Annotated in this window: 28 protein-coding genes (1 of these 28 running past the window's edge); 13 read left to right on the forward strand and 15 right to left on the reverse strand. The window is 38.8% G+C overall.

Going from position 1 to position 42,100, the window contains the following annotated elements; all coding sequences use genetic code 11:
* The 13 genes from C900_RS07505 to C900_RS07565 form a co-directional block, all read right to left on the reverse strand.
* Window positions 1-2,003 carry the 5' portion of a type I polyketide synthase gene (locus C900_RS07505; protein ID WP_009579121.1) on the reverse strand. 940 nt of this gene lie to the left of the window's left edge, so only the first 2,003 of its 2,943 coding nucleotides appear in the window; it begins with the start codon at window positions 2,001-2,003; its stop codon lies beyond the left edge, outside the window.
* An 11-nt stretch (window positions 2,004-2,014) separates the two neighbouring features.
* The gene (locus C900_RS07510) at window positions 2,015-6,553 is read right to left on the reverse strand and encodes a type I polyketide synthase (RefSeq protein WP_009579122.1); all 4,539 of its coding nucleotides are present in this window, start codon (window positions 6,551-6,553) and stop codon (window positions 2,015-2,017) included.
* Window positions 6,550-9,738 carry a non-ribosomal peptide synthetase gene (locus C900_RS07515; protein WP_009579123.1) on the reverse strand — a complete coding sequence of 1,063 codons (3,189 nt, stop codon included), beginning with the start codon at window positions 9,736-9,738 and terminating at the stop codon, window positions 6,550-6,552. Before C900_RS07515 ends, C900_RS07510 begins: the two co-directional genes overlap by 4 nt.
* An 84-nt stretch (window positions 9,739-9,822) precedes the next feature.
* The gene (locus tag C900_RS07520) at window positions 9,823-10,512 is read right to left on the reverse strand and encodes a hypothetical protein (RefSeq protein ID WP_157493936.1); all 690 of its coding nucleotides are present in this window, start codon (window positions 10,510-10,512) and stop codon (window positions 9,823-9,825) included.
* Window positions 10,513-10,748: 236 nt separating this feature from the next.
* Window positions 10,749-11,171: a hypothetical protein gene (locus C900_RS07525; RefSeq protein WP_040496078.1), complete on the reverse strand. Its 423-nt coding sequence runs from the start codon at window positions 11,169-11,171 to the stop codon at window positions 10,749-10,751.
* A gap of 35 nt (window positions 11,172-11,206) precedes the next feature.
* Window positions 11,207-13,570 (reverse strand): ABC transporter permease, encoded by a 2,364-nt coding sequence (locus C900_RS07530; protein ID WP_009579126.1) that lies wholly within the window; start codon window positions 13,568-13,570, stop codon window positions 11,207-11,209.
* 122 nt (window positions 13,571-13,692) lie between these two features.
* Entirely contained in the window at window positions 13,693-15,189 is a 1,497-nt protein-coding gene (locus C900_RS07535) for a serine hydrolase domain-containing protein (protein ID WP_040496080.1), read from the reverse strand.
* 52 nt (window positions 15,190-15,241) lie between these two features.
* The gene (locus tag C900_RS07540; RefSeq protein ID WP_009579128.1) at window positions 15,242-16,192 is read right to left on the reverse strand and encodes a TauD/TfdA family dioxygenase; all 951 of its coding nucleotides are present in this window, start codon (window positions 16,190-16,192) and stop codon (window positions 15,242-15,244) included.
* Between the two features lie 11 nt (window positions 16,193-16,203).
* The gene (locus C900_RS07545) at window positions 16,204-17,223 is read right to left on the reverse strand and encodes an ornithine carbamoyltransferase (protein ID WP_009579130.1); all 1,020 of its coding nucleotides are present in this window, start codon (window positions 17,221-17,223) and stop codon (window positions 16,204-16,206) included.
* Window positions 17,224-17,235: 12 nt separating this feature from the next.
* A complete protein-coding gene (locus tag C900_RS07550; RefSeq protein ID WP_009579132.1) occupies window positions 17,236-18,204 on the reverse strand; it encodes an ornithine cyclodeaminase in 969 nt (322 codons plus the stop codon).
* A gap of 38 nt (window positions 18,205-18,242) precedes the next feature.
* Window positions 18,243-19,226: a 2,3-diaminopropionate biosynthesis protein SbnA gene (gene sbnA / locus C900_RS07555; RefSeq protein WP_009579133.1), complete on the reverse strand. Its 984-nt coding sequence runs from the start codon at window positions 19,224-19,226 to the stop codon at window positions 18,243-18,245.
* A 152-nt stretch (window positions 19,227-19,378) separates the two neighbouring features.
* The gene (locus tag C900_RS07560; RefSeq protein WP_185113959.1) at window positions 19,379-25,750 is read right to left on the reverse strand and encodes a non-ribosomal peptide synthetase; all 6,372 of its coding nucleotides are present in this window, start codon (window positions 25,748-25,750) and stop codon (window positions 19,379-19,381) included.
* 59 nt (window positions 25,751-25,809) lie between these two features.
* Window positions 25,810-26,328 (reverse strand): UpxY family transcription antiterminator, encoded by a 519-nt coding sequence (locus C900_RS07565; protein ID WP_157493937.1) that lies wholly within the window; start codon window positions 26,326-26,328, stop codon window positions 25,810-25,812.
* A gap of 362 nt (window positions 26,329-26,690) precedes the next feature.
* Here C900_RS07565 and C900_RS07570 point away from each other — a divergent pair, with 362 nt between their 5' ends.
* The 5 genes from C900_RS07570 to C900_RS07590 all read left to right on the forward strand — a co-directional run bounded on the left by C900_RS07570 (window position 26,691) and on the right by C900_RS07590 (window position 33,084).
* Entirely contained in the window at window positions 26,691-27,755 is a 1,065-nt protein-coding gene (locus tag C900_RS07570; RefSeq protein WP_157493938.1) for a glycosyltransferase family 4 protein, read from the forward strand.
* A gap of 139 nt (window positions 27,756-27,894) precedes the next feature.
* Complete coding sequence (locus C900_RS07575) at window positions 27,895-29,010, forward strand: glycosyltransferase family 4 protein (RefSeq protein WP_009579140.1); 1,116 nt, start codon at window positions 27,895-27,897, stop codon at window positions 29,008-29,010.
* Window positions 29,011-29,021: 11 nt separating this feature from the next.
* Window positions 29,022-30,563 (forward strand): murein biosynthesis integral membrane protein MurJ, encoded by a 1,542-nt coding sequence (gene murJ / locus C900_RS07580; RefSeq protein ID WP_009579141.1) that lies wholly within the window; start codon window positions 29,022-29,024, stop codon window positions 30,561-30,563.
* Window positions 30,560-31,777, forward strand: coding sequence for a glycosyltransferase family 4 protein (locus C900_RS07585; protein ID WP_009579142.1), 1,218 nt, complete (start codon window positions 30,560-30,562; stop codon window positions 31,775-31,777). The genes murJ and C900_RS07585 overlap by 4 nt, the downstream gene beginning before the upstream one ends.
* Before the next feature lie 158 nt (window positions 31,778-31,935).
* The gene (locus C900_RS07590; protein ID WP_009579143.1) at window positions 31,936-33,084 is read left to right on the forward strand and encodes a glycosyltransferase; all 1,149 of its coding nucleotides are present in this window, start codon (window positions 31,936-31,938) and stop codon (window positions 33,082-33,084) included.
* On the opposite strand, the gene C900_RS07595 is transcribed toward C900_RS07590, so the two are convergent.
* Window positions 33,074-33,916 (reverse strand): ParB N-terminal domain-containing protein, encoded by an 843-nt coding sequence (locus tag C900_RS07595; RefSeq protein ID WP_157493939.1) that lies wholly within the window; start codon window positions 33,914-33,916, stop codon window positions 33,074-33,076. The genes C900_RS07590 and C900_RS07595 overlap by 11 nt on opposite strands.
* Before the next feature lie 396 nt (window positions 33,917-34,312).
* Here C900_RS07595 and C900_RS07600 point away from each other — a divergent pair, with 396 nt between their 5' ends.
* Complete coding sequence (locus C900_RS07600; RefSeq protein WP_009579146.1) at window positions 34,313-34,639, forward strand: hypothetical protein; 327 nt, start codon at window positions 34,313-34,315, stop codon at window positions 34,637-34,639.
* 317 nt (window positions 34,640-34,956) lie between these two features.
* Here C900_RS07600 and C900_RS07610 read toward each other — a convergent pair whose 3' ends face one another.
* Window positions 34,957-36,090, reverse strand: coding sequence for an ISAs1 family transposase (locus tag C900_RS07610; protein ID WP_009579148.1), 1,134 nt, complete (start codon window positions 36,088-36,090; stop codon window positions 34,957-34,959).
* Window positions 36,091-36,246: 156 nt separating this feature from the next.
* Between C900_RS07610 and C900_RS07615 the strand changes: the two genes are divergently transcribed.
* The 7 genes from C900_RS07615 (at window position 36,247) to C900_RS07645 (ending at window position 41,819) form a co-directional block, all read left to right on the forward strand.
* Window positions 36,247-36,696 carry a MarR family winged helix-turn-helix transcriptional regulator gene (locus tag C900_RS07615; RefSeq protein WP_009579149.1) on the forward strand — a complete coding sequence of 150 codons (450 nt, stop codon included), beginning with the start codon at window positions 36,247-36,249 and terminating at the stop codon, window positions 36,694-36,696.
* A 10-nt stretch (window positions 36,697-36,706) separates the two neighbouring features.
* Window positions 36,707-37,150, forward strand: coding sequence for an NAD(+)--rifampin ADP-ribosyltransferase (arr, locus tag C900_RS07620; RefSeq protein WP_009579150.1), 444 nt, complete (start codon window positions 36,707-36,709; stop codon window positions 37,148-37,150).
* Between the two features lie 261 nt (window positions 37,151-37,411).
* On the forward strand, window positions 37,412-38,926 hold the full coding sequence (locus tag C900_RS07625; RefSeq protein ID WP_009579151.1) for an NAD(P)H-dependent oxidoreductase: 1,515 nt from the start codon (window positions 37,412-37,414) through the stop codon (window positions 38,924-38,926).
* 91 nt (window positions 38,927-39,017) lie between these two features.
* The gene (locus C900_RS07630) at window positions 39,018-39,449 is read left to right on the forward strand and encodes a MarR family winged helix-turn-helix transcriptional regulator (protein ID WP_009579152.1); all 432 of its coding nucleotides are present in this window, start codon (window positions 39,018-39,020) and stop codon (window positions 39,447-39,449) included.
* 59 nt (window positions 39,450-39,508) lie between these two features.
* Entirely contained in the window at window positions 39,509-40,015 is a 507-nt protein-coding gene (locus tag C900_RS07635; RefSeq protein WP_009579153.1) for a GNAT family N-acetyltransferase, read from the forward strand.
* Window positions 40,016-40,025: 10 nt separating this feature from the next.
* Window positions 40,026-40,280 carry a CBU_0592 family membrane protein gene (locus C900_RS07640; RefSeq protein WP_009579154.1) on the forward strand — a complete coding sequence of 85 codons (255 nt, stop codon included), beginning with the start codon at window positions 40,026-40,028 and terminating at the stop codon, window positions 40,278-40,280.
* A 435-nt stretch (window positions 40,281-40,715) separates the two neighbouring features.
* Window positions 40,716-41,819, forward strand: a complete 1,104-nt coding sequence (locus C900_RS07645; RefSeq protein ID WP_009579155.1) for a Fic family protein — start codon at window positions 40,716-40,718, stop codon at window positions 41,817-41,819.
* The last annotated feature ends 281 nt before the right edge of the window (window positions 41,820-42,100 follow it).

Below are 42,100 nucleotides of genomic sequence, written 5' to 3' on the forward strand. Positions count from 1 at the left end.
CCATTGCCATTAAGATATGGAGTAATCCCGGCTAAATTACTTTGAATACTCAATAGTGCTGGAGCAAAGTGGGCACTATTAACCTTTTTACGTTCTAGAAGAATCTTGTATGCATCTTTCAGTGATATCACACCACTTAAGGTAGCAGCAACATATTCTCCTACACCATGTCCGATCATAAAAAAAGGTTGTTGCCCCAATCGCATAAATAACTTTGCCAAAGCATACTCAAAACAAAAAAGAATGATCTCCTTGTTTTCCTCAAAATATTGCTGATTTTCCAGTTGTGGCGATTTATACATCTGCTGGATTATATCTAGCTCTAAAATTGATTGCAACTCTTGGAAAATTTCTCTGAAAGATTTCACCCCAAGATATAGATCCAATCCCATATTTGGATATTCAGCACCTATACCTCCGAAAGCGAATATTACCTTTTGCCTGGCCTTTACCTGTGAAAAATTTTTCTTTTCTATTAATTGCGTAAGCTTCTTCTCCAAATCTTCTTTGCCAGAAAAACAGATAGCTACTCTTTTATCAAACCACGCTCTTCCAAAGTTTTGTGTGTAAGCCAGATCAGCCAGGCTACAGCTACTTTCAGTGAGAAAAGTCTTAACTTTTGCCAGGTACTTTTCTAATGATTTATCTGTTTTAGCAGAAAAAAGCATAAGTTGCTTATCTTCTTCATCGGTAGTTGACACCTCAGGTAAAGGTGCCTCCTCCAGAATAACGTGGGCATTAGTACCTCCAATACCAAACGAATTGACCCCAGCTCTTAGCACACTTTCAACCTTCCATGTTCTCAGACCATTGTTTATTGAAAAGCAAGTATTTGTAATATCTATTTTATCATTCAGTTCGCTAAAATGCAGGGTTTCCGGTATCTGTTTATGCTTCAGCGCCATTATTACCTTTAGCAGGCTTGCCACTCCGGCAGCGACATCCAAATGGCCGATGTTGCTTTTGACTGACCCAAGGTGAATAGATTGATTTTTGTTAAAGACAGTTTTTAGCGCCTCAATCTCAATAGGATCTCCTATTGGAGTACCTGTTCCGTGAGTTTCTATATAACTTATGCTTTCAGGCGAAATTTTAGAGACTTTATATGCTTGTTTTATCACATCAGCTTGGCCAGTTGCACTTGGAGCGGTAAAGCCCACTTTTGAGTTTCCATCATTATTGATGGCAGATCCTAATATAACCGCATGAATATTATCTCCATCCTCAATTGCATGTGACAATCGTTTGAGCAAAACCACACCTCCACCATCGCTAAACACTGTTCCATTGGCCTTATTATCAAAAGGTCGACAATGACCATCCGGGGAATTGATCATACCGTTTTCGTACATATACCCTGATTTGGTAGGCAGGGTTACCGTCACACCCCCGGCTAACGCCATATCGCATTCTCGTGTGAGGAGCGCCCTACAAGCCATATGGATTGCGACCAAAGAAGTAGAACAGGCTGTATTAATCGTCACACTCGGTCCATTTAAATTTAGCTGGTAAGATGCCCTTGTACACAAGTAGTCTTTATCGTTAAGTAGGGCAGCACTAAAATGATCCAAATCAGAGGATGTCCCCATACTGGTGAGTAACTGCCACATCAAGCTGGAGGAGGCCCCGGCATAGATACCGATACTCCCCTGACATTTTTGGATATTATAACCAGCATCTTCAAAAGCCTCCCAAATACACTCCTGAAATACTCTGCTCTGAGGAGACAATTGTGATGCTTCCTTTTTATTGTAACCAAAGAATTGGGGATCAAAATACTGGATATTCTTAAGATACCCTTTCGCCCTCACATAATTTCTTTTTGAGTATAGTTTTTCTGGCACATTGAGAGCCAACTCTTCTTCTGTAAAACGAGCTATGGTTTCCTTACCCTGAAGAAGGTTCTGCCAGTATTCTGTAATATCTTCAGCTCCGGGAAATCTTCCCGCCATGCCTATAATGGCTATTTCCAGACCTGTTCTTGAAGAATTTGAATTTTTCATTTTTTTGAATTCTATTTGAAAAGGCTCAATGAATTTTGAAAGTCTTCATTATCGGGTATAACTTCACTTTCTTTCCTTTCCTCATTTTCCTCATGCCCTAGATTACGAGACAAAGTATCCACTGTTGGATACGTGAATAAGGTAGTGACACTAACACTTTTGTTAAGCTTTACACCTAACCGGTAACTTAGCTGTACCAAGTCTAATGAGGACAACCCCAATTCAAAAAAATTGTCATAAATACCAATATCATCATATTTTAAATACTTACGCAGTTCTTCAATAATGGTCTCCTCCACAATAGTTCTTGGAGGCTGATACTCAGTATTGATCTCTGGTTTCTTGTAGTATCGATTGTCTGACGATGAATGTTCCAAAAGCCTCTCCAGCAATAGATCTTTATTGTTTTCGAGTATATAGTTCATAAAGTCCACTTCCTTCCTCACATCTTTCCTGCTAATGATTACGCGATGAATATCCAGGTTAAGTACCTTTTCGATCACCCGTAATCCCTCTTGTGGTGATAACCCATCATCAATTCTGTCCTGCAATTCTTTCCCTAATCCAATACCATGCTTCACCTCTAATGAGTCTATTGTCATACCTATTTCGTACCAGTCATTCCAGTTGATGGTCTTTATGTTAAATCTCTCTCTGAGTTCATTATCTGCAGCCAGTGTGTCAAGGTATTCGTTGGCCGCGTTGTAAGCTGACTGCCCATATTTGTAGGCATAAAGAGTGTTTCCATTAGAAGAGAATAACAAAGTAAAATCCGGTGTCAACTTATATTCGGCCATTACCTGTACCAGACACTGCGTTCCCTCTACTTTAGGCTCCATTACTTCCCTGTAAGAATTAAAGCTTCTCCGCTGTACCACCCCTCCGTAATCTATCACTCCCGCAGTGTGAAAAATGCCATTGACCCCACCTCTTTCAGAAATTACCTGACCAAATATTTCTTTTATCGCCCGCTTGTCAGAGATATTCGCACTATAGGAAGTTATTGTACCAGAACTTTTTTTACTGATTTCTACCAATTCTTTGATCCTCCTGTGATATTTTGAGGCAATGTTATCACCAAATTGATCAGTAGCCCAATCAAAAGAACTTAAGAACTCGGAGCGCCCTATAATCACCACATGCGCACCATAATTCTCCAAAAGATGCCGTGCTATCGAACTTGCCATACCTCCTACACCTCCTGTAATAACATACGTGCCCCCTTGTTTTAATTTTTGGGAGTTATGAGGTGGCTCAATTTTCCGATATACCGGAGTCCACCGTAGACCGTTTCTGTAGGCAACTACACCATTTACAGGGGTTGCGGAAACCTCTGCTTTGAACTGATCTTGATGGTCAGTGAAGTTTTTATCAAAATCGATGTTCACACATCTCATTTCCTTCTGCTCTATTTCAACCACTTTAAGTACTCCGACCAGCGATGAAGAAATCTGATTAACTGTACGTTCGTTAAGGACATTATACTGACCATGAGTGATCACATAGAGATTTTTCTTATCATACCCTTCCAGGGAAGCAAGGGATTGTACCAGCAAAATAAAAGATTCCAGTTCGGAATATAAAGCGGTATCTGCTTGGTCTGTTGTGTACTTACTGCAGCTAAAAATAATTTTCAGTTCCTTCGCACCCGTACCTTCTACTTTTTTCAGTGCCTTTTGATAATCACCCTTTCTTTTAGAGTCGACAGATACTTTTAGTTGACCTTCTTTATAAAATTCTGTCATCTCTACTATGATCAAAAGTCCATTCCCTTGTCTCAGGGTTGTAATAAGCTTTTTGTCTTTTTTTATGTCGAAGCTAAATATCACGCATGGCTTGATACCGTCAGAATTCTCAGTTTTGGCAAGTATGGACTGTTCCCATAATGGAGCATAGTACTGTATTTCCTCTTCCTGCTCACTAGTTTTAAATATTCCACTCTCGGAAATATTTTCAAAATTGATCCGATGAACAGGGATTTTATTTTTCTCAAATGGATAAGTAGGTAATGACACTTTTGTTATCAACTGCCTGGACAAGCATACATTCCAGTGAATTTCGCTTCCTGTTTCCCATAATACACCCAGCTTTTGAAGCAGATAGTCAAAGTCATTAACATTTTCATTCGGATGTCGGATAAAGCCAAGAGTATTAATATTAGTGTGACCAGCTTTAGCAAATATCTGTAATGTCAGACCCGGGCCTATCTCAAGAAACAGCGTGGCTCCTTCATCAACAGCAGAGTTTATACACTCTTTAAAAAGAACTGTATTTACAATTTGACTACTCCAATAGGAAGGACGAGAAATATCATCAAAGCCTATTGCCCTCCCTGTGACGTTGGAAACATAGCAAAGTTCAGGTTCATTAATTTCTACTTCGGCAAATACTTCTTCAAACGCTTCCATTATGGGTAGCATCATGGAAGAATGGAAAGCGTGGGAAGTTTTCAACTCCGTATAGCTATGCTGGTTCTCCTCCAGCTTCTGTTTAAATTTCTCTATAGCAGAAAACGACCCGGAAATTACTAAATGATTGTCAGAATTTTCCGCTGCCAAAGACAGATCTGTAGTAAGCATTGATAGTAGTTTGCCTTTCTCCATCTTCAGGGAAAGCATAGCACCCCCTTCAACGGAGTTCATCAGTTGAGCGCGTTTAGAAACTATTTTCAATGTATCTTCAAGGCTAAATATACCTGCAATACATGCTGCTGCATATTCCCCTACACTGTGTCCAATAACAATATCTGGCTTCAGACCACACCTTATAAGGAGTTGTGCCAAACAATACTCTACAGCCACCAGTATTGGTTGAGTATATAGCGTATTGTTTATTAAAAAATTATCGACATCGTTATCATTAAAAACTATGGATTTGACATCTTCATCATAAAATCTATTTAAAATACTGAAACAGTTTTCCAAGTCAGTTCGATAGTACTCATTTGACAGGTACAACTGCCGCGTCATGTTGACATACTGGCTTCCCTGACCAGAAAACATAAAAGCCACCTTACCACCAGATTTCTCAGCTATACCATATGTTACATTTTGATCCAGTTTGTCCGCGAGAGTCTCTAAAGAATCAGCCTGTATAGCTAGTCTATATTTAAAATGACATCTACCAACCCTCATGGTATGGGCTATATTATTGAAATCCTCAGAACGTACGGGTCCTGTTTTAAGGTAAGTAGCAAAATTGTTTTTCAACTCATCCAACTGGCTCTTGTAACGGGCAGTTAATAAAAAAATATCACCCGTAATAGCCTTCTTCTTACTAGATAAAGGGGCTTCTTCCAGCACCACATGTAAGTTGGTACCTCCCATTCCAAAGGAACTAACTGCAGCTCTTCTCCTCAACCCATCACTTTCCCATGGCAAGGGCTCACTATTTATAAAAAAGGGACTGTTTTCAAGATCAAACTTTGAATTTGCAGTTTTAAAATGAAGGGTTGGAGGAATTTGTTTATTTTTTAATACAAGCACAGTTTTTATTAAACCCGCTATACCGGCTGCCGTATCTAAATGGCCAATATTTGTTTTCACAGCTCCTATAGCGCAATAGTTTCTCTTTTGCGTATTAAAAGCTATTTTTAACGCATCTATTTCTACAGGATCACCTACCTGTGTACCTGTTCCGTGTGCTTCTACATAGCCGATGCTCTCTGCATCGATCTCGGCCATTTGATAAGCATTTTTTATCACTTCTATTTGGCCCTTGCGTGAAGGTGCCGTATATCCCAGCTTGTTAGCTCCATCGTTATTCATAGAAGACGCGAGGATAACGGCATCTATTCTGTCACCATCCTTTATGGCATCGTCCAGTCGTTTGAGCACTACCAGGCCTGCGCCATTTCCCGTAACTGTACCATTGGCCTCTGCATCAAATGCCCTGCAGTGTCCATCCGGAGAATTAATAAATCCTTCCTTATACACATATCCTTCCTCATCATGATATGTAATTGAAACACCACCAGCTATTGCTATGTCACATTTACCGGTAAGTAATCCTTGTGTGGCCACATCTACAGCCGACAGAGATGTGGAACAAGCGGTGTCAATGGTAAAGCTCGGTCCTCTGAGGTTGAGTTTGTGCGAAATCCTGGTACTAATGAAATCCTTGTCAGAGTACAGGAGGTTGGACCAAAGGTCATGATTGCCATTACCGTTTCTGAGAAATGGATTCATGTATGAGGTGGGATTTGTTGATGCCCCTACATAATTACCAATGAGACCATTATACTCAAAAGGATTATAGCCGGCATCTTCTAGCGCCTCCCAGGTACATTCGTGTAGTATCCGAATCTGTGGGTCCATGAATTCAGCTTCATTTGGGGAATAGCCAAAGAAATCGAAATCAAAACATTCGTTGTATTCCAGAATTCCCTTGGCTTTAATACGACCCTTTTCATTGTTTACATGGTCTATGGTAATACACTCCTTACCAGTCATTAAATTCTTCCAGAATTCCTTTACGTTCGGAGACTTTGGAAATCTACATGCCATGCCAATGACGGCAATTTCCAACCCATTATATTCTCGCTGACTCATCGATTTCTTTTGATTATTGACAGTCTGTTTTTCGCTGCTGATACTCTGTCACCTGATACATCGTCTGCTTCTTGCTCAGTTATGTTTTCTTTCTCTACCAGGCTTCGAATATGCCTACTTAGCAGATTGATAGACGGATATGAAAAATATGTGGAAATGGGCAAATCAAGATTAAAGTGATCGTTAATTCGATTATTAATTTTCATCAAACCCAATGAATCCCCTCCAAGTTCAAAAAAACTTCTGTTTATATCTAATTCTACGGGGTCGAGTACTTCATTCCAAATTTTTACCAAATCGCTCTCATACCTTGAAAAATTCTTTAATGACAGTATATTATTGGGCCTGGATTTGATATAAACCTTTTCAAGAGCTACAGCATCTATCTTGCCGTTGCTGGTAAGCGGAAATTTCTCAAGAAAGTGAACGGTCTGGGGTATCATGTACGGAGGTAATATTTTTCTCAACCGTTCCTTTGTTTCACCTTCTGTTAACTCCTCTTCTTTTCTTACGATAATGAACACGACTAGCCTTTTAGGAGAACCGGTTGTGATCACCTCTGACTGTATTACTTCAGACATATCGTTAATCACGGATCTTATATGACCCAGTTCAACCCTAATGCCGTTGATCTTTACCTGATTATCTTTTCTTCCCTGATATAGCACAGTACCATCTTCTTGCCATATACCGTAGTCTCCCGTTTTATATAAAATTTGGCCGGGATAATAAGGATCTGAAATAAATTTTCTTGCAGTCAGTTCAGGGTCATTGACGTATCCTCGAGCCACCCCCAGGCCACCAATGCAAATCTCTCCTGTACGCCCAATCGGTGTAAGCTTGTTATTGGCATTCAGGATTAAACAGTAGCTATTGGTTATGGGCTTACCTAAATTCACTCTTTGCCGGTCGCATTTCGAAAAAAGGCAATCTACGGTGGTTTCAGTAGGCCCATAGTTGTTGTATAGATTATAACCTTTCAAAAGAAGCTCGTCTTTAATAGCTTCAGATAAGGCCTCCCCTCCTGATATTACTGTTTGAAGCGATTCGACCTTTTCCCTGTTACCCAATATTTCGTAAAGTACTGATGGAACATAGTTAATAAGACTGATCCTTTGCTCCAACATGTACTTATAGCACTCCTTGGCATCAGCAGCAATTTCCTGTGAAGGTAGGTGGATCTCTGCGCCAGCAATTAAGCCTCCAAAAATATCTTCCATACTGGGATCGAAAGTATAATCAGTAAGTTGAAGTATTTTGGTTTGCTGACCCACCTGAAATTCATCAATAAACCAGTGAATAGTGTTTTGCAGACTGCGATGTTCTATAGCAACAGCTTTGGGCATACCCGTAGAACCCGAAGTTAGCAGCACATAGGCTATATCTGCCTTATGACTCGGATAATTTTTCCATTTGAGGTCATTTTCTATCTCTGAAGTATCGGTATCAATAAATTGCTTATGGTCAAACGAAGGATGATGGTAAAAATTCTCACCAAATTTCTCTTCTATGAGAAGTTTAGATACAGAACAGTTATCCAGTACTTCACTTAATTTTACCAAAGGTTCCGCAACTTTTAGTGGCAGAAATGCTCCTCCAACTTTTAAAATTGCCAGCAAAGATATGATCCTTTCCACGGAATGTGATGCATATACTCCAATGGTCTCGCCTGGCATCACACCTCTTTGCTTAAGCTTATATGCGAGTTTGTTAGCTCGTTTATGTAATTGCCGGTAGGACACAGTAGCGTCTCCAAAAACGAGAGCCGTACTTTCCGAAGACAATAATACCTTTTTATCAAATAACTCCACTATTGATGATGAAGGCAGTATTGCCTCATTTATGGGACTATTAAATAAATGGAATATCTTATGTTTTTCACCTTCTGTTACTGCAGTGTACTCTGTAATGGTTTGATCGGTATCCTGCATTATAAAATCCAATGCTCCTTTAAACGAGGAAATCAAAAACCGGACATTTTCGTACTTAAACTTAGCAGATTGGTATTTTACATTGACCGATATTTGCTCATCTATTCTGATAGAGACGTCTAAGGGATAGCTGGATGACTCCTTTACTTCTGCATAAATTGCCTTTAAAGGATCTCTATAGAGTGTATCATTATTAAACGGATAGTTTTCGATGACCAATATTGAATCAAAAATTTCCGTATCAGGCTCTATTTTCGCGAATTTTTTAATCTGGCCAATGGTACAAAGCTCAAAATCAGCCCGTGCGGAAATGTGGCTTTGAATCTGCTTTAGCGCTTCTTTTACTGAAAGTTTGTTCTTAGACCCTGACCGGAGCCGAAATGGTAACGTATTAACAAAGTTACCAATAACACGTTCCATACCCCTCATATCGGACGGCCTTCCGGCAACTACAGAGCCAAAAACAATGTCATCAGTGCTCTGATAATCCTGAATAGCAATACCCCATCCAAGATGAAGTATGGTAGCCAGGCTCACTCTTTGTTCTTTGGCTGTGGCTTGCAGGAGATCGATAAATTCACTATTAAATGAAACCTCATATTCATGAAAAAGTAATTTGTCATGGTCATAGTTCTCAGCCAGATTACTCTTTTCAACATCTTTCAGATAATCTGCCCAAAACTGCTCTGCGGAGGTTAGATCAATAGATTCATTTAAATTCAAAACACATTTTTTGTAGTGGGCTTTTTCGATAGTAGCGTCCTTTTGCTGGTAATGATCGATGAATTCGTTGATCAAAATAGACGTACTCCAGCCATCTTGTACAATGTGATGGCTGTCAATCTCGATGAGACTTTTGTTTGCATTGATTTGGTGAAGTGTAACCTTAAATACCTCATCCTCAATATTCAGATTACTTTTACAATGGTCCTTGGTATAGCATTCAAAACCCTGAAATCGAATACTTTCTCTTTTGACTATATTAATTCTCTCTTTGGCATCCTTCAAAATGACAGCTACAGGTCTGTTCAGCTTCCTCCAGCGGATGATAGCTCGCAAAATTTCATTTACCTCCAGAATTCTTTCCCAGGCGTTGTTAAATTTTTCTTCTTCAAGAAGAAAGTCATATCCGATCAATATCTTGATGGAATAAATCCCAGCATTGGGGTTTTTGATTGTTTCGAACAAAATACCCTGCTGACCTTTCGTCAATGGATAAATATCAAATATATTTTTCTTATCGAGTTGTTTCATAGCAGAGAGCTACTTTTAAAATAAAATGGGCAGCCCTTTTTTAATAAAATTCTTATCATTTCAACTAAAATCCCGGCAGAATACTCAGTCCACTGTCATGCCAGCTTTGGCTATTCGGTGCAGATATTCTCCCGTAGACGAAACATTGATGCTAGGCAATTCAAAAATTGAATCATTTAACGAGACATTGTTAGTCCAATTTATCATGTTATTGTTGGTGCCGTCAGAGCTAACTTCCTTGGTGGGAAATATTATACCTATGTTGCTAAAGCCTATGAGGTCATTGACAATTCTGCCCTGGCTCTCACCGGTAAATTCATCTATATTTGGATAATCCAATCTAGCCATAAGGTAGGTATCTTTGTCTACGTACCAAAATGATTCTATACCAAATCGGTCAATCACTTTAAATTTATGACACGGTCGGGTTTCAATATGTACGTCTCCCTGATACTCAATTCTCAAGTCGATATCCTTATATTTGCGCCATTCGTCTATCCAATGTTCTGCCCAACTTATCATTTCATTAGTTTTTTTCTGATGAGCGGGAAACACACCTTTATTTGGCAAATATACCCAACCTTCTCCCCCATTTGTGGCGATTGTAAAGAGCAAAACGTTATTGTTATCAAAAATGTCAAATCTAATTTTAGCTGGTCTTTTGAAAGTCACTACCGAAATTTCTTGTACTTCACTATTGGAGGCTCTTACATACTTGGAAACATGTGTTTTAATAGAAGCAATGGCCGAGTCTCCTCCCGAGCCTTCAGTCATTTTTTTTACCAGATTGTCAACGTCAAATGATCCCTTGTGTCTATAATCACAGGTTGATACCAACAAAAATATAATTAAGGAAATAAAAAGGAACTTCATGAAATTCTTGAATGTGGCCAAAATCAGCACTAAAATGTAAACCAATCCTTTAAGACCGGCTAGAAGGAACGTGTTTGTGCATTTGAGGATATAATGTTATTAGCAAGTTACAGGGTGAGATATCATTAAGCAGAATATCATTTGTCTATCATAAAAGCACTAGTCATCAACAGACCGTTTATCCTACCCGTATAATATAAGGTGTCATTAGAAAAACTGTAGGTAAATAATCGTTTTGTATCATTATCATAGTCAAAAATTGCGGTATCACTTTTAAGGTAAAATACCCCTTTTGTCTCTTTACCATTCAAAATATCCGTAAAAGATCCATCTGCATTATTTATAGACACTAATGAGACACCTGCATCTTCGGGTGTAATACGGCTGGTGTCTCCCTTCTCATAGGAAATCAGGCTTACAAGTTTCCACTTGCCGACCATATATTCGGGTACCTGAAGTTTTTGTGCTTCAGGTACGCCACTTTTCGAGTCATTGGCCACTTGCCTCTGTTCTGATGTACAGCATGCTAAAACCAATATTATCATCAAATATTTTTTCATTGCTTTTGTATTTGGCAGTTGATTCAATAATAGCGTTACTCCCTTCTGAGCGCCTCAGCAGGATTAATCGAAAGTACCTTAAGGATCTGAATACTGGATGCTATTAACATGAGCACAAATGACAACAGTGCCGCAAGAATAAAATACCAGGGTTCAAGTTCAACTCTGACAGCATAGCTATCCAGCCAATTACTCATTAAAACATAGCTAACAGGAAATGCGATGAGCAGTGCCACCAACAAAAGCTTCACAATATTTTTATATAGCAAACTAACAACCTGAAAACTACTGGCCCCTAAAACTTTCCTCATGCTGATTTCTTTCTTTTTCTTATGAACAGTAAAAGCTGTTAATCCAAAAAGTCCTAAAAGGGAGATAATTATGGCCAAACCGGCAAAATACCTGGAGAGTATGGCCATTCTCTTCTCTCCTGAATAAAGCCGTTGAAAATCTTGATCCATAAAGTTGTATACAAAGATACCTTCAGGATTAAATTTTGCATAAATCTGCTTGATAGAGGCGATCGTATTGTTCATACCCTTCCCACTGACCTTAACAATAGCAGTATTCATCCTTGACGGATTTCGCATCATAAATAATGGCTTTACCTTACCTTCATGAATTGACTCGAAGTAAAAATTCCTTACCACACCTACAACTTCATACTGGTCGTTCCAAATTTGGACTATCGTACCTACTGGATCAGAACCGAGATTCATAATATCAATAGCAGACTCATTGAAGATTACTTCTTTTTTTTGTGAACTGAATTTCTCTGAAAACGGTCGTCCGGCTACCATCTCCATACCCATAAGTTCTATAAGGTCATAATCAACAAGGCGATAGTTTACATTAATTAGCTCTTCAGGATCTTTGCCAGGCCAATCAATATGACCCGTTGAACCATCCGGGCCAAAGAAGCCACTCCTCTTAGATAGAAAGAAGGCACTTGAACTGCCTTCTACATTAGGCAACTTTTTCAGTTCATTTAAAAAAGCTTCTCGTTGATCATACAGTTTTTCTCCAAAATCAAAATAAATGATATGGTCTTTATTATAGCCCATATTGCGGTTTTGTATCATTTCAAACTGGTGGTATATAACCAATGTAGCTACAATTAGGATAACTGATATGACAAACTGTGTAGATACCAAACCTTTCCTCACTAACTGTTCCCTTGGAGAATTACTGGATTCAGACGAAGAACCAGTAGGTTTGAAGCTGGAAATATAGAAAGCAGGATAAACTCCTGACAATATTCCAGTGAGTAGAGTTATAGTAACAAAAGTAGCTACCATATCAAAACTCCAATTTAGTTCTATTTGTTTATTTGCCATTTCGTTAAATGACGGTAACAGCAAAGAAACCAGAGCCAGAGAAACAAATAGGGCTATGAAAGCCAATGCAGTCGATTCTCCTATATGCTGAACGATAATTGACTTTCTTTTTGCACCCAATATTTTTTTCACACATACTTCTTTTATCCTATTGGAAGCAAGTGCTGTGGACAAGCTAACGAAATTTATACACGCGATTAAAAGAATAACTATCCCAATAATAGAAAATATCCTGATATACTCGATTCTACCACCACTTTGTATTCCATCCTCATAATTACCATACAGATAACCATCAGAAAATGGCCTGGCAAAAATTTTTGCACTTTCCGTATCGATGCCCATCACCATCATAAAATCGGCCAATTGTTTGTCAAATTGGTCGATAGCTGTGCCTTGGTTTAAGGTAAAATAAGTATTCGCCATCATTTCATCCCAACTGATTTCGTATCCTGTATGCTTTTCAAACTGACGAAGGGGCAATATAAAGTCAAATTGCAATGAAGAATTACCCGGTACACGCTCAAAAACTCCAGCCACATTGAATTGTTCCTTTTCATCAAATTCTATGGTTTTACCTAAAATGTTCTCACTTCCCCCAAAAAGCTTCATTGCCAATTCTTCAGAAATCACAATATTTTCCTGTCCGACCAAAATGTCCTTTGATTGACCTTCTATTAAATCAAAACTAAATATGTCAAAGAAGCTCTCTCCTGCGTAGATACCATCCGCTTTAAACCCATTCTTGTCTACGGCGAGCGTGTTCATTTTGAGAGAGTGCATGACTGCCACGGCATCTTCCACAGCAGAAAAATCCTCCTGCAACACCTCTGCTAATATTCCTGGAGTAGCTGTTGTAGTTTGAAATGATCCATTTCTATTTATAGAGAGCATGACCTGATACAGACGGCTATCGTTTTCATGAAATTTATCTACAAGCATCTCATCTCTCACCCATAGGTAGATCAATAACGTACATGCCAGCCCGCTCGAAAGCCCTATTAGATTGATAATAAAACTGATCCTGGATCTTTTAATACTTCTGAAAAATACCTTCAACATAAATAGTTCATTTTTTAATATTCTAAATTTAATGACTTAAACAATGCTGTGCATTATTTCTTTTGAATTTTTTCTTTCGATATTTCTTCCAAAACCAGAAATGCTGTGCTTATAAAAACCACTTATTCTTTCAATACGGCTTCTTCCTTTTTCAATTGTTCCCTACACTGTGCAATCAACTCTTCTATGTCAGAGCTGGACATATCATCCAATTCTAAGGCTTTTTCAAAATCTACAAGTGCCTCTTTAAACTTGTGATTTTTCATCATAGCCTTTCCATGCAACACGTAGATCCTTTGATCTTCTTGAGACCGGGATATTATTTCGCCGGATATATAGGCTGAAAATTCAGAGTTTTCGTTAAGGAACAGTTCACTTAGTTCCTCCAACTCATACTTGGAAATGTCATTCTGGATACGGTTACGTAGGTAATTCAAAGCTGCCATATACCCTTGCTCATTGTACATATTTAACGTAGCCAACACTTCGTTGGGATATTGGGTGATGTCTTCTTCTTTAATATCAAAAATAAGCTCCTGTAAAATACCTCTAATTTTATCACCCTGAACTCCATTCGAAAAGAAGACAAAACCGGCGTCTCGGGTTACATTATAACCTCCAAAACCCTTAAACGCTCCATTGTCTCCGTATTGATACACAATGGTATCTCCTGCCTGATCTATAAAAAAAGCGAATCCTGGACCATACTTATGAATATTTCCGGCTGGATCTTCACCCATATAAATACCGCCACCTGTTAAATGATTAAGGCGTTCCTTTGAAAGATAGTCACCTCCGAATATACCTATCAAAACCTGGCCGTAGTCCTTGGCTGTAGTACTGATCCTTCCTGCAATATCCACATCTTTATTTTTATGTTTAGCCTGGGGTTTTTTAAATGAATCATGGCCTACGCTATAATTTCGCAGTGCCCGGTTATTTTTAAATGTAGTGAAGGTACTTTTTAATTTCAGTGGATCATACACCAAATCTTCCATATAGCTTTCAATACTCTTGCCTAATAACTTCGCCACTACCTCTGCTAAATACATATAGCCTTCGCCTGAATAAATATGAGCTTCTCCAGGCTCTGTTAGAATCTCCAGAGTATCGGGATTGTTATAATACTGCCAGTTTTCTATCCCTGAAGAATGTGTGAGAACCATATAACCTGTTATCTTCAGATATCGGTCATCATGCTTCAATCGAGGGTGTTCCAAATAATGATATAGCGGGGTATCTAAATTCAGAATTCCCTGATCCACGAGTCGATGTACCGCAAAAACAAAGAAACTTTTGGAGAGCGAACAGCCCTCAAATACTGTCTTTTTGTTCACTTTCCCCTTAGGCTTAAATTCACCGTTTCTTATTTCTTTATATTCTTTATATCCATAAGTATTGAAAAAAACCACTTCATTCCGGTCAATCACTGCTAAAGAAAGTCCTGGTATTTCTGCCTTGTCAATAATTTCCTCCACCTTAGCATTGAATTCCTTAACATCAATCTTTCGGTTTTCAACCTGAAATGATTTATTGAAAATCTGAGCTGAAATAGAGGTGACAGTGGCAAACTGAAATACAGTACAACTAATGATCAAAGAGAGTTTGAACTTATTCATTCGACTATACAAATTTAAATTAAAATTTCGGTCAATGGTTTTCGGACCATTTCTATAGAGACATTGCTACCAAAACTGAGCGGTTTCCGGTATAAGGACTTCGTCCATGACTTACCAATTCGTTATCCACCAATAATAGCTCATTTTTGTTCCACTTAGGCGCAATGGTTACCTTGTCAATGGTTGCAATGATCTCTTTCACCATTGATTCTGCTATTTCACTGCCATCACCATACGTCACATATGTAGGATACTCATCGGGTAACTGATACATTACAGATAGCATTTTATAAAGCTTGTCTCCTAACTGGCAAGGATGAAACTGGTCGATTTGATTAAACCAGATTTTCTCACCAGTGGTTCTGTGGGTTATAATTCCCTTTCTGCTTTGTCTCAATCGAATTTCATCATATTTCGACCACTCAAATTCAATTGACAATTTTCTGCAAAGTTTTTCAACTTCCTCTTTCGATTCAGTTTCAAAGGTATCCTGCCAGGATGGACCTATACCCTGGCCGGCATGAAGATTTCGGATGTAAGTCACACCTTTGCTCTCTACCTGCCTCACAATATTGGGATTCATATTTTGCAATATTTCTCTACTATCGGCCAACAAGGTTTCCCCACCGGACTCTGCCGGCTGGATGCAGCTAAAAAAGAGCCTGTTCGGCCATTTAGCAGAATATGATAATTCATTATGCATTGTAATCTTCTGATCCTGATTGTATTCTGTGGAAGTGTATACTTTATCTGATAATTTCGTTCTGGGTGAATTACCATCGATGTAGTTCAAAAACTTCTCGCCTATGGAATCCACTATGTATTGAAAATCTTCCTTAGATTCAATTCTCACTCCAGTAAATTTTATAGCTCCACGCTTACGTAGTAAAGTTTCCACTTCATCCTTATTTGCGGTATAAAAAGAAACGAAACTCTCTGAATTTACAGCACCAAGTTCAATAACCTTGAGTTCTTTTGCTGATAAGTACTTTGCTACCTCCATCCTGTTTTATGTTATTGTTTATATAAATGGTATAAAATGGCTTTTTGTGCATGCAGCCGATTTTCTGCTTCATCATACAGTATGGAGTCTGGTCGATCTATGACTTCAGTTGTAGCTTGTTCACCACGAATAATAGGCAGACAATTCATAAACAAAGCACCTTTATTAGCCACTTTGAAATGTCTTTCGGAAACGGTCCAGTACGGCCTCACTTTATTTCTTAATTTGTATTCTTCTTCTTTAGGTATATACATGGCCTTCCAGCTTTTGGCATAGATAACATCTGCATTTTCACTGGCCTCCATGAGGTCATTACTAAATGACAGGTGACCTCCTGAAGCGCCTATTTTTGCCTGGGCGTATTCTACATATTCTTTATCAAGATCGAAGCCTTTCGGATGGGCAAAAGTTACATTCATCCCCAACATCGAAGCAGCGGATAGCATAGAATGTGGTACTCCAGGTGATTTTTGTCTCTCAGCATATGCCCAGGTAAACACCAATTTTTTCTTTTTATACTCAGGACCAAATTTTTCTTTTAGTGTAAATAGGTCTGCCATCACCTGACATGGATGGTCTTTATCGTCCAGGGCGCTTATGATAGGTATGTTAGCATACCTGGAGATCAATTTAAGGTTTTCTCTACCTTGTCCATACTGATCCATATCATATAGCCTAACAATGAGACCATCCAAAAACCTCCCCAGTACGGCAGACGTATCCTTGATGTTTTCATGATTAGAAAGCTGCAGGTCTGCGGTACTCAAATGTTCGGCAAATCCGCCCATCTGACGGATACCCACCTGAAATGACACTCTGGTGCGCGTAGAAGCACTCCCAAAGAGCAAACCAAAGTGTTTGTTAGAAAGTACCTTCGTCACATCCAACTCACCTTTTTTTATCTTTTCTGTAAGCTCAATGATGTATAGGAGTTCTTCATGGCTAAAATCACGAATATCCAAAAAATTACGTGGTTTATCTATTTTTTTTTCTGAGGCCTGATTTGCTGGTATTGCTGTAGCAGTATCCATAGTTTTAATTAATTAGTCTAAAATTAAGCAAGAATTGTTATGTTGCGCTTTGATGCAATAATGTTGTGACATAGCAATATCAAATATAGCCATGCCCATAGGGTTAAACATGATTGCCTGGCTTTCACTTAATGATGAGATCCAATCAACATCTAACCAATCGAGAATAGAGCGCACACCCTCCTGTCTCAGTCCCTGCTCCAAATAAAATTGCTGTATATCAGTATTTTCCCTACACACTTCGTCCCAATCATCCACCGTCATAGCCTCTTTAAACCAGTGAAATGTTTCTGCTTTGTAATCTCTCAGAGATACATTCAAGTGAAGAGAACCGGGCTTCGGCTGTTTGTTTATATATCGATCGCTAGACACTGTACAGGTAATAAAAACATCGGATGAATTATATGCTTTTTCCCAGCTATCCACAATTTCGACTTTATCCTTAATCTCCCGCGGTATTTTGTCCACGTCTACTCCTTTGATATCATGTAGTAGCACTTTATTACAGGTCTCTGCGAGAATATGCGCACACATACTTAAATGATATTGACCAATAGGGCCAAAACCAACAATACCAAGGGTGATGTTATCCCTTCTTCTTCGACTTAAATACTGTTTTAAAACAAAACCACTCACTGAGGCCGTTCTGATAGAGGAAATGGCGCTACTATTTAAAATACCTACAGGCTCCCCTGTATCCGCATCATTTAGTATCACTACACAATGAGCGCGCGGTTTTCCATTATTAATATTGTCCGGAAAGCTGGATATCCATTTTATGCCTGATCTGTTGATATTACCTCCGATAAAGGCCGGCATAGCAATAATTCGGTTTTTTAGGTTGCGGTATCTCAGATAAGGCTTGACGGGCTGAGAATATTCGTCCTCCTTCATGCATTTTACAGATTCTTCTATGATGTTGATATTTTCTGACCAATTAAGGTCCATTTGTTTTATATCCTTATCACTTATGTAGATCATATTTTTCCTTGTTTATTAATTTTTTGATCATTCTTGCTTTACGGAGTCACTATATATTCTTCATCTATCATTGGTTTTTTTATCTTTTCGCACCATTCATCATTGTAAATAGTAGCAATATATCGCTCTCCTCTATCTGCAAATACACACATTACATTCACAGGTTCATTAATCTCTTTATTGCTGAAATATTTCTGAATAGCGGCATACACTGAACCAGAGGAACCTCCCGCAAATAGATTGTGCTGCTCCAGTAAATCTCGACAAGACTGTAGTGTCTCATATTCACTTACTAACACCACTTCATCTATTAGTGCATCATCCAGAATTTTGGGCCTTATGCTAGATCCTATACCTGGTATGTATCGTTTCCTGGGAGTATCTCCAAAAATTACCGATCCATAAATATCCACAGCAATAATTTTCGCTTCCGGATTTTCCTTTTTCACTCTCCTGGATACTCCGGTAATAGTGCCTCCGGAACTCACTCCCATAAATACATATTCAACTTGCTGTCCTGGAGCCTCCTGGCATATCTCCTTTCCCAGCGAAGCATAATAGGCTTCAGCATTTAAAGGATTAGCATACTGGTTTACCCAATAAAGATTGGGATTTTCTGATAGAAGGTGTTCTATTTTTCTGATCCGGTTCAGCAGGTAGCCTCCATATTCATCAGGCTCGGAAATTTTAATGAGTTCAGCCCCTTGAAGTTTTATGAGCATCTCGTTTACAGGTAAAGTATTTTGATCAATCACACAGATGAATTTCAGGTTATGGGAGCGTGCGTGGGCAGATAACGCTACACCGAAATTCCCGGATGATGACTCTATCAACACGGTATCTTTGTTAAATATACCTTCATTTACAGCTCTGTTTATGATATAGCAAGCAGCCCTGTCTTTTACACTACCAGTAGGATTATAATACTCCAGCTTGGCATAGACAGTTATATTGGGCTTCCCCTTGAGCTTCAATGCCACCAGAGGTGTGTTTCCTACTTTATTGAGTATTTTAGACAGCATCAGATTCGATTTTATTTTGAGTTAGAGATTTATTCTCAATTAGTTACAACTACTACCCGGCTTTGCTGTAGATCTTTTCATGATCTTTACCTTAGGGAACAATAGTAACATCGCTGGTTAATAGCTTCATTTTATCATGCTTTCTATGAAGCCTATTCAAATAGCGCCTTAAGCTCTTCTTCATTCAGGTTGACTTCTTCAAAGTCTGAAGGTGTAAAATACACATCATGCTGATCCTTGAGATAGGACAAGACTTCCAAAAGTTTTTTAGTGAAAAGATCGGCCAGGCCACAGATGCGATGCGCCTGGAATGCAGCAGAATTATAATTGATCTCCATCCGAAATTTACCAGACAAAACCATTGCATTTAATTCAAGTTTAACGGTAAGGTCATTATCCGGGTCAGTTTCTGCACCGGTCTGCTCGTTGTTGAATGTCAATAATTCATTATCCAACTCTCTCTCAAATTGTCCGAGATAATTGAACCTGATCTCTGAAATTCTATGTTGGCGATCAGCATGTGAGAATTGTTCCATCCCATATCCGATACCATTATTTGGCACATTTCTCAGGGTTTCTTTTACGAATTTTATTAGTAGATCGATTTCGTTTTTATACTCTAAACGTACCGGATATATAGATGTAAACCAGCCAAGTGTTCTTGATACATCGGGACCTTTCAGGTGCCTTCCATGGTTTTCCATCTCTATAAAAAAATCTGTTTGATCCGTCCATTCATTTAAAGCCAGTACAAGTGCCACATTTAAGAGTATTGGAACATCTGTATTATAAGCTGAATGAGCATCTTTTAGTAAAAAGTTGGTCGTATCAGGCTCCAGATTCACCGTCACTTTTCTCAGGTTTTTAGCTGACCAATCTTCGGTCTGAATGTCCAATGGAAGCCTGTATTTCTCACTCTCAATTCCGGCCCAGTATGACTGGTCCATTTTGCCTATACCTTTATTCTGCCTCAAATACTCGCTCCATTCCTTGTAAGATGTCGTCTTGTGAGGCAATGCCCATGTATCTCCATTTTTTAGAGCCATATAAGCTCGATGCAAATCTTCCATTAAGATTCGCCACGAAATTCCATCCATGATTAGGTGATGAGCCGTGATTAAGAGATATTCAGTTCCATCCTTACAAATCAATGCCGCTTTGATTAATAGACCTTCAGACAAACAAAATGATGCTTTTATCTCACTACAAGCTTCCTCAATGCTCTTACTTTGGGTCACCATTATTTCGGGAATAGTAAATCTTGTTTCCAGATGGTTTTCATTATAGAAGAAGGTGCGTTTCTTCTGATTAAAGTTTATGCGCAATGTATCATGATGTCTTATCAGCTTCTCAAAAGCTTTTTGTAGCTGCAAAATGTCCAATGATTGGTTAACTCTGAAAAGTACTGACTGATTGTAGTAGTGAGGGTTTACAAGTTGTTGTCCTAGAAACCAATTCTGGATTGGAGTAGGCTCAAATTCTCCGGAGACCGGTCCCTGCTCATATTGCTGCTCTTGCTTCACATACTTTACAAATCTACTGATATTTTTTATTGTATGATAGGTCAGAATATCCTTTACTTTTACATGGTAGCCTTGTTCAAAAAGCCTATTTGAAATCTGTACTGCCTTTATGGAATCTCCACCTAGTTCAAAAAAATTATCTTTTACATCTATATCAGTCAAGTTGAGTAGTTTCCTCCATTCTCTTAGTAAGATTTCCTCAACTTCGTTCTGCGCTGATTCCCTTTGTCGCTCAAGTTGCTTCGGGGCTATTTGCCTAAGCAACCCAGTATCTATTTTGCCATTTCGGGTAAGGGGCATATTTCCAACCCGGATAAATTGTGCAGGCACCATATAATGAGGCAACTTTGTAGCCAGATACTCCTTAAGATCGTCTTCAATAGACTCATCTTCAGACTTTTCATAATATGCTGTTATATGGCCTGTACGTTTGTCGAAAAGTACCACCGCCCTATGCACATCCTCATGGCGGACGAGTTGATTTTCTATTTCAGACAACTCTACACGATAGCCTTTAATTTTCACCTGCTGATCATCCCTGCCTATATATTCTATGTTACCATTAGAAAGTCTTCTCGCCTTATCGCCAGTTTTATACATTAATTTACCCGGGTCATAAGGGTTTTTCACAAACTTTTCAGTGGTGAGCTGATCTTGATACAGATATTCTCTTGCGAGGCCTTCTCCGGCAACATACAATTCACCTGCTACATTTACGGGCACTGGTTTCAGGTATTCATCCAATAGGTATACCTGTGTGTTGGCTATTGGTCTGCCTATCGGCACACTGATGCCCTGATCCTCAGGATCAAATTTGTATATCATACACCCCACTGTGGCTTCGGTAGGTCCATACTCATTGTATATCTGCAACTCACCGTTCATCATATGATACACCCCTTGTACCAGCTCAGTTTCAAGATTTTCCCCTCCAAGAATCAATACTTTTATTTTGATCTCAGGTGACAGCAAATTATTATTCTTGAGGAGCTTTAGGTGCGAAGGAGTAAGCTTAATAATATCAGCCTGATTACATCTTATCACCTTTTCTATAAGCACTTCTGATTCATCGTTCTCATATATCACTAGTTTGTTTCCAGTGATAAGAGGGGTAAAAACAGAAGTAACTGTAAGATCAAAAGAAATGGAGGAGTATAGAGCGAAAGTATATTCGTCATTGCGCAAATATTGCTCCGCTGCCCAGGTTATATAGTTATGTAAACTGCCATGCTCTATTGCTACTCCTTTTGGATGTCCGGTAGTACCTGAAGTGTAAATGATGTACGCCAGATCTTGCGGAACTACATATGTCTGCGGGACAGGTCCACAATTACCCAAAAGCTTCTCGACATGTAACACATTTATCTGAAAATCCAATTTATCATCTGAGTCAGTAATGATATACCTACTTCTGCTGTCATTAAGAATAAATTTTATCCGTTCGGCAGGCATATCTTGATCAATAGGCACATATGCTGCACCGGCACGTAAGCATCCTAGGATGGTTATTACTAGTTCAGGCGACCTAGGTAAACAAATGCTTACCAGATCGCCTTTGCAAACTCCGCTATTTAATAACGTTTGTGCAGCAGAGTTTACTTTAATACCCAACTCTTTATATGAAATTTCTTGTTCGTTAAATTGAATAGCAATTCTTTCCGGATTTTGTTCTACCTGTTCATCAAACAACTCATAAATAGCTTTGAAGTTTAAGTCCCTCTTTGTGGCATTGTAATCCACCATAAATTGCTGATATTCCCTGTCACTTATTGGAGATAAATTACCAATTTTTATTTTAGGATTGGTTACAGCCCTTTGCAATAGCTGTTCAAAGCTCCGGGCCATTCTCAAAATAGTATCCTCACTAAACAATTTTGATGAATATTCAAGAGAGAAAAGAGCACCTTCATCATTCTCCGTCACTTCCATTGAAATATCAAACTTAGAAAACCCCGGATCAAACGAAAACCTTGAAATCTCCAGATCAGCTATATTTCGAACACCAATTCCGGAGTCCTGGTACAAAAACATCGTATCAAAAAGAGGATTTCTACCTGCTTTGGCCTTAATGTCTAGTAAATTTATTAAATCATCAAATGCCAGATCCTGATGATCAAAGGCTTCACTTAGTTTACCAAAAGTTTGCCTCACGGCATCCCTAAAGGTAATTGAGTCAGTAAGCGAATTCCTGATGGCGAGAGTATTCACAAACATGCCGAGGGTTCGTTCCAGATCAGGGTGTCTTCTGCCTAAAACAGGTATGCCGATTACAATATCCTTCTGACCAGAATATTTGGAAAGTAATACGTTGTACAAAGTAAAATAAACAGTATGTGGAGAAACCTCCAGCTCCTGAGATAGGTGGCGAAGTCTTTCCACTAATTCTTTTTTGAGGACAAAATTCTTTCGCTTACCAATAGTAGTCAAAACAGCCGGACGAGGGTAGTCTAGAGGAAGTTCCAAAGTAGGAATACCATCAGAAAAAAGTTTGGCCCAGTAGGCGCTTTGACTTTCATTTTTTATAACATCATACTCCCAAATCGCAAAGTCACTATAGGATGCACCCGTTGGCGGCAGTTCACCACCACTATAAAGCGTTAAAAGCTCGTTAATAAACCAATAGGCTGACTGCCCATCCATAATAACATGATGAAAATCCAGAAACAAAAGACACTCCTTTTTATCCTCCAGCAAATAAAATCGAAACAAAGATCCATATGTTAAATCAAAGGGTTTTATCAATTTTCTCAGCTTAATACTCCATTCTTCCCGCCTACATGCAGTCCGGCTGATTTTCGCCTCAGCAGTGTCTGCCACTCTAAAAACGGGCTCCCCGTCTCCTGCCTTATGAAAAGTCATGCGTAGCGAGTCATGCCGTAGCACTAAGTTCTGCAGACTTTGCTGCAGTTTGTCTACATCCAGCTTTCCCTTTAGTATTATGCCCATTGGCACATTATAAGCGATGGATTCAGGGTCTATCTTTGAAGCATAGTAAAGTCTCTTCTGCAATGAGGTAACTGGGTAGAAATCGGCCTTTGGTGCCTGATGAATTGATTTGTATTGCCTCTCCGCAAAATTATCTATTACAGCAGCGAGCCTTCTTACGGTAGAAAATTCGTACAGTTCTCTTATGGAGATGTCCACATGAAACTCCTGCTGCATCTTCATGATCAGGGCTATTGCTTTAATCGAATTTCCACCCGCCTGAAAAAACTTTCTTTCTACACCTACTTTTTTTGTTTGCAGTACTTCTTCCCAAATCTCTTGTAGCTTTTTCTCGATTTGATTCTGCGGAAGCGCATTACTATACTCATACTCCGATGTCAGCAACTTATCAAATTCTTCACTTATCTCTTCAAAATCACCACATCTATATTTCTCCAAAAGCTTAAAACGCTGAAGTTTACCACTGGTAGTACGCGGAATATCTTTTACGGGAATTACTTTGTTTATATCAATGCCAAATTTTTCATTTATAAGTTCTTTAAGCTTTATAGCTGTACGAACTAATTTACTTAAAACTCCCCGATTAAATACAAATGCAATCACCTCTTCCAAGTCAAGCTGGTCGTTAAAACAAGCTGTCACCGCTATTTTATTCAACTCGATTCCTTCTATTGATTCCGCCTCTTTTTCAATATCATAGGGATAATAATTTTGTCCGTTGATAAAAATGATATCTTTCTTTCTGCCAGTAATATAAAGAGCACCATCCTTTATAAAACCCAAGTCCCCGGTATCAAGCCAGCCTCCTCTCTTTATTACCGCTTTAGTGGCAACGGGATTATTATAATACTCAGAAGTAACGTTAGCTCCTTTTATCTGAATGTGCCCAATCACCTGCTCTTCTACTTCCTGATCCATATTCACAATTCTTACAGAGCAATAGTCAATAGGGGAACCAACATTTACGATTTTTATACCATTATTTGCTTCATTCACTATAACCTGATCACCAGGACTTAACTGTTCTCTATTGAGGGCAAGTGACAGTACTTCATTTTCCAAACCTGAGATAGATACAGCCACTGAGGCCTCAGCGAGGCCATAAACCGGACAAATAGCGGTCTGTTTTAGACCATACGCACTCAATCTATCGTTGAACTCCTGGCATAGTGTAACCGAGATTGGTTCAGCACCGTTGTATATAATCCTGATTTTAGACAAATCCCATGCATTATCCTCTTCCTTAAGGTATTTCAGTAGATAACGATAACCAAAATTTGGTGAGCAAAGAATACTTATATTGTGTTCTGATGCCTTCTCCATCCATAGTTTAGGATGTCGAACAAAAAGGTTCGTAGGCATAAGATATTGATTTATGTTGCTGAACATAGGATTAAGATGAAAGCCGATCATTCCCATATCATGGGTCAGTGGCATCCAACTCAGCATAGAGTCTTTTTCCGAATATGCAGCCGCCTGACTAATGGCTGTCATATTGGCAATAAGATTGGTGTGGGTCAAAACTACCCCTTTAGGATCGCCTGTAGAGCCAGACGAGAACTGCAAAAATGCAATATCCTGAGGCTGTACAGAGGAGTCTACCTTACCTGGTACTTCTTCCGCTAGTGCTTCACTAATGTAAAGAATCCTATCTTCCAACTTCTTAGAGACTTGGTCATACCGATTACTGGCATAGAAGGCAAGTGGTTCCCAATCATAGGGACAGATAACAAGCCATGGATTATTCAAAATTTTAATAACCTGGCAAAACTTTTCTTTGTGATCGTCCTTTTTGGCAAGCGATAATGGAACAGGTATTATACCTCCCAGAAGACAGGCCCAAAAAATGACTAAAAACTCTTGGTTATTCTCTACTTGTATCACAAGTTCATCCCCTTTCCTCAGACCTTTGACCTGTAGGTAATTCAGAGCTTTTAGAGCGCGGGCATACAATGCTCCATAGGAAATAAATTCTTCCTTGTTATGACCACTAATAAATGTGATGCCTTTATCGGAATATATACTCCTTAGTCTTATTAGTTCGACTAATGTCATAAATTTCATCCGGTCAAAAACGAATGTTAGAATGATTAGTTGATTCGGTTGGTTGGTAATTACACATGAGCAAAAACCTGCTCTACGCAACCAGGGGATACTTTTACTGAGACACTTTGCATAAGCGACTCCAGATATACGATCAGTTTTTTCTTTCCGGGTTTACTTACAAGCCTGCCGGTAAGGCCAGCTAGCGGGCCGCTTTTTACTGTTACGTGGTCTCCCACACTAAAACCGTCATTACTTATTTCCGGATCAGAATCTAATAATTTTTGAATTGTCTGTATCTCATATTCCGGTACAATATCCTTTACTCCTCTTGTAGAGAGAAAACGTACAAATCCCGGCACACCAAATACTTGAAAAACCTCTTTAGGATGCAGGCATACAAAAACATAACCCGAAAACAGCGGCACACTGATCTTCTTCTTTCGATCGCTTCTTTGCACTACTTTATTATAAAGAGGCAAAAAAGCTTCTACACCTTTTCTATTCAGCTCCATATACACCTTTTTTTCAGCTTTTGGGTAGGTGTAAATCACATACCAATGTCGAGTGATGTCTACACAGTTTTTCACTTCTTCAAATTTTTTGTTCTTATTGCCAGAGACAGGGCTTCGCCACGGAAGGTTACAGTCTGTTCTTCCCGGAAATAAAGGTAAATAGAATGTCCTGATAGTTAGAATTACTAAATAAACACAAATTTGAAACAAATCAAAAAATTCAGAGCATTCCTTACATTAAATTTATCAATTACCCCTTTTGAGAAACCCGGTTTACAATTTTCAAGATTGAGGATCAAAGGAGCAAAATGAACCTTTGATCTTCATGCCATTAGAAAAAATATAATTTAGAAAAAACCATTTATTTGCTACCTTTAAAAATCAAAATGTCAAAATGAACCTTTAATTCTACAGCAAAAATAATACAGAATAGTACATTGAAGATTTTAATTATCGAAAACTCAAAAAGAAAATCGGGTGCTGAAAAAAGCATGGAACTAATATTTAACCACCCTTTAATATTAAAAAGCCATTCGGTAATTCACTTTCAATCTCGGTCACTTTTTAGGTTTATAAAGAAATTCAAGATCTTTCATCCTTTAAACGTGTGGAAGTTCTTCTATATCGTTTATCAGATAATAAAAAAAATAAAGAAGGAAAAGGTGGACATCCTTTACGCACACTCTATTCAATCGATATTATACTGTATCATTCCAAAAATGATGACCAGGATCAAGCTTATTTGGCACGTGCGAGATAACCCTCCATTCAAGCTTATCTATAAGATATCTGCCTTGATCTCAGACGAAGCTATATGCGTATCGGAGTATATTAATCGACAGGTTCCGGGACAAAACAAAAAGACGATCTATAATGCTGTGAATACTAAAGATTTTACCCCAGCATCAACAAAATCAGGACTTATACATCAAGAACTGCAGCTAAACCCGGACAAGAAGCTGGTAGCTCAGATAGGACAGTTGGTTCCTTGGAAAAATCATCCACTTTTTATTTTAGCCGCAAGGGATATTTTAAAAGAATACAAAAATGTCCATTTTCTTATAGTTGGTGAAGATCTTTTTAATGAAAATGAGAGGTATAATGATTACCTTAAAAAGCTTGTACAAAACACAGGCATGGAGTCTCACATATCTTTTCTAGGGTATAAGCATAACATTAAAGAATATATGAGGGAAATAGACATTCTCATTCACCCAGCTACAACAGAGCCTTTTGGCAGAGTACTAATAGAAGCCATGGCACTGGAAAAGCCAGTGATAGCAGTGAATTCCGGAAGTCCACCAGAAATTGTTTTAAATAACAAGACAGGTTATGTCATAAATGCAAACAATATAATCCCCCAACTAAAAGAGAAGGCTATTCAACTTCTCGCGAATGAGCATCTTATAAAATCGATGGGCAAAGCGGGAAGAATGAGAGCAGAGGATGTTTTTAATATTGATAAACACGTAATGGCAATAAGTGAGCTAGTAGAAAAATGAAAAGTAAGATGAGGTATTAAAAGAATGTTATCGAGTATGACAATGAGTAATAAATGCCAGAGCGTTTGCACTATTACTGTGGGAATCAAGTTTTATTACTCTTTAGCACTTAAAACTTCCCTCAACTCAAGAAAATGAGATGAAAAAGAAAATCATTGTAAATGCTCTAAACCTGCATGGAAACTTCTCCGGGGTACACTATTATATCAAAAACCTGCTTGAAGAACTGGATGGAATGGAATTACCCTATGAAATTGCACCACTTTTTTCAAAAGAATGCTCTATAAATAACTATCAAAATCTGCGGCCTATCCAGGTGTCATTTAAATCTTCTTATAGGTCTATTCGCATATTTTACGAGAATTTTCACTTGCCAAAGTACTTCGAATCAAAGGCTTTTAACCTCTACCACTCCACCAGCTATGTTTTACCCTACAAATGTCGATTCCCATCTCTAACAACAGTCCACGACCTTATTTCCCTGGATTATCCCGACCTTTGTAAAACAAGTACAGCCCTTTACTATGGCTCTGTAATAAAGCGATCCATAACAAATAGTTTAAAAATTATCACTGTTTCCAAAAAAGTAAAAGCTGATATTTTAGAAAGGTTTGATCTTCCGCCAGACAAAGTGGAGGTGATCCCTTTGGGAGTATCGCCAAAATTCAGGAAAGTCACCGACACAATGATACTTGATCGAGTAAAGAAATTTTATAAACTCCCTGAACGGTTTATTCTATTTACTGGTAACCTCGAGCCTAAAAAAAATCTAGTCAGGCTTATTAAGGCATTTACCTTATTCAAAATAAAAAATGCAAATGATTATCAGCTTGTTATAATAGGTCAAAAAGCCTGGAAATATGGAAAAATATTTGAAGCAGCGAAAAAATCACCCTTTGAAAAGGAAATTCATTTTTTAGGGTATGTGAATGAACACGATTTGCCAGTATTATACTCCCTTGCAAAACTCTTCGTTTTTCCGTCCATATATGAAGGGTTTGGTTTGCCAGCTCTGGAAGCGCTGGCCTGCGAAACACCAACACTAGTTTCATCTGCAGGAGCTTTACCGGAAATTACAGGGAACTATTGTCCTATAATAAACCCGTTTTCCATTGAAGATATCTCATTCAAAATTTCGTCTGCCTGTGAAGGAAAACTTCCCTACGACATTAAAACTGCGGCTCATTGGGCTTCACAATTTACTTGGAAAGAATCTGCCATAGCTACTGCTAATGTTTATAGTCAACTGTTGTAACTTTCGAGAACATGCATACCCTATACACAAAAATTAGGAACATTACACGGAATAAGATCGTGCAGTCTTCCTTAGGGCTACTTATCATCACTCTAGGTGTGAAAGCATTAGGCTATGTGGAAAAGCTCGTTTTAGCCTATTTCTTTGGCACCTCCCATGAAGTAGACATCTACAACATTGTAATAACCATTATTCTAAGTCTCTTTTTTTTATTTAGGGAAATTATAGAACCTGGTTTTTTAAATGTATTTCTTAGATTGAAAGCAAATAGCGATGATGTCAAGGCCTGGAATCTTTTTAATAAAGCAGGGAGGCTCATCCTTGCAATTACACTTATCGTTACTATTCTGTCAGTGGTCTTTCCTCAAGTATTAGTAAAGACTTTTGCTCCAGGTTTTAATGCTGAACTCAACCAAATGACAACAGTCATGTTACAAATTGCCTTTCCGGCGTGTATTTTTCTATGTCTCTCTACTTTAACGAACATCACTCTCAACGGGGAGAAACAGTTCGTTATACCTGCATCGGGAGAACTCATATTCAAAGCATCAATTATTGCTGTATTGGTGGTATTTTTTGATAAATGGGGTATCTATGGAATAGCAGTGGGCATACTGGTTGGGGCGGTAGGCAAATTGCTTCTACATTTTATTCTCCTTCGAAAAAAAATTCATATAAATCGAGCTCCAGTTGAGAAAAAACAATTAAAATCTATCTGGCGACTTACCTGGCCTCTTTTGGCCGGTGTTTCATTCTCCCAGGCAAGCGGACTAATAGATAACATTTTCGGCTCATATCTACAGGAGGGCGCTATATCTTCGTTAAGTTATGCAAAAAAAATAATCGAGTTGCCTGTATTGCTTTTCCCATATATAATAAGCGTAGTAATGTTTCCCTATCTTTCTGAGTTGTCTATTGAAAAGCAACAAAAAAAGTTAATATTGCTTTTCACTAACTCTATGCAATGGATCGTAGTGGTGTTTTTACCCCTGGCCTGCTTTATAGGGCTTTTTGCTTCCGAACTGGTAAAAATTATCTTTGAACGAGGCGCCTTTGACCAATCATCAACGCAAATGACAGCGTTGCCATTGTCTATTTATGCTATAGGATTAGTTTTCTTTGCAATAGAAACTGTTTTGGTGATTTTTTACTATAGTAGTGCAGATACCAAAACCCCAGTATTTATCGGTATGGCTTGTGTATGTGTGAATATCATCCTCACCTATCTATTCGTAAGATGGATAGGTTATACAGGAATTGCTCTTGCTTATGTAGTACAAAAGTGGCTCAAAAACATTATATTGTTATTTTTGCTGTCTAAGAAAATAACAATTAGTTACCGGTCAGTGGTAAGGTTTCTAAAGCCAGTCCTGTTCGCTTTGGCGGTTTACACAGTATTGTTGCAAATATTCAGGGATCAGCTATCAAGTCATATAGAAGGAGGACCGTTTATCCAAGCAGTAACGCTGGGCGGAGTATTTCTGCTTTTTGCAGGCATTTATATTCTAATATTGAGGATAATGAAATTTAAAATTAATGTTGCAATACAATGAATCTGATATACATAGTGGAAAAATTTCCCTCCAAAACAGAGTACTTCATTTTAAATGAAATATTAGCACTGGAGAAATACGGATTTTCCATTTCAATATTGGCATTCCGTTGTGAACAGAAATTTCATCCCGAATTCACTCATTTAAAGAAAAAGACATTTTATCACTCGTTTGATAACGTCCTGCTAGGAGTTTTATATTATTCATTTTTTCATTCTTCTGCCTTTATCAGAACCATTTTTTTAATTTTCAAAGAACCTAATACCCGAATATTTGAGATATTTGTAAGTATCAAAAACTTACTAATTACATGTGGTTTTGCTTATCAAATTCGTAAAACAGATCAGGATCATATACACTCTCACTTTGCATTTCTCCCCTCCAAAATTGGAATTTTTTTGTCTTCACTTACAAACAAGCCTTTTAGTATGACCCTGCATGCGCAGGATATTTACTGCAACAAACCGTATAGATTAGCTTACGAGCTAAAAAAATCAAGATTTGTTATTACATGTTCAAAATATAATTACAAGCACCTTTCTTCATTATTTCCTGAACATGCACATAAGATTTATACTGTTTACCATGGAATTAACATTAACAGATGGAACTACAGACAACGTAAAAGCCTGCAAAATAAAATAAAAATTCTATCTGTAGGGAGATTAGTAGAGAAAAAAGGATTCATTTACTTATTAAATGCAATTAAAATAATCATAGCTAAAGGAATAGAGGTCAGTTGTACAATTGTAGGATGTGGTCCACAGTTCGAAGAACTGGAAAACTTTGTAGAAAAAAATAATCTTTCTCAGTATATCAATTTTACAGGAACATTATACCAACAAGAGTTATTAAAACATTTTGACATGGCTGATCTTTTTATTTTACCTTGTATTAATACCAATTCTGGGGATATAGATGGATTACCTAATGTGTTATTGGAAGCTATGGCATCAGGATTACCGATAATTACTACTCCCGTATCTGCTATTCCTGAATTGATTATTCACAAAAAAAATGGTCTGTTGGTAAGGGAGAGATCTCCGGAAGATATTGCACATCATGTAGAAGAATTAATTGCCAATCCGAGTCTTTATAAAGAGATAAGTTCACTAGGTCGAAAACTACTCAAAGGAGAATTCAGGATAGATTGTAGTACGATTAAAATTACTTCTATTTATCAATCTATCTATAAATCATCCTTCAAGAATTAAGATCGAAACAATTTATTGAGAATAATTATGTAAATACATTTTTAGATTTACTTACATATTAGGTAACATGCCACCTCAGAATATTCTTTAAACAGGCACTTGAACCTAAGGTTGAAGAAACATGAAATAACTTTTACAGTTATGAAATCAGTTAATAAATGAAAAAGATAAAAATCCTCTATGGTTTGGAATCAACTTCCGGAGGGTCCTTAAAGCATCTACTTTACCTGACAAGCTTTATCGATCCACAAATTTTTGATATTACTGTGGTGCTATCCAGTAAACGAGGTGTTGATTTGAGCCATGCAGTAAAAGAAATAAATGCCGCAGGTGCAAAACTATTGTTCCTGCCAATGAAAAGGTCTATAGACCCTTTAAATGACGCTATCAATCTTTTGAAAGTAAAAACAATCATCAGAGAAGGTCGATATGATATAGTCCACGCTCATAGTTCAAAGGCAGGAGTACTTTTTCGTATCGCAGCCCGAATGCACCGGGTACCATTAATACTTTACACCCCTCATTGTTTTTATTTTCAAGCCCATGAAGGGTTGAAAAAGAAATTTTTTGTCTGGATAGAATATTGTTTGGCAAAGATGACCGATTATATTATTGTCTCACGAAATGAGAAATCAGCCTCTTTAGAAGAAGGTATATGTCCTCCTAAAAAATTAATTAATATAAACAACGCTATAAAATTTAATGAAAAAGCCAGAAAGCAAAATATATTTGAATTAAAAAAGAAATATAATATAAAAACGACCTGGGTGGTAGGGTCCGTTGGTAGGTTAACCAAACAAAAAGACTGGTTCACATTCATCTATGCAGCTAGGCATGTATTGATGCGAAACCCTGATGTATCATTTATTATAGCTGGCACTGGTGAACAGAAAACAGAATTGGAAGGGTTAATAGCTTCTCTGGAACTTGAGGACAAAGTAATGCTTTTAGGATATATTGAAGACATCGACCAAATATATTCTATCCTCGATGTTTTCGTTAGCTCATCACTTTGGGAAGGTTTACCATACGCCTATCTAGAAGCCATGCACCATAGAAAGCCAGTGATTGCCACCTATTTGGGCGAAAATGATCTTCTTCAAGATGATGAAACAGGATACATAATACCAAAAAAAGATTATAAACTCTTAAGTCACAGAATCTGCAAGCTTCTTAAAAACAAAGAGAAAATAGTGAAATTAGGAATGAATGGAAAAAGTCGCATAACCGAGTATAATTATTCATTTGAACGCTTTATCGAAGCACACAAAGCACTCTATACTTGTACCAAAATAACTAATTTCTAATAAGGTACTCCAACCGTTCTATTAATTCCTTGAGTTTAATGATCGCTTCAAGATCTCGGTTGTTAATAGCTTTATTGATATATGACAAAATAGAACCTTTTATTCTTTTTAGCCTCTCATCATATGAAAGAAACGGGTCTTCCATAACAGATTCATTGCCTTCCTCCGAAATATTAATGCTATTAAGTTCGCGTTCAACCTGACTAAGGGATTCCTTTTTTAAAAGATTTATCTTATTATACAGATCAGCCTCATTCTTTACCTTTATTTCAACCCCGGATTCCCCGAGTAGTTGGATATCTTTTTTACTAAAAGTAACTACTCCCTGCAAGAGCTTTAATTTTAAAGTCGCATTCGACTTTCCAATTACATCAATTCCTTTAGCATAATTGGCGTCACGCTTTATGGTACTGGCACTAACACTAAACTGATCAGCAATCTTTTCCGAAGTTGTACGCTCATTTTGTCCTTTAGACAGCACATTTTGATACCCCCCTTTTGATTTCTTTAGCTGAAGATACTTAAGTCCGCGATAGTAGCTCAATTGATCAGGGGTAAGGTTTCTTCTCCCAAGTTGATTATTAATTATCCAAAATTTGGCCTCCTCTATGTTTTTAAAGTCTATATATTCTTCTTTAAAATCAATGCCATGTTTTGAACATATCCTGAACCTGTTATGCCCGTCAATAAGTATATCTTTACCATCTCTCCGCCAGAGCAATAATGGATCAATACAGCCATGTTCCAAAAGACTTGCCTCTAGTAACTTATTCTCCTCATCCGACAGTGGGACTAATAAAGTTTCAAGGGATTTGTTTATGTGTATATTCACTGGTTTAATACTACTAGACATAATTACTACTTTTTCGAATTATTAGTTAAAATGTTCTGTGGAGCTATAAAAAGAAAAAATAAAATTATCATCAATGCTCTACAAATTTACAAAGGTTTAAAAAATAGAAAAGAAAAATTCTCACGGTTTTTAAATCTGGAAGCCATAATATCCATAGTTCACTCAGATTCAGGTACTTTATCAGAAATTACAGCATAAACATTAAAAAACCACTTGATAAAAATAAATTTATTTACAATATAACTATTAAACTTTCAGTAAAGACTTTCATACCTAAGTCTCTTAAAAAAAAACTACAGTTTCTCTTCCTGAAACATTGGGATTTTTGAATTTTGGCTACTAATTTAGTAGATACCTAAAATCAACCTAGCAGCAATGACCATTACCAGAATCGAAATCATTAACTCTTATCAGTTAAGAATTACAGAGGCTAACAATCAGCAAAGCATTATAGAAGATATTATACTAGATATAGGTAATAATCTTATTAGGTTTACCTTTACGCTTAATAAGCTCTCTTTTTTCACCATGGAAAGCCTTGTATATGTCCAAGCTCCTTTTTATAGCTCTACGGCTATTATAAATAGAGTAGATTTACATAAAGACATTGGCGGACAAATTATTTCATCAGAGTTCACTAATGCTGAAGTTGATTTTTATTGTATTGAAGAAGTCTATGAAAACGCTGTAAATGCCAGATAAACATAACACGCTTATCATCTGCCATTCTCTACATGAAACACCGTTACTAACATACTTCCTCCTCGCTGAAAATGCTGCTGCTTTTTGAGGTAATCGGTGGCATACTTTTCATTCTACCTCGATTCCGTACCCTGGGTGCCGTAATACTTACCCCAATTATGGCCGGAATACTGGCACACCACTTCACTTTAGGTGATAGCCTGATTATCCCACTCATTATGACCGCTATTTTGGTATGGGTGATTGTGGAGAACCGACAAAAATATTTACCAATGATTAAATCAAATTAACAGAGACCACTCTCAGGGAAATCGCTTTTAAACTCTGAGAATTTTATCTCTGTAATTGTCATCAAGAGCAGCAAGCAATCTTTTCGAAGGCTTACTTTTCTTGGTTGATTTCTCTCTATCCATCAGGGTCAGGGCCATTTTAGCTATTATGTTGTAGTTAAGGGCTGAGTTGTCCTTCTTTTTGAGTGATGCGTCTTCCTTAAAGACCACATCAAGGACCCAGTGGAGTTTGTTCTCCACAGACCAGTGGCTTCTTACCGCTCTATTTATTGATTTGGCATCAGTATCCAAAGAGGAAATATAGTACCTAATCTGGGTTGTTCCTTTCCCTGTGTCTTTTGAAATCCTCTCGGAAGTGATCCTTATCACCGACTTGAGACCGACCCACTCCTGGCGGTCATCCAGAAAGTTTAATTGGTTTATTACCTCGCATTTCCTGTGTTCTATCCTGCCATGGCCCAGATCGGAATCCTTGTTTTCAGAGGCGACCGGTTTTATCGAAAACAACTTCTCAATCTGATCCCTCAGGCCTTTCTGGTTCCCTTTGACCATAAGGATATAGTCGGCATCTTTTTCAACGATGGTTTTTGCGATGTTTTTCTGACACCCCATAGCGTCAATGGTCACCGTGCAGCCTTTGAGGGCCAGAAGTTCAAGCAATTCAGGAATGGCCGTTATTTCGTTGCTCTTGGAAGCTACGGCCAACTGCCCCAGACAAAGCCCATTTTCCGAGGCGAAAGCCGATACGACATGGATAGCAGACTTCCCTTTTCCTTTATCATCTGAGCGGCAAATGGTTTTGCCGTCAATTGCAACGACCTCTCCGCGGGTTGTATCGGCAATTGAGTTAACCCAGGAAATGAAGCAGCGACTGAAAGCTCCGGGTTCGAGAGCGGCAAAAACCTTCCCCAGAACATCATGAGAAGGGATTCCGTTTTCATACGGGTACCACTTTTTCAGCCAGTCCAGCTTTGATTTTCCGAACAAATTGATTGAAGTCCATGTATCTGCTCCGCTGATAACGGCAGCGATGCAAAGGAAAAGAATCTCTTCAAGAGGATATAAACGGTTGCCTTGATGGGTACGTCTGGGATCTTTCAAATCAGCAAAAAATGAAGAAAAACCGGAGATTTTTTCTGAGGATACTTTTGGATTGGGCATTTTTTTTACCCACTCCCAAATATAACCAAAATTCCCGGGTTTTCATTTTTTTTTAAAAGCGATTTCCCTGACTGACACTCAGGAAATTTGTATTTGAAATTTTAATTATTCTTATTTATCTTTACTATCAAGATAATTGATAATCAAGATTTATGTATGAAAAATGATCAGGTGTTGGAAATCAGAAAACTCAGTCAGAAGTATGCCTACACCTCAATTCAAATGCATGAGACGATCGCAAGGAAAGCAGGTTTTTCAGGCACAGACCACAAGTATTTGGGCTTCTTTCTTCAAAGGGGAAAACTAACGGCAGGTGATCTGGCAGAGTTGACGGGCTTGACGACAGGGTCGGTAACCGCTCTTATCGACAGGTTTGAGAAAAAGGGATTGGTGAAGAGACAACCTGATTCGGTTGATAGACGAAAGGTCTTCATAGTCCCTGAAAGTGAAAAAATAATCGCGCTTTTGAGGCCCTTTTACCAGGCTTTTCAAGATGAAACAGATCGGTTGATTGCTTCATTTTCAAACGATGAAAGAGAGATCATAGAATCTTACCTGACCAAGGCTCTACAACTGGCAAATCAAACTATTGAGAAACTCAAATAATTCAAGATTTATGGCCAAAAACAACAACAAATCCCAATCGGCACCGACAGTCCATACCCCATTCATTCAGACATATCTCCATGGTACTAAAGCTGATTTGAAACTCGGGGAGCTGCTGGAAGTTGGATACAACTCCAACTTCGGTGAGCAAAACAAAGCCAAATACATCTACTTCACAGCAACTTTAGACCCTGCAGTATGGGGAGCCGAACTTGCCCTGGGCGAAGGGCGGGAAAGAATTTATCTGGTAGAACCCACTGGACCCATAGAAGATGATCCAAACCTGACAGACCAAAAATTCCCCGGCAACCCTTCCATGTCTTACCGCTCACAACACCCGCTTAAAGTGGTCGGTGAGGTAACAATTTGGCAGAGCCACTCTCCTGACCAACTCAAAACCATGAAAGATGGAATAGCAAAACTTGCCTCCCAAGGAATCGGTGCAATCGAGTAACAATAGAAGTGCGAGTAGCCAGTCGCGAGTCTTGAGTGATACACTTTTGTTCTTCCGACTAGGTCTTCGAGTTATCTCAATACTAAATACTAATATCTCAATACCCGCTTGAAGAATTGTGGGCTAGTTTATAATTGTCACTTCTCCGACTCCCTTGCAGATGATTCGTGAGAGCTGAAGACTCTTAAACATTCATTTGCCATCAGTCTAATCTATTTATACCCATGCGTTGTTAAAACAATGAGCACTTAAAAATAGATTATGAATGTCTTGGTAATTGAGGGGCACCCACGTAAGAATAGCTTTTCCGGGGCACTTGCGCAATCCTATAAAGCAGGAGCGAAACAAGCTCAGGCAAATGTAATGAGTTATGTTCTTGCCGATAAGACATTCAACCTCCACGTAACCACACCATCACCGCATCACCAGTTTATTGAAAAAGATGTGAAAGAAGCCCAAGAGTTAATAGCCTGGGCTGATCATCTTGTTTTTGTTTATCCCACCTGGTGGGGTACGATGCCCGCACTTTTGAAAGGTTTTCTGGATCGTGTATTTACACCGGGGTTTGCTTTTACAGAATCAGAGGATACCAATGTGTGGGGCAAATTGCTGAAGGGAAAATCAGCGCAGCTAATTACAACTATGGATACTCCTAAATGGGTATATCAGTGGATCTATAAAAGTCCGGGCCACCGGGCCTTGAAGCAAGCCACACTACAATTCTGTGGCGTAAACCCTGTCCGTATCCTGACATTCAGTCCTATCAAAACATCTAACAAATCGCAACGCGCACAGTATTTGGAAAAGGCGTTTCACGCAGGATTAAAATTGAAGCATGGAGTACTAAGCCAGTGGGGAAAAGTCCGCGACAAAATAGCTACCTGGCTCAAGGCACTCCGACTCCAGTTCTACCCCATGACGTTGGTAGCATATGCTACCGGAGCGCTCGGAGCCATCCACCTCGGTCATAGTTACAACTCGTTAATTTTCTGGATAGGCTTTTTTTGGATCTTTTTGGTGGAAGCGGCTACAGTACTAACGAATGACTACTATGACTATCGTTCTGATAAGCAAAACAAATTTCACAGCCCATTTACAGGAGGATCACGAGTACTTGTTGAAAAGGAGCTGACCTTTAAAGAAAACAGGAGTGCCAGTTTAGCAACCCTTATACTCTCGATAGTGTTAGCAGGCTTGTTATTTATGGAAACGACCATCTCTGGTAAAAGCGCTGCATTAATGGCCGTGCCTTACCTTTTAGCTCTGGGGTATACTGCTCCTCCATTAAAATTGTCTTATCATGGTTGGGGAGAGTTGGATGTAGGCATCACTCACAGTATATTGGTCGTGCTTTGTGGGTATGTATTTCAAGGGGGAAATGTGCTGGATCCTTTTCCATGGCTGCTAAGTATCCCGTTGTTTTTGGCTATTTTACCGTCTATTATCCTTGCCGGAATTCCTGACTATGAAGCTGATAAAGCGGTTTCAAAAAAAACTATTGCAGTAAAAATAGGACGAAAGAATGCCGCCAAAGTGGCTTTGACCTTTGTAGTATTCGCAACTGTAGCAGGCATTGCCTGGCACGTTTTCGATCTGCTCCCGGGGGCATACAGTCTTGCTATTTTCATGATAGTACCACACGCCTTGATCATTGTTTATTTACTACTTCGCTACATTAAAAATCCCTCGCCACCACCCAGAATAAATTCGTTGATGATCGCCACCCTATCGTATATTCTTTGGTTTGGACTTATCCCTCTTTTCAATTTATTGTAACACCAACCCCGTACCTCTTCACTATCTCCAGTTTGCTAAGAATAATTTTTATTTAGTTGACAAAGTCAACTAAATAAACTACATTTACCCTATGGATCAGTCACAGGTAGAAGAAATAAGGAGTTTTAACAGGTTTTATACCAAAATTATAGGCTTACTGGACAAGCACATTCTTAACAGCAACTACTCCCTGCCTGAAGTTCGGGTACTATTCGAGCTGAATCATAGCCCCGGACTGACCGCGTCAGATTTGATCACTATACTTGATATAGATAAAGGGTATCTGAGCCGAATTCTCAAAAAATTTGAGAAGCAGCAGTTAATTCGGAGGCATGTTTCGGCAAGTGACAGGAGAGCCACCAATCTGAGTCTCTCGGAGCTGGGCCAAAGAGAGTTTAATAAACTTGACAACGCATCCAGTAGCCAGATCAGGAATATTTTTGACAAACATACAAATGAAGAAGTGGTGACATTAGTGAATAAAATGAAAGAAATAAGGTCATTGATAACGAAGAAAATGTAGCATTTTTTTTATCCAAATAGTTGACAGAATCAACTTATTATTCAGTAAATATTTAAAATATGGCAGACGCTAAAATTTCACTTAACGATATCTATATTAGGAATGAAATCCGCCCGGGAGACCTGGGCTATGTTATCCATCGTCATGGAAAGGTATATGGTGATGAGTATGGCTACGGAGTATCTTTTGAAACCTATGTAGGTGCTGGCATGCATGAATTCTACCAGAATTTTGACCCTGAAAAAGACAGGGCCTGGATCTGCGAGCATAACGACAATATTATAGGCTTCATTTTGTTAATGCACAGAGAAAATAATGCCGCGCAACTTCGGTATTTTTACCTGGAAGAAAAGTACAGGGGAATAGGCCTGGGCAAAAAGTTGATGGAGCTTTTTATGGAATTTTTAAGAAGAGCCGGTTACCAATCCGCTTATTTATGGACTACACATGAGCTATCGGCTGCAGCCACTCTTTACAAACGACACGGATTTGTGCTGACCGAATCCAGAGAGTCGACAGCATTTGGCAAAAAATTAAGAGAACAGCGATATGATTTAACGATTTAAGCACAGAAATATGCAACTGCTAATCATCGAGATAATAGGTTGGGTAGCCATGGTATTGGTACTCTCCGCATTCTACCTGAACACGAAAAATATCGTTTCCTCCAACTCCAGTATATTTCTCACTATGAATATCCTGGCGGGCCTCTTCATGGCCATTAATTCAGGGTATCACCATGCCTATCCTTCTATGTTTGCCAATATCGCGTGGTTATTTATTGCTGTTATTGGTATGGTGAGCGGCAAAGCCAAAAATAAAGGGGTGTAAATTAGATCCCCATGAAAATTAATCGTCCCCAGGCGGGCAAGACGTCCACGGGCAGCGCGGCCCGTTTGATGCATGTGGGCGAGCAGCCGTAAGGGCTGGGAATGAGCGTTTAGCGGGAAAAACGGGCTTTGCCCGTGGCGCCTTTTTCTTTCCCAAAGGGATCCCTTCGGGGTTGTTTCGTCCCGATTGGAACATCGGGATGAAAACCGGGGTAGAAACCTCAAAAATTGGCATAACTGATGCATTTTGAGATCGCACCTCCGGAACACAGGCTCCCGAAGCACCTTTTAAAGTAAAAAAATATCTACTTTCTGTAAAAAAGAATTATTAAGGGCGCCTTAAATTAATTCCTGTTATTTTGCCTGAGCCGAATAATTAGGCTATTCGGCTCATAATTTACTTTATTTTGAGCCGAATAAGTTGTATATTCGGCTCATGATGTACAATTGGCAACATAAACAATGGCCTAATTTCTCCTATAATACTCCTTTTCCGGAAAAACAACTGCTGAATTACGGGCTAAAAAGCGGTCATATCGATGGGTTGATACAAGCAATGCCTGAAGACACACAGATAGAGGCTATCATTGACCTCATGGTATATGAAGCCATGAAAACATCAGAAATAGAGGGCGAATATCTCAGCCGGGAAGATGTGTATTCGTCTATCAAAAAGAATCTGGGCCTTCAGCCTCCCAAAGAGAATATTCCGGATGAACGCGCGAAGGGAATATCAGAGCTTATCATTAAGCTCCACAACACGTTTGCCGAGCAGTTGAGTGAAAATATGCTATTTGATTGGCACACCACGCTAATGAAGGGGAGCAAAAATATAAATGCAGGCCAGTGGCGTAAACACACAGAATCCATGCAGGTAGTTTCCGGCACCATAGGTAAAGAAGTAGTCCATTTTGAGGCTCCTCCCTCTTCCCGTGTTCCAAAAGAGATGAAAGCATTTATAAGCTGGTTTAATGCCACTGGTTCCAGGGGTAAACAAGTGATAGAAAACCCACTGATACGATCGGCTATTACGCATTTGCATTTCGAATCTATACATCCCTTTGAGGATGGAAATGGGCGGATAGGCAGAGTTTTAGCCGAAAAAGCATTATATCAAAGCCTGGGAAAGCCCTTGATCATCAGCCTGTCCAAAACCATCGAACAGGATAAGCAGGCTTACTACAATGCGCTCAAGCAAGCTCAACGCACCCTGGACATCACTGCATGGATACACTATTTTACCCAGGTGGTGATGGATGCACAAGACGATGCCGAAAAACTGATTTCTTTCTCATTTAAAAAAGCAGTTTTCTTTGACAAATACAGCCAGCAACTCAATGACCGCCAACTCAAGGTGATCAAAACCATGCTAAAATCAGGCCCGGAAGGCTTCGAAGGTGGCATGACTGCCAAAAAGTACATGTCCACCACCCGAACTTCAAAAGCCACAGCCACGCGGGATTTGCAGGAGCTTTTTGAAATGGGCATCTTTCTAAGGGAGAGCGGTGGCAGGAGTACGAGGTATAAGTTGAATATTTGATTTCCTCAGAGTCCCTTTCAGACGACTCTGAGGTGGAAAAAACAGTATTAAAAACCCCTAGCACCAGTTCCCGGCCCCTGTGCCGGGACCCCTTAGCAAAGCACTTCTTGAAAAGTAGCCCAACAAACCAAAGCAATAGAAAGGCGCAGAAAAAATCCTATTTCTCTGGATTTTCATCGCCTTTGAAGAAGCTTCACTTCAGTTATCACCCCTCTCCCAGGGGCCCCGGCCCCTGTGCCCATAGCCGTTAACTTAAGCATCCCGGTAGGGATGCAATATTG

The sequence above is a fragment of the Fulvivirga imtechensis AK7 genome (genome assembly GCF_000331535.1).
In the GTDB taxonomy this organism is placed as follows: Bacteria; Bacteroidota; Bacteroidia; order Cytophagales; family Cyclobacteriaceae; genus Fulvivirga; species Fulvivirga imtechensis.

Coding starts and splice junctions, on each gene's coding strand:
- C900_RS07510 (WP_009579122.1), bottom strand. CDS start 6,553: ATGAGTCAGCGAGAATATAATGGGTTGGAAATTGCCGTCATTGGCATG.
- C900_RS07515 (WP_009579123.1), bottom strand. CDS start 9,738: ATGAAACAACTCGATAAGAAAAATATATTTGATATTTATCCATTGACG.
- C900_RS07520 (WP_157493936.1), bottom strand. CDS start 10,512: ATGACTGAAGGCTCGGGAGGAGACTCGGCCATTGCTTCTATTAAAACA.
- C900_RS07525 (WP_040496078.1), bottom strand. CDS start 11,171: ATGAAAAAATATTTGATGATAATATTGGTTTTAGCATGCTGTACATCA.
- C900_RS07530 (WP_009579126.1), bottom strand. CDS start 13,570: ATGTTGAAGGTATTTTTCAGAAGTATTAAAAGATCCAGGATCAGTTTT.
- C900_RS07535 (WP_040496080.1), bottom strand. CDS start 15,189: ATGAATAAGTTCAAACTCTCTTTGATCATTAGTTGTACTGTATTTCAG.
- C900_RS07540 (WP_009579128.1), bottom strand. CDS start 16,192: ATGGAGGTAGCAAAGTACTTATCAGCAAAAGAACTCAAGGTTATTGAA.
- C900_RS07545 (WP_009579130.1), bottom strand. CDS start 17,223: ATGGATACTGCTACAGCAATACCAGCAAATCAGGCCTCAGAAAAAAAA.
- C900_RS07550 (WP_009579132.1), bottom strand. CDS start 18,204: ATGATCTACATAAGTGATAAGGATATAAAACAAATGGACCTTAATTGG.
- sbnA (WP_009579133.1), bottom strand. CDS start 19,226: ATGCTGTCTAAAATACTCAATAAAGTAGGAAACACACCTCTGGTGGCA.
- C900_RS07560 (WP_185113959.1), bottom strand. CDS start 25,750: ATGACATTAGTCGAACTAATAAGACTAAGGAGTATATATTCCGATAAA.
- C900_RS07575 (WP_009579140.1), top strand. CDS start 27,895: ATGAAAAAGAAAATCATTGTAAATGCTCTAAACCTGCATGGAAACTTC.
- murJ (WP_009579141.1), top strand. CDS start 29,022: ATGCATACCCTATACACAAAAATTAGGAACATTACACGGAATAAGATC.
- C900_RS07585 (WP_009579142.1), top strand. CDS start 30,560: ATGAATCTGATATACATAGTGGAAAAATTTCCCTCCAAAACAGAGTAC.
- C900_RS07590 (WP_009579143.1), top strand. CDS start 31,936: ATGAAAAAGATAAAAATCCTCTATGGTTTGGAATCAACTTCCGGAGGG.
- C900_RS07600 (WP_009579146.1), top strand. CDS start 34,313: ATGACCATTACCAGAATCGAAATCATTAACTCTTATCAGTTAAGAATT.
- C900_RS07610 (WP_009579148.1), bottom strand. CDS start 36,090: ATGCCCAATCCAAAAGTATCCTCAGAAAAAATCTCCGGTTTTTCTTCA.
- C900_RS07615 (WP_009579149.1), top strand. CDS start 36,247: ATGAAAAATGATCAGGTGTTGGAAATCAGAAAACTCAGTCAGAAGTAT.
- arr (WP_009579150.1), top strand. CDS start 36,707: ATGGCCAAAAACAACAACAAATCCCAATCGGCACCGACAGTCCATACC.
- C900_RS07625 (WP_009579151.1), top strand. CDS start 37,412: ATGAATGTCTTGGTAATTGAGGGGCACCCACGTAAGAATAGCTTTTCC.
- C900_RS07630 (WP_009579152.1), top strand. CDS start 39,018: ATGGATCAGTCACAGGTAGAAGAAATAAGGAGTTTTAACAGGTTTTAT.
- C900_RS07635 (WP_009579153.1), top strand. CDS start 39,509: ATGGCAGACGCTAAAATTTCACTTAACGATATCTATATTAGGAATGAA.
- C900_RS07640 (WP_009579154.1), top strand. CDS start 40,026: ATGCAACTGCTAATCATCGAGATAATAGGTTGGGTAGCCATGGTATTG.
- C900_RS07645 (WP_009579155.1), top strand. CDS start 40,716: ATGATGTACAATTGGCAACATAAACAATGGCCTAATTTCTCCTATAAT.